The organism is Mucilaginibacter sp. GW821-FHT07G05, from assembly GCF_059418565.1.
Genome location: NZ_JBWKQC010000007.1, coordinates 173,015 through 230,685, shown reverse-complemented (window position 1 = coordinate 230,685; position 57,671 = coordinate 173,015). Strand labels below are relative to the sequence as shown.

Sequence of the window (57,671 nt, the reverse complement as noted above, 5' to 3'; positions counted from 1 at the left end):
ACTATTGCTCGTCGCCCATTAACAACATGGGCTGGCACATGACGGTAGAAAAGCTGGCCGGCATACAAACCCCTAAAAGGGTTGATTATATGCGCGTGATCATTATGGAGCTTGCCCGTATTGCCGATCATATTATTTGTAATGGTGTACTGGGTGTTGATACCGGCGCGTTTACAGGTTTCCTGTACATGATGGAGTATCGCGAAGCTATTTACGAAATTTACGAAGAGATCTGCGGTTCGCGCCTTACTACCAACATTGGCCGTATAGGTGGTTTCGAACGTAATTTCAATACCATTGCTTTCAACAAGATCCGTAAGTTTATTACCGATTTTCCGAAGGTGTTAACAGAGTTCCAAAACCTGTTTAACCGTAACCGCATATTTGTTGACCGTACCCGTGGCGTTGCCGCTGTAACAGCCGAAACGGCTTTAAGCTACAGCTGGACCGGCCCCATCTTACGTGCGACAGGCGTTGATTATGATGTAAGGGCCATGGAGCCATACTCATCATACGAGGATTTTGATTTTGAAGTACCCGTTGGCGATAACGGCGATGTATACAGCCGCTTCTTGGTACGTAACGAAGAGATGTGGCAGAGTATGCGCATTATTGACCAGGCGCTTAAAAAAATAGAAAAAGAACCTGCTGATATTTTCCATGCCGATGTGCCTGAATTTTACCTGCCTCCAAAAGAGGAAGTGTACAACAACATGGAAGCGCTCATCTACCACTTTAAAATTGTGATGGGCGAGGTAGATACACCGGTTACCGAGGTTTATCATTCAGTAGAAGGCGCTAACGGCGAGTTAGGCTTTTACTTAGTGAATGATGGCGGCCGCTCACCTTACCGTTTGCATTTCCGCAGGCCAAGTTTTATCAATTACCAGATGTATGCCCCAATGAGCCAGGGCATGTTACTATCTGACGCGATTATTAACATGAGTAGTTTAAACGTTATAGCTGGGGAGTTAGATGCTTAAAGTAGAAGAAACCCAAACGCCGGTTGAGTTTTCGGCCGCGTTGATTGCTAAGTTTGATGATATAAAAAGCCGCTATCCCGAAGGAAAACAAAAATCGGGATTGCTGCCTATACTGCATTTGGTACAAGCCGAATACGGTTGGGTAAGCGCGCCGGCAATGGATAAAGTAGCCGAGTATTTAAGCATACTGCCTATTGAGGTTTACGAGGTGGCTACCTTTTACACCATGTACTTTATGCGCCCGCAAGGCAAATACGTACTGGAGGTTTGCCGCACCAGCGCTTGCTGCCTGGTAGGTGCCGAAAAAATAATGGACTACATTGAGCAAAAGCTGGGCGTTAAAGAAGGCGAAGTTACGCCTGACGGGCTGTTCAGCTGGCGCGGGGTAGAGTGCCTGGCCGCCTGCGGCTTTGCACCGGTACTGCAAATTGGTCCGGAATATACTTTTTACGAGAATTTAACAACCGAATCAGTTGATAAACTGATAGTGGATTTAAAAGCGAAGGCAAATGCTAACTAAAAACTCGATGATCTTCCGCGATTGCCTTTACGCGTTACTGGTAGCTATTATACTTTGGCCAACCAGTGATTTAAAGATGGAACTGTGGATGAAGATTGTAGTAGTGGTTATTGCAGTTGCGCAGCGTATATGGCAACATGTTAATTATTATAAGTTAACAGGCAAAATATATTAATAATGGGACGCAAATTATTATTAGAACATATCAACGTACCGGGCATCAATACTTTTGATGTTTACCGCTCTAAGGGTGGTTATGCCGCTGTTGAAAAAGCCCTGAAAACGCTTTCGCCCGAGGATGTGGTGGAAGAGGTTAAAAAATCGGGTTTGCGCGGTCGTGGTGGTGCAGGTTTCCCTACCGGGATGAAGTGGAGCTTCTTGGCCAAGCCCGAAGGTGTTGCCCGTTACCTGGTTTGTAATGCCGATGAATCAGAACCCGGCACCTTTAAAGACCGTTACCTGATGACCTATATCCCTCACCTGTTAATTGAGGGGATGATTGTGGCCAGCTACGCCTTAGGCGCCAAAACATCATACATATACGTTCGCGGCGAAATGATGCCGCAGATCCGCATATTGGAAAAAGCTATTGCCGAAGCTAAAAACGCAGGCTTTTTAGGCAAAAATATATTAGGTACAGGTTACGATTTGGAGTTGTACGTGCAGCCGGGTGGCGGTGCTTACATCTGCGGAGAAGAAACCGCCCTGTTAGAATCGCTGGAAGGTAAACGTGGTAACCCGCGTATAAAGCCACCATTCCCGGCTATCGCGGGTTTGTATGGCTGCCCAACGGTAGTGAACAATGTAGAATCAATTGCTGCCGTAGTACCTATCATTAATGATGGTGGCGACGAGTACGCTAAAATAGGAATAGGCCGCAGTACAGGTACCAAACTGATCTCGGCATCGGGTAACCTTAAAAAACCGGGTGTTTACGAAATTGAGCTGGGTGTACCGGTAGAGGAGTTTTTATACTCCGATGAATATTGCGGCGGTATAGCCAACGGCAAACGCCTGAAAGCAGTAGTGGCAGGTGGTTCATCGGTGCCAATTTTACCGGCTAACCTGATATTGAAAACGCTGAACAACGAAGCCCGCCTGATGAGCTATGAATCATTAAGCGATGGTGGTTTTGTTAGCGGTACCATGATGGGTTCGGGTGGTTTCATCGCTTATGATGAGGATGCCTGTATTGTACGTAATACCTGGAACTTCGCCCGTTTTTATCACCACGAAAGCTGCGGACAATGTTCGCCATGCCGTGAGGGTACAGGCTGGATGGAAAAGGTACTGCACCGTTTAGAATACGGGCATGGTAAAATGAGCGACATGGACCTGTTGGTTGATGTATCTAAAAAAATTGAAGGAAACACGATTTGTCCGCTGGGTGACGCGGCAGCATGGCCTGTGGCCAGCGCAATTCGCCACTTCAGGGATGAATTTGAATGGCACGTAAGTAACCCATCGGCAGCAGTTGCCGGTAACTATGGCTTGGCAAATTACGCCGATCCGTTACCAAAACCTGAGCCCGTGAGTTAAGTCAAAATTCAAAAGTAAAAAGTCAAAAATAGAAGGAACGTTGATAGAAAAGCCTTATGACATTAAGCACCGGTGTTATCAGTTTTCAAAAGAGATAATCGGGTTTATATCAACAACCAACTATGACAGGATTTACTTTTCAATATTTGACCAGCTCTTAAGAAGCGCGACTTCAATAGTAGCAAACGTAGTGGAAGGGAAATCCGGAAGCTCATTGAAAGACTTTAAGAACTATTATACGATAGCCTTAAAGTCGGCAAATGAAACGAAGTATTGGCTCTGTTTGGTCAGAGACACTATAAGTGTTGAGAAAGATAAAATAAAGGATCTGATTAAAGAAGCGGATGAAATTTCAAAGATCATCGCCTCGATAGTCATTAATCTTCAAAAGTAGTTTTGACTTTTGAATTTTTAATTTTGACTTTAAAAGATGAAAGTAACAATAGACGGTATTCCCGTTGAAGTAGAACCGGGAACAAGTATCCTTAATGCTGCAAGGCAAATAGGGGGCGATATTGTTCCGCCTGCTATGTGCTATTACTCAAAGCTGGAAGGCAGCGGCGGTAAATGCCGTACTTGTTTGGTGCAGGTAACTAAAGGATCGGATAAAGACCCACGCCCTATGCCTAAACTGGTGGCATCATGCCGTACCGGTGTAATGGATGGCATGGAAGTGAAAAACATTACTTCGCCGGAAGTTATTGAGGCGCGTAAAGGTGTGGTAGAGATGTTATTGATCAATCACCCATTGGATTGCCCCGTGTGCGACCAGGCCGGTGAGTGCCACCTGCAAGATTTAGGTTACGAGCATGGCGCGGCTAAAACCCGTTATGAGTTTGACCGCCGTACTTTCGAAAAAATTGACATCGGCGATAAGATCCAACTGCACATGACGCGCTGCATCCTTTGCTACCGTTGCGTTTTCACTGCCGACCAAATCACCAACACCCGCTTGCATGGTATCCTTAACCGCGGCGATCATTCAGAAATTTCAACCTACATACAAAAAGCAGTTGACAACGATTTTTCGGGTAACGTAATTGACGTTTGTCCGGTAGGTGCGTTAACTGATAAAACCTTCCGCTTTAAAAACCGTGTATGGTTTACCAAACCCGTTGATGCACACCGCGACTGCGATAAATGCTGCGGTAAAGTAACCCTTTGGTATAAAGGCGAGGATGTGATAAGAGTAACCGGCCGTAAAGATGTATATGGCGAGGTAGAAGAGTTTATTTGCAATACCTGCCGTTTTGATAAAAAGAAAACTGCTGATTGGGTAATTGAAGGTCCGCGTAACATATCGCATAAATCAGTTATCAGCTCAAATCATTATAACACATTGAAACCGCTGCCGGTGGTTAAAACCAACCCGGTATTACTGGAGGCCAATAAAGAACAATTTGAACGCGAAACACGCTTGTAATGGAGTTAACAGATATTATAATAAAGTTCGTTTTAATCATCGTAGTATTTGCGATCAGCCTGGTAGTGGCCATGTACTCTACTTATGCCGAGCGTAAAATAGCTGCGTTTTTTCAGGATAGGGTAGGCCCTAACCGTGCCGGTCCGTTTGGTATGCTGCAACCACTGGCCGATGGTGCCAAGATGTTCCTGAAAGAAGAGATCATCCCGACCAATGCCAGCGGCTTCCTGTTCATAGTGGGGCCTTCATTAGCTATCTTAACAGCCTGTATAGGTTCGGCGGTTATTCCGTGGGGGCAAAAGCTTACCATCGGTTCAACAGTGATCGATTTACAGGTTACTGATATTAACGTAGGTATACTGTATATCTTCGGTGTGGTATCATTAGGTGTATATGGTATCATGATAGGTGGCTGGGCATCAAACAACAAGTACTCATTGTTGGGTGCTATCCGCGCGGCATCGCAAAATATCAGTTATGAAATTTCAATGGGCTTGTCAATCATTGCCCTTTTACTTGTTACAGGCTCATTAAGCCTTGGCGAAATAGCTGCTCAACAACATGGTTTTTGGGCCGATGGTTACTTCAGCTGGAACGTATTTAAACAGCCGCTGGGCTTTCTAATATTCATTGTTTGCGCTTTTGCGGAAACCAACCGTTCACCGTTCGATTTGCCTGAGTGCGAAACCGAGCTGGTAGGTGGTTACCATACAGAATATTCATCAATGAAACTGGGCTTTTACCTGTTTGCTGAGTATATCAACATGTTTATTTCATCGGCAGTAATGGCTACACTTTATTTTGGTGGCTATAACTTCCCGTTCATGGATCAAATAAGTTCGCCTAACCTGGTTACTATATTGGGCGTGGTGTTTTTGTTCGCTAAGATATTTGCTTTCATCTTCTTCTTTATGTGGGTACGCTGGACAATCCCGCGTTTCCGTTACGATCAGTTGATGGACTTAGGCTGGAAGGTTTTGATACCGCTGGCTATTGTTAACATAGTGATAACCGCTACAGTTATTACATTTTTTAATTAATGGGGAGTTTAAATTAAATGGAATCATTAACCAATAAAAAAAAGGTGCTTGAAGTAAAGCCGCTCAACTTTTTGGAGCGTGCTTATTTGCCGGCCATTGTGCAGGGGCTTTCAATCACCATGAAGCATTTTTTTAAGAAACCCGTTACCATCCGTTACCCGGAAGAGAAGCGTGAGTTTTCTGAAAACTTCCGTGGTATGCACTCGCTAAAGCGCGACGAAGAAGGCCGTGAACGTTGTACTGCCTGCGGTTTGTGCGCTTTATCGTGTCCGGCCGAAGCCATTACCATGACGGCTGCCGAGCGCCAGAAGGGTGAAGAGAATTTATATCGTGAAGAAAAGTATGCCGCTGTATATGAGATAAATATGCTGCGCTGTATTTTTTGCGGCTTATGTGAAGAAGCCTGCCCTAAAGAAGCTATTTATTTAGATGGCGACATTGTACCGGCAGATTACCTGCGTAAGGATTTTATTTACGGCAAGGACAAATTAGTGGAGGCTCCCTTAAATCAATAAAGAAGTTTTATACCTTTGCCCATCTCGATTTTGAGGTACAAGGGTATTTTGTAATATAAACATGAGTACATTTTACTTCATCGCATTTCTGTCCATATTTTTTTCGGTACTGGTAATAACTGCCCGTAATCCGGTGCACAGCATACTTTACCTGATATTAACTTTCTTCACTTTCACCATTCATTACATATTATTGAATGCCCAGTTTTTGGCGATCGTTAACTTCATTGTTTACATGGGCGCCATACTGGTACTGTTCCTGTACACGCTGATGCTCATGAACCTTAATAAGGATAGCGAGCCGGTAAAATCAAATATTGTAAAAATAGCCGCGGTATTTGGCGGTTGCTCTTTACTGGTAGTACTGGTGGCATCATTAAAAGTATTGGGCACATCAAATCCGGTAGTGCTGCAAAACCCCGATCTGGGCCTTGTGAAAAACTTGGGTAAGGTATTATTTAACGAATTTTTATTGCCTTTTGAGGTATCGTCGTTATTGCTGTTATCGGCAATGGTAGGCGCGGTATTGCTGGCAACTAAAGATAAACAACCAAAAACAGCCTGATGGAAAGCTTTACTAATACCATACAGTCGGTACCGCTTAATCATTACATTTTATTGAGCGCCATTATTTTTACGATAGGGGTTATAGGTGTATTGATACGCCGTAACGCTATCATCATTTTCATGTCGGTTGAGCTGATGCTTAATTCGGTTAACTTGCTGCTTACCGCGTTTTCGGTTTACCGTGGCGATGCCGCCGGGCAGGTATTCGTATTCTTTATTATGGCCCTGGCCGCTGCCGAGGTAGCAATTGGTTTGGCCATTATAGTAATGATATACCGCAATACCAACTCGATAGATATTAATGTATTGAACAGGTTGAAGTGGTAAAACCGCTTTGTCATCCTGAGCGATAGCGAAGGATCTGTAAACGATAGATGCTTCGTTCCTCAGCATGACAGGGGGGAAGTAAAATAAAGAAACTAAAAAACGCCGTTAAGCGGCGGGCATAAAATATAAACGTTAACACAACAAATGGATAAATATATCTGGCTTATTCCTTTACTACCCTTAGCCGGTTTTATTATTAACGGGCTTGGCCGTAATGCACTGCCAAAAAATGTGATCGGTTTTATTGGCAGCTTGCTGGTACTGGTTTCATTCGGACTAAGTGTTGCCGCTTTCTTCCAGATCAAAGCATCGGGCTTACCTATCAATGTAACCCTGTTTGAGTGGGTATCGGTAGGTAACTTAAAAATCCCTTTCGCGTTTCTGGTCGATCAGTTGAGCGCTATTATGCTGCTTATTATTACCGGCGTAGGTTTCCTTATCCATTTATACTCTATCGGCTATATGCACCACGATGCGGGCTTCGGTAAGTTTTTCGCTTATTTAAACCTGTTCGTTTTCTTCATGCTGCTGCTGGTGCTGGGCTCAAACTACCTCATTATGTTTATTGGCTGGGAGGGCGTAGGTTTATGCTCGTACCTGCTTATCGGCTTTTGGTTTACCAACCCAAGCTATGCCGATGCCGCTAAAAAAGCTTTCATCATGAACCGTATCGGCGACCTTGGTTTCCTGATCGCGGTGTTTATCATATTCAACGTATTCGGCAGTATCGCTTTCGCGGATGTATTCGGTAAGGCGGCAAGCATGCCATCGGGCAATACCACATTGCTGGTAATTACCTTATTATTGTTTGTAGGCGCTACCGGTAAATCGGCACAAATACCATTGTTTACCTGGCTGCCCGACGCGATGGCCGGGCCAACCCCGGTATCGGCACTGATCCACGCGGCTACCATGGTTACCGCAGGTATCTACATGATAGCCCGCTCAAACATCCTGTTCACGCTTTCGCCGGTTACCCTTGAGGTGATCTCTATTATAGGTTTGGCAACAGCGGTGTTCGCGGCATTGATCGCTTTAACACAAACCGATATTAAAAAGGTACTGGCTTATTCAACGGTATCGCAATTGGGTTATATGTTTTTAGGTTTGGGTGTTGGCGCTTACACAGGTGCTTTCTTCCACGTGTTAACACATGCTTTCTTCAAGGCCTTGTTATTCCTTGGTGCAGGTTCGGTTATCCACGCCATGAGCGACGAACAGGATATGCGCAAAATGGGCGGACTGAAAGGTAAATTACCAATCACGTTCACCACCATGCTTATCGGTACCATCGCAATTGCAGGTATTCCGCCTTTCGCGGGTTTCTTCTCAAAGGATGAAATACTGGCCCACACTTTTGAACACAGCACCACGCTATATGTAATAGGGGTGATCACGGCGGCATTTACATCATTCTATATGTTTAGGATGTTGTTCCTTACTTTCTTCGGTAAGTTCCGTGGTACGCACGAGCAGGAACATCACCTGCATGAGTCGCCTGCTACCATGACCATACCTTTGATCGTGCTGGCTATATTATCAGTAATAGGTGGTTTCATCGGCGTTCCCGAAGTACTGGGCGGTCACCACGAACTGGAGCATTTCCTTGCCCCGGTGTTTGAACCATCAACCAAGTTAATGGGCGAACATCATTTAACACACAGTACCGAATGGATATTAATGATAGTATCAGTAGGCGCGGCGGTTGTGGCATTAGGTTATGCTTACATGAAGTACATCAGCAAATCGCATGTGCCGGTTAGCGATACAGAGGAGCGCCCGTTACTGGCCAACCTGTCATACAATAAATTTTATGTAGATGAATTATATAACTTGATCATCCGTAAACCGCTCGATGCCTTATCAAACTTCCTGTACAAGGTGGTTGATCTGTTGGGTATTGATGGCTTGGTGAATGGCTTAGGCAAGGGCTCGATAGAGGCCAGCCGTGGCCTGCGCCTGCTGCAAACGGGTAATGTGGGTTTCTACATATTTATGATGGTGGTGGGTATAGTGGCGATATTGGTATATGGTTACACTTTAGTTAATTAAAAGCATAAGCTTTAAAATATAAAATGACGGTTAGTATTTTACTTTTTTTGCCGGTAGTTGCAGCCATAATAGTGGCCTTTATTAAAAATGGGGCAGCTAAGCATGCGGCATTGTTTTTCGCGGTTGCCGAACTGGCACTGGCCGCGGTGTTCCTGTCGCGTTTTGTGCCCGATGCTTCTACACAATTTTTAATTACCACCAGCTGGATCCCGAAACTTGGTATTTACTTTACCGCTGGTATTGATGGTATCAGTATGGTGATGGTATTGTTGACCACACTGCTGGTGCCGCTTATCATCCTTACTACTTACAAACACGAGTATAAAAATGCCGGCGCGTTTTACGCCCTGATATTATTTATGCAGGCGGGCTTGTTAACAGTATTTACCGCGTTAGATGGCTTCCTGTTTTACGTAGGCTGGGAAGCAGCACTGATCCCTATTTATTTTATATGCGCCCTTTGGGGAGGCGAAAACCGTATTAAGGTTAATATCAAATTCTTCATCTATACTTTTGCCGGTTCACTGTTTATGCTGATAGGTATTATTTACCTGTACATGCACGCCCCTGCAAAAACTTATGAACTTGGCGATCTTTACAAAGCAGTGCTCGATCCGCACCAGCAATCATGGGTATTTTGGGCGTTCTTTATAGCTTTCGCTATCAAAATGCCGATCTTCCCGTTCCATACCTGGCAGCCCGATACTTATACCGAAGCCCCATCGGCCGGTACCATGATGTTATCGGGTATTATGCTGAAAATGGGTATCTACGGTGTTATCCGCTGGTTAATCCCTAATGCGCCCTCAGGTTTTCTGCAATGGCAAAATCTGGTTATCGTGCTTTCTATCATTGGTGTGGTTTATGCTTCGCTGATAGCCTTTAATCAAAAAGATGGTAAACGTTTAATCGCTTACTCATCAATTGGTCACGTTGGTTTGATAGCTGCCGGTATATTCGCGTTTAACGTACAAGGTATACAAGGTGCCATGATACAAATGCTTAATCACGGTATCAACGTGGTTGGTTTGTTCTTTATTTGGGATATCATCAGCAGACGCACCAATACCCGCGACATTAGTCAGCTGGGTGGCATTGCCAAGGTAGCGCCAAACTTCGCGATAGCATTTTTAATAATTACATTGGGTACAGTGGCCCTGCCATTAACCAATGGTTTTATAGGTGAGTTCCTGTTACTGAAAAGCGTGTTCAACTATGATATATGGTTATCGGCCATTGCCGGTTTAACCATCATATTTGGCGCGGTATACATGCTGCGCATGTACAAAAATACCATGCAGGGCGAAACTAATGCCTTAACAGCAGTATTTGCCGATATCAGCGGATCAGAGAAACTGGTACTGGGTATTATTTGCGCGCTCATCATTATTATCGGTGTGTATCCGCAGCCTATCCTGCATATATCAGAAGCGGCTGTAACCAACCTGGTAAGAGAGGTTGAAGAGAAATTGGTTAACGTTGCCGGAAAAGGTTACTAAACCTATATATCGCCCTTACACGGCGGCTAAGTTTTGAGTTATATTGAATAAAGTATTTATATAAATAGAATGACCACTTTAATAATATTATCATTATTACCTATACTGCTTTTATACCTGGGCTTATATAAGGCCAATAAGGCTTTGTTGCCTGTAACGGTAGTAGGGTTAGCGGTTGCATTAGGTTTTGCCGTAAAAGAATGGAACAGCGGTGCTTCGCCGATATTTCATGATATGATGCTGTTTGATAATTTTTCTATCGCTTTCGCGGGTATCACCATTGTTTCAACCATACTGATACTGTTATTATCAAAAGGCTATTTCGAAAAGATCAGCAGCAATGTGGCCGAGTATTACGCCATTATATTGTTTGCGCTGGCAGGTATCATTGTAATGGTGTCATACTATAACCTTACCATGCTGTTCATCGGTATCGAGATCATGTCGGTAAGTTTATACATTTTGGCGGGTATCAAAAAACAGGATTTCGCCTCGAACGAAGCCGCGTTAAAATACTTCCTGATGGGGGCTTTTTCAACAGGTTTCCTGTTGTTTGGTATCACACTGATCTACGGTTCATCAGGTACTTTCAGTTTAGAAGGTATCCGCGATTGGGTATTGGCCAATCCCCGTAATATCGATCCGTTATTTTATACAGGCGTATTGCTGGTTATTGTTGGTTTATGCTTTAAAGTAGGCGCGGCCCCCTTCCATTTCTGGACGCCCGACGTTTATGAAGGTTCACCAACGTTGATCACCGCTTTCATGTCTACCGTTGTTAAAACAGCCGGTTTCGCTGCATTCCTGCGTTTGTTCTCGGTAAGCTTCGCGCCACTGTCTGATTTTTGGGCGCCGGTACTATTGGTCATCACCATGATCACGCTGTTCATCGGTAACATTACCGCCCTGTATCAGCAAAGTTTTAAAAGGATGCTGGCTTTCTCCAGTATCTCGCACGCGGGTTACCTGTTGTTTGCAATAGTTGCATTGGGTGCAAGTTCTGCAAGTTCGGTATTCATGTATGCTTCGGCTTATTCTATAGCTTCTATCATCGCCTTTGGCGCGTTACTATTGGTTCAACAGCAAAGCGGCAGCGATAGTTTTGAAAGCTTTAACGGGCTGGCTTTAAAAAATCCATTTTTGGCATTTACATTAACTATCGCCATGCTATCATTAGCCGGTATACCCCTTACCGCAGGCTTTATAGGCAAGTTTTTTATGTTTACAGGCGCGTTGGCTAAATACCAGTTATGGCTGGTTATTGTAGCTGTGGTTAACGCCATCATCAGCATTTTCTACTATTTCAGGGTTATTATTGCTATGTACTTCCGCAGTGCCGAGCGTACCGAGCTTTCGGTATCGCCTTACTTTGTGTTTGTACTGGGAGTATCTGCCTTAGCCACAATAGTTATAGGTGTTTACCCCGACTTTATATCGAAGCTAATTTAATAGCCGATAACTTAATTATTAATTCACATAAATATTTGTAGTTTTACGGATATAGTGAATGGAAAATATTTGGGACTACCTGCATAACTTAACCGATGCCCAGACTATCATCGGCCTGGGGTTTTACGTTTTGCTTATTGTAGTATTTGCTGAAACAGGAATTTTTTTCGGTTTTTTCTTACCCGGTGATTACCTGTTGTTTATGGCGGGTTTATTTTGCGCAGCTGATAAACTTACCGTATCTATCTATACCCTTATAGCATCGCTTATTGGGGCCGGTATTTTGGGCAACTTTGCGGGCTATTGGTTTGGTTACCGAACGGGGCCCGTATTATTTAAAAAGAATGATTCATGGTTCTTTAAAAAGCGATATGTAGTACTTGCCGAAGAATTTTACGCTAAATATGGCGGAATGGCGCTTGTTTTAGGTAGATTTTTCCCGATAATTAGAACTTTTGCCCCTATCTTTGCAGGTGTAGTTAAGGTTGACATTAAAAAATTCACCCTGTACAACATAATTGGCAGTTTTACCTGGGTAAACACCCTTACTTTAGCCGGATATTTCTTAGGTAAAAGCTATCCGCAATTGAAAAACTATCTGGAGTACATTGTTATAGCGTTTTTGCTGGTAACATCAGTGCCCCTGATAATTGCATTTTTAAGAAAGAAACTTATTAACCCTAAAAGTGTTAATGAGAGCGAAACAAAACAATAACATACAAAATATTATAATTAATGAGTACACAACACCCTTGGCACCAAGTTTCACCGGGTATCAATATACCTGACGTAGTTAACGCTATCATCGAGATTCCTAAAGGCTCGAAAGCAAAATATGAGATTGATAAAGATTCAGGCCTGTTGAAGTTAGATCGTGTACTTTTTTCATCAGTAATGTACCCGGCTAATTATGGCTTTATCCCGCAAACTTATTGCGATGATAAAGATCCGCTGGATATTCTGGTACTTTGCTCGGTTGACGTTTTCCCGATGTCGATCATCGAAGCTAAAGTAATTGGTGTAATGCACATGGTTGATAACGGCGAGCAGGATGACAAGATCATCGCGGTAGCTAAAAACGACATGTCGGTAAATTATATCAGCGATATCAGCGAATTGCCTCCTCACACAATGAAAGAAATTGAGCGTTTCTTTAAAGATTACAAAACACTTGAAGGCAAAAACGTAACTATTGAGCATTGGCTTGGTACGCGTTACGCGCACAAAGTAATTGCCGAGAGCCTGGAATTATACCAGTCTACTTTTCCCGTTTACCAATAATTAATACATGGACCCCGGACTCGATTTAGAAATAAGCGGTTTTAAAATTTTCTTTACCTTTTTCCTGGTATTGCTTAACGGATTTTTCGTGGCAGCCGAGTTTGCCATGGTTAGGGTAAGGGGTTCGCAAATAGAAATTAAGGCCAAGGCAGGCAGCCCAACCGCTAAAATAGCGCGCGGCATTATGCACAACCTTGATGGGTATCTTGCAGCAACACAGTTAGGTATTACATTAGCATCACTGGGTTTAGGTTGGGCCGGCGAGTCGGTTATGACGGCCGTAATGCTTAATTTGTTCTCCTTGTTTGGCGTTACCATTACCTCATCATGGGTGTTAACATCAAGCCACATCGCGGCATTTGCCACCATCACTATATTGCATATTGTATTTGGCGAGCTTGCTCCTAAATCATTAGCTATACAAAAATCAGTACGTACGGTAATGTCAATAGCATTACCGCTACGTTTCTTTTACATTGTATGCCGCCCTTTCATTTGGACGCTTAACGGTTTTGCTAACTTTATACTGAAGCTTTTCGGTATAGTAACCGTTCACGGCGAATCGCACCACAGTTCTGAAGAGTTGCAATACCTGCTTGAACAAGGCAAGGAAAGCGGCGCGCTCGACTCTAACGAGCACGAACTGATACAGAACGTATTTGAGTTTAACGAGCGTGTGGTTAAAAATATCATGGTTCCCCGTACCAAAATATCGGGTATTGATATAGATACCGAGAAAGATGAATTGATAGCCATACTGATTGAAGAAGGCTATTCGCGTATGCCGGTTTACGAAGAGGTGATAGATAAAATTGTGGGTATTGTACACGCTAAAGATATTTTACCGCTTATTGCCCGCGGCGAAGAGATTGTACTGAAAGATATTATCCGTAAGCCATACTTTATCCCTGAAACCAAAAAGATCAACGATCTGATGGCCGAATTGCAGCAAAAGCGCATACAGATAGCCATTGTATTGGACGAATTTGGCGGTACTGCCGGTATGGTTACTCTTGAAGATATTGTGGAAGAATTGGTTGGTGAGATACAGGATGAGTATGATGAAGAAAAACCAATTGTAGAGGAGGTGAACGACCGCGAGTTTATAGTGAATGCCCTGGCACCTATATACGACGTGAACGAACACCTGCCGCATGATTTGCCCGAGGATGGCGACTTTGATACTGTATCGGGCTGGTTAGGTCATATTTTTGGTAAGATACCTGACGTGGGCGAGCAAAAAGAAGCCAATGGTTACAACATCACCGTATTAAAAAAATCAGACCAGAACATTGAGGCTGTAAAGCTTGAACTGTTGCTGAACGATGAGGATACGGTAGACCTGCATTAATACCATGCACCTGTTCTATACACCGGATATTGCCCCCAATGCGCCTCATTACTTTTTAAGCGAAGAGGAAAGCAAACACTGCGTTCGGGTACTTCGCCTGAATGTTGGCGATGAGGTGCAATTGATCGATGGAAGGGGAGGCCTCTACATTGCCCGTATTAAAGACGCGCACCCTAAGCGTACCATACTCGATATTATATCGGTAACTACAGAATATAATAAGCGCAACCACTATCTGCACATAGCGGTTGCGCCTACTAAAAATATTGAACGTTTGGAGTGGTTTTTAGAGAAAGCCACTGAAGTGGGTATAGATGAGATCTCGCTCATCATCTGCCAGCGATCTGAACGTAAAGAGGCCAAGGTTGACAGGCTTAACCGCATTATTACCGCGGCCATAAAACAATCGTTAAAAGCCTATCACCCGGTTTTAAACGAGCCGGTGACTTTCAATAAGTTTTTAGCCCAGCCTTTTAACGGACAAAAGTTTATAGCCCACTGCGAACCGGGCGAAAAGGCAGGCCTGAAAAGCATCCTGCAACCCCAACAAAATTATTTAGTATTGATAGGCCCCGAAGGCGATTTTAGTCCGGAGGAGATTGGCAATGCTTTGAATAATGATTTTAAAGCCATAACTTTAGGTGAAAGCCGTTTGCGTACCGAAACTGCCGCTTTAGAGGCCTGTTTCGAGGTGAACTTTTTGAACCGGTTATGAAGAAATGCCTCTGCATCAATCTTACTGCAATAATTATACTGCTGTTTAGCAGCAGCTTTAACGCGCCATCATACAAAATCGGTCGCCTCAAATACAATGGCGGCGGAGATTGGTATGGCGACCGTACAGCGCTCACCAACCTTATTAAGTTTTGCAACGAAAACCTTAAAACCAATTTTGAGGCCGACGAGGAAATTGTAGAAGCAGGCAGCGCGCAAATATTTAACTATCCTTTTATTTTCATGACCGGCCACGGGAACGTGATCTTCTCGGCCCAGGAAGCGCGTAACCTGCGTAAGTATTTAACGGGCGGCGGCTTTTTGCATATCGACGATAATTATGGCCTGGATAAATTTATCCGCCCGCAAATGAAACAGGTATTCCCGGAACTTGAATTTGTGGAGCTGCCGTTGAATCACCCTGTTTATCATCAGAAATACGCTTTCCCGAATGGTTTACCCAAAGTGCACGAGCACGATGGCAAACGCGCCCAAGGTTTCGGCCTCATCTATAAGGGCAGGTTGGTATGCTATTACTCTTATGAGAGCGATTTGGGTAACGGTTGGGAAGATTTGGGCACATACCCCGGCGATGCTCAGGAAACCCGACTGAAGGCTTTAAAAATGGGCGCTAACCTTATTCAATACAGCTTTACACAATAAACTTATGTATAAGGTAAAGTTAAACGATAAATACACGCACACAGTAGAACGTTCGGTCGAAAACTTGCTGATTGATGGCAGTGCCGTGAATGCCGATATAAAGCAGATCAATGCTAATACTTATCACATTATAAAAGATAACGCCTCCTACAATGTAGAGGTGATCAGCTTTGATGCCGCCGCCAAAACAGCCGAAATAAAGGTAAACAACAATATCTACCACATTACCGCTAAAGACCAATTCGACCTGTTATTAGAACAGCTTGGCCTAAGCGATTTGAATAGTGTAAAGGTGAGCGAAATAAAAGCGCCCATGCCCGGCTTGGTATTAAAAGTATTTGTAACCGAAGGCGATGAAGTAAAAAAAGGCGACAATCTTTTTGTGCTGGAAGCCATGAAGATGGAGAACATCATCAAATCCCCGGCCGATGTAACCGTAAGATCAATTAAACTGAAACCGGGCGATAAGGTAGAAAAGGGACAGATATTGATATTGTTTTAAAGACGTAGAGGGTGTTAATAATCATTCCCGTTGTCATCTCGACCGTAGGGAGAGATCTTCTTCGCCATGAAAGTCTACTGTTTGCTCATTAACTCTATTTATAACCACCCCTGTCATCTTGAACGTAGTGAAAGATCTTCTTCATTATGAAAATCGTCCACCAATAAGTCGAAGAAGATTTTTCGCTATCGCTCAAGAGATAGTTTCTCCTTGTACCTCGTTCGAAATGACATAAAAGGCTATAAAAAGAAGAATCCCGTTACGGTTAACCGTAACGGGATTCTTCTTTTGTAAACTATGAAGTAGTTTTTATCTTGATTTGTAAGCCTTGGCTTTTTTAACTTTCAGGTGTGGTTTGCCTTGCGGATAAATTTCCGGGGCACCTACCAGTGTCATGGCGCAACGGAAACCAACTTCGGCGCTGGCTTCGTCCTGGTTCATGAAACGGCGGGTTGATGGGTTTAACCAGTAAGCCATATCATTCCATGAGCCGCCTTTGTACACCTTAGAGTGGTTGTTAACCAAAGTAGTAGTGCCGTAAAGATCATTGTTTACCGAGTCGGCATAATCTCTTAAATCGGCTTTGTAAGCTTTGCCCGCAACAGGGTTAGCAGGTATGTTGGCAACCGCGTTGGCACTATCGGCAGGTGTGCCTTTAGGATTAGTCTCAATGCTGTTGTTTTGTCCGCCTTGTTGTGCAGCAATAAACTCGCTGTATTTCAATTTATGACCTGATTTTGCAGCATCCTTAATAGGGCGGCCAAATTTATCCTTAGCATATAAACCTTTTGACGGATCGGCCAATCTTTTATTGGTAAACTCGTTACCACGGAAAGGGTTAAAATCGTCAACGTCTTCAAAAGATGTTTGTCTGTAAGTATCACCAACCCACTCGTTAACGTTACCGGCCATGTTGTATAAACCGAAATCGTTTGGCTGATATGAACGTACAGGCGCTGTAATATCGGCCTTGTCATTCAGGTAACCGCCCACACCGGCGTTATCACCGCTGCTGCGTTTAAAGTTGGCCAGCATCAAACCACGTGTAGCTCTTTTAGGTGAACGTACGCCCATGCCATTCCACGGGTAAACTTTACCATCGTTAATGTTTTCAAATTCGGTATTACCGGCAAGTGCCAACGCCGCGTATTCCCACTCGGCTTCTGATGGCAGGCGGTAACCTTGTTTCAGTATACCATCTTCCATACGTACCGGCCTTACGGCTTTAGCGCCTTTGTTGGTAGCGTTAGGGTTAAGATCTGGCATCATTTTTTTACCATCAATACCCTGACCGCGATATTGACCGTTCAAATAAATATCAGTGTTGAAAGGCTCCTTGGTAGCGCCGCCTTTTTGGTTGGCGTTATCTTTCCAGGCCAGCAGGTTACCACGCTGACGAAGGATGTTTTCATTGGTACGGTCGGTACGCCAAACGCAATAGTCCTGCGCTTGTTCCCAGGTAACACCCACTACAGGGTAATCCTGAAATGCCGGGTGACGAAGGTAGTTATCTACATAAGGCTCGTTGTATGATAACGGCCTGCGCCATACCAAGGTATCAGGAGTTGCATTGTAATACAATTCGCGGTCATCGGTAAAGGTGATATTTATCCAGTGAAGATAATCTAACCAATCCTGGTTTGATACCTCGGTTTCGTCCATGTAAAATGAGGGCACAGTTACACGGCGGCGCACATTGTTGTACTCGTAAGCAACATCCTGACCGGCGCTGCCTCCTAATACAAACGTACCGCCTTCAATAGGCACTAAACCCGGGCCCGGTGAAGGGTGGGTTTGCCTGAAGCGCTGATAACCCCCGTTGGTACGGTCGTTATACGTTATGCCCGTTTTTTGCGACTGTTGTTTCTGCGAACAACTGCTCATTATCACTCCTGCTGCCAACAGCACTAAAGCAGTTTTAGTAAAAAGTATTTTCATATTTTTACATTGTATATGTTGAGGGTAAATGTAGTACTTTTTGTTAAAAAAGAACAGTACATAATACCCATATACAACCCTAATTGTTTTCTTATAGATTTAAACGTAATTAATAAGCATTCAGTTACAACAAAATTAATTGATTTAACGTAATGACAACCATATACGGCTTTGATGGCGGTAATATATTTTTATATTTGAATCAATAAACCCAACAGCAGGCTAATGAACCTTTTTACTTCCCGTTTATTTGTTATAAGTACTTTGTTATTGCCGGCTGCTGTGTTTGCACAGAATACGCCCAGTGTTACAGGTGGTACCAGTGCAGGAGCTATACGAACCGAGGTGCCCTTTTTAACCATCTCGCCCGATTCACGCTCAGGCGCTATGGGCGATGCAGGGGTGGCTATTTCGCCCGATGTAAATGCTACCTACTGGAATCCGTCGAAACTGGCCTTTTTAGAAAGCGACGACGCGGTTTCATTATCATACAGCCCGTGGTTGCGTAAACTGATCCCCGATGTTAGCCTGGCTTATTTAAGCTATGCCCATAAGGTAGACGAACGCAATACTTTAGGCCTGTCACTACGTTATTTTAATTTGGGTTCTATTTTGTTGAGCGATGACGGAGCCAACGATCTGGGTTCATATACACCGAACGAATTTTCCATCGACGGTACATTTGCCCGTAAGTTCGGCGAAAACCTGTCTTTAGGTTTAACCTTGCGTTATATCCACTCCAACCTGTCGAATATCTCGTACAGCGCGGGTTCATCGCAAAGCGGCCGTGCAGGTAACGCGGTAGCTACCGATGTATCGGTATATTACCGTAATCCAACCCAACAATTTGGTAAGGATGCCTTATTCGCCTTTGGCGCCAACATCTCAAACATCGGTACCAAAATTGGGTACAGCGAAAACGGACCTAAATACTTTTTGCCAACCAATTTGAAGATAGGGGCAGCCAACACTTTTTATATCGATGCCACCAACCAGCTTACCATAGCGCTCGACCTGAATAAACTTTTAGTGCCAACCACCCGCATAGCCAGCGATGGCACTATTGATAACGGTGAAGGTATTTCCGTACCCGAAGGTATCTTCCGCTCATTTTCGGATGCGCCGGGTGGTATCAGCGAAGAATTTAAGGAGATTACCTATTCGCCGGGTTTAGAGTACTGGTACGATCAGAAGTTCGCTTTAAGGGCAGGCTACTTTTTTGAGTCGCCGTCAAAAGGCGACCGTCACTTTTTAACCCTCGGCTTAGGGGTGAAATATGATGTGTTTAAGTTCGATTTCTCTTATTTAGCCGCCAGTCAGCAAAATAGTCCGCTGGCAAATACGCTGCGTTTTACACTTTCTGCTAACTTTGGCAGTAAAAAATAAACGTGGGAAAAATAAGAGTAGGCTTTGGTTTTGATGTACACCAGTTAAAAGAACAACACCCTTTTGTATTAGGCGGCGTAAAGCTGGAGCACCATGCAGGTGCCTTTGGCCATTCAGATGCCGATGTAATGCTGCATGCCATTTGCGATGCCCTGCTTGGCGCGGCAAACCTGCGCGATATCGGCTTCCATTTTTCAAATACCGACGATAGGTGGAAAGGCATCAGCAGCCTTATATTGCTACAGCACGTAGTAAAATTATTAGCTGATAAAGGTTGGGCGATAGGTAACATCGATGCCATGATATGCCTCGAAGCACCCAAAATAAACCCACACATCCCTGCCATGAAGGCAAACATTGCCGAAGCCGCAGGTATCGATGAGGATGATATCTCCATAAAAGCCACCACCAATGAAAAATTGGGATTTATAGGTAGGGAAGAAGGCGTAGTTGCCTATGCGGTATGTTTGATAGAGAAAGCTTGATTATAGTATCAAGTAGTTAGTATCAGGTATCAAGATTCTCTGTAAAGCGTACCCTGTAATTAACGCAGAAATAAGGTTAGAATAGAAAGGTAAAGCCCTTGCCTTTAGGTTTCTTCATTCACAGTACTTGTGATTCGACGATATCGTAATTTAATTAAGCTTCTTACTTATTCAGATATTTCACTTTCAACTGCTTGATCAGGCGGATGCCTCTTTGCAATAAAGTGCCTTTGCGGTTGCTTAAGAACGTACGTATAGCACGATGCGCCTTTTTATCTTCGGCAATTATTGTGGGGAATTGTTTTACCGGCTGGCGCGATATGTGCACCTGGTACATGTGCTCAATATTGGAGTGTACGCCTGTGCCATCGTGACCAATATTGTGTACCAGCGAATGCGATGGATTGAGCGATAGCCCTCCTTTTAAAAAGATGGAGGCATACCACCTGATGGCCCACGAGTTATTTTTACCAGCCTTAAACTCCTGCATCTGTTTCCAAAAGTTCATAGTGCTCTCTACCGAAAAACGGTGTTTCTTTTCGGCATCGAATTGTTGCAGCAGGGTGTCGATATCGGGTTCGAAGTTTTTCCAGGCGCGTGCCCATGTGGCCCAGCCCCAACTGGTGGCTATGTGGTGGAAAAAGGTTTGAGGCAATGTTTTGTCGGGCAGATCGAACATGTAAGCGCCAATGTGCATTACCTTTTCTTCGTTGGCATATTTGCTTAAGGCCTCGTTGAAATATTCGAGCGTGTAAGGGGATGATAGCAGGTCATCTTCAAACACGATCACCTTGCCATATTCGTTAACCAGTTGCGTAGCACCCTCGATGATAGATCTGGCCAGTCCGAAATTTTCGGTGCGGGCAATTACCTTTACCGCTTTAAAACCTGTAACCGTTTTGGCCAGTTGCCGCACCTGGTCTACCCTGGCTTTATCGGCTTCAGTTTTGGGGGCATCTGAAAATATGAACAACCGCGATTCCTCTGCCAGTACATTTTGTTGCAGGTAACTAAGTGTACGGCGGGTATGGTCGGGCCGGTTATAAACAAAAAGGGCTATAGGGGCAAGGTTCTGCATTTACTGATTATCAACTCAAAATAACTGGGGCTGTCCGTCAACTTTACTGCAAAGTACAGTATAGGCATTGGCCAGTTTCTCGGTCACCTTTTTACCCAATATTTTGCTTAAGCTGTTCTTAACAACGTACTCGGCAGTTATTTTGGTGTTAACGATAAAGTTTTTTGATTTTTTTTGATTCACAAAGCTGTTGAAGCGGGTAACTTCAGGCTCAATAATAGAGGTAAGATCATTATTTACAACAAAACCCTCGGTAAGCAGCAGGTAACGTAACGATGTTGGCGTGTACACATTAATGTGGCCGTAAGCCAGGAAATGCTTTATGCGGGCATCAACTCCCACTTTATAATCTAAAGGCACCTCTATTATAAAATTAAGCGCCACGCGTTTAATTTCGCGCAGCAGCAGGCGCTCGTGCTCTACATGCTCCAATACGTGCGAAAGGATGATAAGGTCGAAGGTATTATCCTCGAAAGGTAAATGATAGCCATCAAATACCTGCGCGGATACCAAGCCCTTAATATTACGCGATTTGATATGCTGCACCCCGCTCGATGAAATTTCTACGGCATGGTATTCGGGAGCGAAGTTTTTATCTGATAAAAATTTAAGGATACTGCCATCGCCGGCACCTACTTCCAATACTTTTTCAAACGTTTGGCCTTTGCTTACATCAACAATGTGTTCGGCTTTGTATTTAGCGCCCAGCATCCGCCACTGATCGTCGTGCTCTTTGTAGAAATCGTCGTAAGCGGTTATTACCTCGTTACCTAAATTTGATGCCTGCATTGTATTTATTTCAATATGGTTTATTTATTATCCGAAGGTGATGTATAGCGTTCCGGCGCTGCCTCTCCTAATTTACCTTCCAGGCCATCGTTCACGGCCTGTACCAGCTGTTTATATTCCGTGGTTTTGCCGCTCAAAATGCCTGTCAAACCTAAGAACGCCAAATATATCGCTTTGTTGATTTTAAACAAGAACTGATTTTTTATTGCTACCCGCGAATAAAAATAAATGCGGTTGCGAATATGGTAATATGTGCGGAAGTTCCATTGATCTAACAGGTGCGAGCGCAAGGGTTTTTGCACATAACCAATCCCCTGCGACTGATCGATATCTACCACTTTACAACCGGTTACCAGCCAGATAACGCCGTTTTGTTGCGTAATGCGATAGCTATACTCCGAATCGTCAACATATAAAAAGAAACGCTCGTTAGGATAACCTATTTTAGCCACTACCTGCCGGGGAATTAGCAAGCCGCCGTAAGGCACATAAGGCATGGTCGCATATTTAAGGTAAGGCGCATTGTTAACGCGTTTATCCTTTAACTTATTGAGGCGGTTAGTTACTATCCGGAAAATGTTAAAGCCCAAAAAATTGTCGGGCACCAGGTAATAGCGGTAAGGGTTTTCGCCTTTGGCTATACGGATGTGCGCGGCCCTGTCTTCGCGTAAGCAAAATAGCGCTTTGTTATCGCCGCCTCCAATATCATTCCAGGCGGTCAATAATCCATCAAGCGCGGTTTCGCCGGGCAGGTTATCATCATCAAGCAGCCATATAAAATCAGCACCGGTTTGTTCAAAGGCATGGGCTATGCCCTGATTATAGCCTCCGGCGGAGCCTTTATTTTCGGTATTGCTGATAGTAAAAACACGCGGATCGTTCAGTTGCCGTGTATGCTCATCTACCTTGTACACAGAAGCATTATCCACCACCACTACGTTACTTACAGCATCGAAAGAAAGTACACGTTCGAGCACCTGCTTAAAAAATCGCCAGCGATTTCCGTAAGTCACCGTAACCACACAAACTTTATACTTTATATTTACCATCTGATTTGATCAAAATTATTATTTTATCGTCAAAGTAAATGGCAGCGCATAACTTTTAAATTAATGGGAATAATACAACAGCAAACCATTAAAAGTACCATATATTCTTATTTAGGCGTAGCGATAGCCTTTATAACTACCTCGCTTATTCAGCCGCATGCCCTTTCAACTGAAGAAGTAGGTTTGATTAGTATACTTACCACATACTCGCTGCTGTTCGCGCAATTTTCAATACTTGGCTTTAACGGCACCGCAAGATACTTTCCTTATTTCAGAAGCGAAGAAAATAAACACCATGGTTACCTCTTTTTAGCCTGCATGGTCGCGCTGGCGGGGGTAGTACTATGGGTAATACTGGCCGTTATATTTAAGCAGGAACTGGTGAGCGCGGGAGCAGAAAAATCGCACCTGCTTGAACAATACTACTGGTATTTTTTACCCCTTACCTTTTTTACGCTGTTCTTCAACGTGTTCGATTTGTACGCGCGCATGCTGTATAACACCACTTCAGGTACCATTTACCGTGAATTTACAAAGCGAGTGCTCATATTGGTGGCCGTGCTGCTTGTACTTTTTAACATTATCAGTTTTTATTGGTTCATGATCATTTGGCTGGCGGCTAATATTTTGCCCACGGTATTGATGCTGAACGTACTGATCAAGAACAATCAGTTCCATTTTAAGCCCGATTTTAAATTTCTGGATAGAACCCTTAGCGTTAAACTTATCAGCATTTGTTTTTTCGCTATTCTTACCGGTTCGGCGCCGCTCATTATACAAAACCTGGATACCTATTTTGTGCACGAGAAGTATGGTTTAAGTAATACCGGTATTTACAACACCGCGTTTCTGTTCGCTTCGGCAATAGCCTTGCCGGCCCGTTCACTTTACGGCATTACTTTTACGGTAGTATCTGAAGCCTGGAAATCGGGCGATTTGGCAACTATAAAAGATGTGTACAAAAAAAGCTGCGTTAACCAGTTGATAGCCGCGCTTTTTCTCTTCATTATTTTATGGGCTAATATCGATAACATCTTTAAGCTGCTTCCGGCCGAATACGCGTCGGGTAAATACGTGGTGTTTTTTGTGAGTTTGGGCTATGTTATAGATGCATCTACAGGGGTAAACGGCGTGGTGCTGGCTACATCAAAATACTTTAAGTACGATTCTATTTTCAACGTGATGCTTATAGCGGTTGCTGTAGCGGGTAATATTATACTCATCCCTTATTACGGACTCACAGGCGCGGCCATAGCTTCGGCATTAACCTTTTTGGTGTTTAATCTGTTCAGGTATCTTTTTATTCTGATCGCCTTTAAAATGCAGCCTTTTACCGTGCAATGCCTGCTTACTGTAATTACAGGCACGGTTATTTACTACCTGTCGTTATGGGCCCTGCCGGTAATGAGTAATTTTATTGCAGATACTATTATCCGCACAGCTTTCATCACCATATTGTTTAGTGTAACGGTGTATAAGCTGCACCTGTCGCCCGATATTAATATACTGGTGAACAAGTACCTGGTGAAGTTGAAACTTAAAAAATAAGCTGTTAAACAAAAAAGAGGCTGTTTCCGTGTTTGCGGAAGCAGCCTCTTTTTTTATGATCTATAGGAAATCCTATTCGTCTGTAAGGCTATGCAGCTTCACTATTTCCGATGCACTCAATTTGCGGTTGTAGATGCGGATATCATCCATATAACCCTTAAAGAAGTATTGAATAGCGAAAGGATCTATATCGGTAAGGCTATTGTTACCTATGTGCAGCATAGCATTGGTATTGGCATTGGGGGTAGGGATATTTAACACATTGGCATCAAGCACGCTATTTATGTATAACCCTACTTTTTGTTTGCTAAGCTCGTAGGTTATGGTAAGCATATACCATTTTGCAGTATCTATTTGCAGCGTACCAACAGCAAAGGGATCTAAACCGCCCGATACATTGTAAAACAGGTTACCCGGTGAGCCGCCATCGTGGTTATTGGTGCCCACAATGGAACAATTCCAGCCATTTTGGTAGGCCCCGGTATTTTTCGACAGCATTGAACTGCCCGACGCGTTGATATAACTATCCAAATTAACCCAGATATTCAGCGTGAAATCGGTATTGTTAAGCCTTAGCGCGTTATTATCTTTTATAGCGATATAGCTTGAAAGGCCATCAAAATAAGCCGCTTTACTATTCCCGCTCCGGTTGGGACTGAACGTGATATTATGGGCTGTTCCGTCATTTTCATTACCCGACGAATCCTTTACAGTATTATTGAAGGGATAATAAGCGATGAGTCCGATAGTCAGGCTGTCCGGTTCGGGCGCGGTAACGGTTATTTGCGCGTTTACCGAAACTGTGTTGTCCAGATTACTTATTGTTAGTACCGATACACCTTCTTTTAAAGCGGTAAGCAATCCTCTTTTGCTGATGGATAGCACCGCGGTATCTGAAGACCTGAAACGCAATGAATCAAAAGAATAATTTGCCGGATTGGTTACCACCGGGATCTGGCGGCTTTCACCTACGAACATATTCAGCGTATCGCTAAGTTCGATGTTTTTTAGAACGTTACGATGATCGGTATCATCATACATTTTGGTACATGCGGTAAAAGCAGTAATGATTATGGCTGACAGGATTATGAGTCGCTTCATGAAAATGTGATATGAGTTTAGCTGCTTAAAGGTAAATCATTTTAAACAAAAAAAGAGCCTCCTTTTCAGGAAACTCTTTAAATATCAATTGCAATTATTTAATTACGACTGGAATTTTTTAGCGTTGTTTCTGCGTTCGTTTTCGTTCAGATAGATCTTACGTAAACGGATGCTTTGCGGCGTAACCTCGATGTACTCATCGGCCTGGATATACTCCATTGATTCCTCTAACGAGAATTTGATAGCCGGAGCAATACGTACGTTGGTATCACTACCTGATGCACGCATGTTGGTTAACTGCTTGCCTTTGGTTAAGTTGATCACCAAATCGTTATCGCGGATGTGCTCGCCTAAAACCTGACCTTCGTAGATATCAACTCCCGGATCGATAAAGAAACGACCACGGTCTTGTAATTTATCGATAGCGAAAGCGGTAGTTTTACCTGTATCCATTGATACCAATACACCGTTCAAACGACCAGGGATTACACCTTTCCATGGCTCATAAGCCTTGAAACGGTGAGCCATGATAGCCTCGCCGCCGGTAGCGGTTAATACGTTGTTACGTAAACCGATGATACCACGTGCAGGAATATCGAATTCTAAGTGTTGTAAATCGCCTTTAGGCTCCATAACCAACAGGTCGCCTTTGCGTTGTGTTACCAACTCAATTACTTTACCTGCAACATCGCCGGGTACGTCAACAATGAGGGTTTCAACCGGCTCGCATTTAACACCGTCAATTTCTTTAACGATAACCTGTGGCTGACCTACCTGTAACTCGTAACCTTCGCGACGCATGGTTTCGATCAATACTGATAAGTGAAGGATACCACGACCGTACACCAGGTATGAATCAGGAGATTCGGTTTCAACAACCTTTAATGCAAGGTTTTTCTCCATCTCTTTGAACAAACGATCGCGCAGGTGGCGTGAAGTAACAAATTTACCCTCTTTACCAAAGAATGGTGAAGTGTTGATGGTGAACAGCATGTTCATGGTAGGCTCATCAATTTTGATAACCTCTAATTGTTCCGGTTTTTCGAAATCGGCAATAGTATCGCCAATGTCAAAACCTTCAATACCCACAACAGCGCAGATATCGCCAGAGCTTACTGAAGTAGCTCTAACTTTACCTAAACCTTCAAAAGTATATAGTTCTTTAATTCTTGATTTTTGGATAGTACCATCGCGTTTTACCAATGATACCGGCATGTTTTCTTTGATAGTACCACGGGCTACACGACCGATAGCGATACGACCTACGAAAGAAGAATAATCCAGTGAAGTAATTTGCATTTGCAAAGTACCTTCGCTGATAGGCGCCGGTGGAATGTTTGCCAAAATAGCATCCATCAACGGGAATATATCTTCTGTTGGTGTTTTCCAGTCGGTGCTCATCCAGCCTTGTTTTGATGAACCGTAGATAACCGGGAAATCCAGTTGATCTTCAGTAGCATCAAGGTTGAAGAACAATTCGAAAATTTGCTCGTAAACCTCGTCAGGGCGACAGTTTTCTTTATCTACCTTGTTTACAACCACAATTGGTTTTAAGCCTAAAGCCAAAGCCTTTTGAGTTACAAAGCGGGTTTGAGGCATGGCGCCTTCAAAAGCATCGCAAAGTAATAACACACCATCAGCCATTTTCAATACACGCTCAACCTCACCACCAAAATCGGCGTGACCAGGGGTATCAATAATGTTGATCTTAACGTCTTTGTAAAGAACCGAAACGTTTTTAGATACGATGGTAATACCACGCTCACGTTCCAGGTCATTGTTGTCCAGTATCAGTTCGCCGGTTTCCTGTCCGTCACGAAAAATTTCACAACTGTGTAATATTTTGTCAACCAATGTGGTTTTACCGTGGTCAACGTGAGCGATGATCGCTATGTTTCTTATTTTTTGCATGAAAAATGCGCCTTTAAATTTGGCGCAAAGGTAAGCTTAATTTATTGAATTTTAAAGCTTTCGTACATTATCAATTTATTAATAACATCATAACCACGTAATTTTCACGGGATAAGGGCTAAAATACCGGTCGGCAGATATGATGGAAGCCCTCGGATATAGCCTGCGCAATGAGTAAACGGTCAAATGGGTCGCGGTGATGGTGGGGTAGAGATTTCATAATATCGAGATGTTCTATCTCGATATTCAATAAACTAATTCCATTATTATATAGCAGTTGCGAGATTTCTTTTGCGGATCGGGCAAACTCCAATTTACCTAAGCTCGATTTGATTGTTATTTCCCAAACAGAAGCGATGCTTACAAAACATTTATTTCGGGCATCCTCTATTAAGGTTCTCACCGGCGGTGACAGCTTGCTTTCTCCCTCAAAAAACCATATCAACACATGCGTATCCAGTAATAAATTCATTATTACATATAATCTTTAAAGTCATCCAAAGGCGCGTCAAAATCTTCGGCCATTTTGCCAAACATGCCTTTGCCACTTCCAAAAACCGGTTTACGCACATTGTATTCTCCTTGTGGATCAGCAAGTATCTGCGACTTTCCGGTTCCGTTTTCTTCCAGCAAGGCATCAATATAACCTTCAACCTTAAGCTTAAGATCGTCTGGCAACATTTTTATTTTCTTATCTAATGTAAGCGTTTCCATAACTATACTAAGTTACGTATATCATGTAGTTTTTGCAAGCATACTATATTGTTCGCCATTTCGTTTTTACTTATAATAATACTTAAATTTGCGTTATGAATATCCAGGCAATAATTGTGATACTGCTTTTTGCCGCTGCACTTTTTTACATTGGCCGCATGGTTTACCGCAGCCTGTTCGTAAAAAAAGGTTGTGGCAGTAATTGTAAGTGTGGTGTCGATTTTTCGAACGTAACGCCCGATACTCGTAAATAAACCTTTTACATCAGTACTTTTTCTTATCTCAATAAATGTCGTCAGGCAAACAGGTTTTTCAGGCCGATACCCCGGGTAGATGGAAACGTTTCAAGTGGCTGAGTCGTGCCATTTTGATAATTATTATCAGCGGACTTATAGCTGCCGTTGTTACCGTTAACGATAAGCAATATCCTCATCTTCCCAATTTAAATCCTTCGCCCAAAAAACTCACCAAAGAAGAGCTTGAACAACTAAAAAGATCAACCAAATACAAAGATTTTAAGATACAGAAGGTACAGATACAGCAGCTTCAGCTTGCCCGTAAAGAACGCCTTTTAAAACACCCTAACAACAAACGCCGTATTAACGCCGCCTTTTACCGCCCCTGGGAACCACAGGCTTACGATGCCCTTGCCGCCAATATTGGTAAGCTGGACATGATTGTGAGCGAGGGCTTCTTTATCAATCCACAGGCCGACACCATAAAAACGGTGATCGATACAGGGCTGATAAACCTTAATAAACGGTACAAGAAATCCATTATTGTTACGCTATCCAACTATGTTGACAGTGATAACCAGAACGGCGGGTTTGAAACCAAAACGCTGCAACGCGTTTTTAAAAATGCCGGTCTGCGTGCTAAATTCATTAATAGTATTATTTATCAGCTTAAAAAGTACCGCTTAAAAGGGTTAAATCTTGATGTGTATGATATTGGCGATCGTAACGGTAAAGACTTCGTCAACTTTGAAAAAGAACTTTATACCACATTACACGCGCAGGGCTTTTTGGTAACGCAAAACGTAATTGCCAACGACGACGAATACAACGTACAGCAGCTACAGCATTTTAACGATTACCTGTTTGTGATGGCCATTAACCAGCACAACGAAGCCAGTAATGCCGGTGATATATCGCACCAGGAATGGGTGGAGGAAATACTGGATAAGGTTTGTGCCAAAATACCCAGCGAAAAAGTGATTTTGGCCATTGCAGGCGGTGGTTTCGACTGGCCTGCCAATAGCGTTGGCGCGCCGATGAGCTACCAGCAGGCCATAAGTACCGCTAAGGAGAAGGATAGCAAAATTCTTTTCGACCCTGCTTCGGCTAACCTGCATTTTAAATATTACGGTACCGATAGCTTGCAGCACACTGTTTATTTTACCGATGCCGCCACCAACTTCAATATTATGCGCCTCGCGGATGATTGGGGCACAGCCGGTGTGGCCTTGTGGCGTTTAAGTTTTGAAGATCCCCGCTTGTGGACTTTCATCCAAAAAGATCTCACCATTGATTCGCTGCGCAAAACAGGTATAGATACGCGCATGCTGGCCACCGTAGGGTTGAATAACAAAATAGATTATACCGGCGATGGCGAGGTGCTGGATTTGATCACTACCCCTAATCCTGGTAAAATAGCCGTGAAACTGGATACCACCGCTTATGTGATCACTAATCAGAATTACATTGAACTGCCTACCAAATACGTGATCAGGCGCTATGGTTACGCCAAAGGCAAAGTAGTTTTAACGTTTGATGATGGCCCCGATCCTGATTATACGCCACGCATCCTCGATATACTAAAACGCGAAAATGTACCTGCCGCTTTCTTTGTGGTGGGCTCAATGGCCGAGAAGAATATCCCGCTGCTGAAACGCATTTACGATGAGGGTTACGAAATAGGGAACCATACCTTTTTCCACCCGGATATATCTACGGTTAGTCCGCAGCGTGTAAACCTCGAACTGAACGCCACCCGCAAGCTGATAGAATCGGTAACCGGGCGAAGCACTATCCTGTTCAGGCCGCCTTTTAATGCCGATGCCGAACCGCAAACCATTGCCGAGGTTATCCCGGTGGCAGAAAGCCGCAAGCAAAGCTATATCAACATTGGCGAATCAATTGATCCCTGGGACTGGCAGCCCGGCGTAACAGCCGACAGTATTGTGGCCCGCGCCATCCGCGATCATGATAAGGGATCGATGATATTGCTGCACGATGCCGGCGGCGATACCCGCGAGGAAACGGTAAAGGCCTTGCCGCGCATTATTAAATACTTTAAAAGCCAGGGTTACCAGTTTACCACCATTGCCGATGTGCTGCACAAAAGCAAAGACGAGTTGATGCCTGTTATACAGGATGATGTAAACACTGGCATTACCGGGCCGCTGTATGATGCCTTTATCAACGGCTATTTTTATGGCAACTGGTTTTTATTCTACATTTTTATAACCGCTATATTTTTAGCGATAGGCCGCATATTATTGATCGGCATACTGGCTATCCGCCAGTATTATGAACATAAAAAGACCGAAAAGCGCATCAGCGATGCCGATCTGCCACATGTGAGCATCATTGTACCTGCTTATAACGAAGAGGTAACCGCAATATCGACCATTGAAAGCCTGCTGAAAACCGACTACCCCGATTTCGATATTATTTTTGTGGACGATGGTTCGAAAGACAGGACTTACGAGGTGATCAGCACAGCGTACGCCAACCATCCACTGGTTAAGGTATATACCAAGCCCAATGGCGGCAAGGCATCAGCATTAAATTACGGCATCGGTATTACCGAAAGTGAGTTTGTAGTTTGTATTGATGCCGATACCCAGCTGAAAAGCGATGCCATTTACCACATGCTCAGCTACTTTACCGATGAAGAAATTGGCGCGGTAGCAGGTACCGTTAAGGTGGGTAACGAAACCAATATCATTACCCGCTGGCAGTCGATAGAGTATATTACCGCTCAAAATATGGATCGTCGCGCGTTCGATCTTATCAACAGTATTACCGTAGTGCCGGGCGCTATCGGCGCGTTCCGCAAATCGGCCATCAGCAAGGCTGGTGGGTTTACTTACGATACATTGGCCGAAGATTGCGACCTTACCATGCGCATCCTGAAACAAGGTTACGTGGTACGCAACTGCGGCGAAGCGCTTGCCTATACCGAAGCGCCCGAAACCATCAATATGCTGCTGAAGCAACGTTTCCGCTGGAGCTTCGGGGTAATTCAAAGCTTTTGGAAAAACCGCGACGCGTTGTTCAATAAAAAATACCGCTACTTCGGCATGGTGGGGATGCCTAACATCCTGATCTTCCAGATCATACTGCCGTTGTTTTCTCCAATAGCCGATCTGATGATGATCCTCGGCTTATTCGGGCCGAAACCGGAAAGACTGCTGATCTATTACCTGGCTTTCGTATTGATCGATTTCCTGGTGGCCATGGTGGCTTTCCGTATGGAAAAGGAGAGTTATAAGAAGCTCATCTATATCATTCCCCAACGTTTCATTTGGCGACAGCTCATGTATTACGTACTCTTCAAATCTATCCGCAAAGCCCTTAAAGGTGAACTAAGCGGCTGGGGCACTTTAAAGCGTACCGGGAATGTTAATAAAGGTTGAGTGAGTTGAGGTTCGGGGTTTCGGGATCGAGGTTTGGGTGAAAAAATGTCATTTCTGAGCGGAGCGAAGAATCTATAGTTCAGCCGCTCCGCCTCCGGGCGAGTGGCAACTATTCCACGGCCTCCGGCCGTACGCCAATAAAAGCAGATTATTTAGTCGCTTTCAATACAATATAAGGCGATAATGCCTTGCTTTCTACCGGTACTATCTTGGTAAATACTTTCCCGGCCAGCCATATCGCTTTTACAAAGGCTTTGGTGAGGCTGCTTTGGTGGGCTTTGTTTTCCAGCCATGTAGAGAATTTGCCCGAGTAATAGCATTCCACTTCATTTAAACCTAACTGGCGGCAGCTATCGGCAAGTAATTGCAAGTTCATGCTGCTAATGTTGTGCTTGTCGTAATTTTCGCGGTCGAACTTGCGTTGTACCCAACCGTTAACACCTGTAAAGTTAGGCAGGGTGATAAACAACGTACCCCCCGGTTTCAGGAATTGCAGGTGCGTTTCAATAATGGCTTTGGTATCGTTAAAGTGCTCAATCAACCCGAACGAACTTACCAGGTCGTATTGCTTTTCGGGAGTATAAGCGAAAAGATCGGCTTCAATAATGGTAATGTCGTCCTCTTTAAGCCCGTTAAGTTCCAATAGCTTTTTGATGATGTCCTTGTGAATGTAGTAATCAAAAAGGGTGGTATCCAGCTTTTGGTATTTTTTGAGGTAAATGGCGTAATAACCAGGGAAACCGCCCAGTTCAATAGCCGTTTTAATCTTCTTTTCGGCAATCAGCTTGCCCAGTATATCGCCGAAAACATAATCGGCTTTAATAGGGAAGATGAGGCCTGTTTTAGCTTCCCAAAATGATTTCCAGAATGAACGGTCGGTTAAGTTATTATCCATTAATTATAAAGCCTCTGTTTTTACAGGATGCCAGCATCCGTAGTTTTATTTTCAAGTACACGGGCGGGGTTACCTACAGCAACACTGTTGGCCGGTATATCCTTTATTACCACAGCCCCCGCGCCAATTATCACGTTGTCACCAATTACCACATCGCCAATAATACACACATTGGCGCCAATATCTACATTATTACCAATACGCGGACAACCGGTAAAAGTACCGTCGGCCAGTTTTTTATGGCCAATAGTTACCGAATTGCGCAGCACGCAATTATCGCCCAGTACAACGCCCTGATTTACCACCAGCGCCTGCCCATGGTATATAATAAGGTTTTTACCGGCCGTTAGTTTGCGCGGAAGTTCAATTCCTAAAACCCATTCCACAAAAAAGCGGTAAAACATAAGGTATAGAAAAAATATCACCTTCAGCAGCATCCATCGGTTGATGACCTGTACCAGCCTGAACATAAACAATACCATTTGCCCTTTTATGTTTTTCCGGTTGGCTTTCCAATCCTGAAATAAGTAAGCAAATACGTTCATCTATGTGTTTTATGTTGATAGCAGTTCATCAAAAGTAAAATTTTTCGTCATAATAATTTGCCCTGCTTTTATTTTAGTATGAGTATACTTGTGGCAATAATACGCATACTGCATGAAAGTTACATTGATCAATACATCCGATGCCGGAGGTGGGGCGGCCGCAGCTTGTATGCGCCTGCTAAAGGCACTGGAGTTGAGGTATATCGATGTAAAGATGCTGGTACAGCAAAAAACAACTGCCGAACCACGAGTAACCTCCACGGTATCGCCGCTTAAAAGCAAGATAGATTTTTTCAGCGAAAGGTTGCCCTTCATGTTCTTTCAGGAGAAGGATAAATGGGTTAGGTTCGCGTTTTCGCCTGCCAATTCCGGCACGGCCATTCATAAACAAGAGGGTATTACCACGGCCGACGTGGTACACCTGCATTGGGCTAATTCGGGCTATCTATCCACCCAAAACTTAAAGCAACTTTTTGCTCTAAATAAACCAGTAGTGTGGACGCTGCACGATATGTGGGCTTTCACCGGAGGCTGTCATTATCCGGGAGAATGTGATCATTACACCGGCGAATGCGGTAAGTGCTGGATGCTGCGCAGTCCGAACCCGAACGACCTGTCGCACAGGGGCTGGGTAAAGAAAGCCGATATGATAGGTGAAGCCAAAAACCTGGTGATTGTAACTTGCAGCAACTGGCTGGCCGATGTTGCCCGTACCAGTAAACTGCTGGGCAGGCACCGCATTGTGGCTATTCCAAACCCTATTGATACGGCGATATTTTCGCCCAAAGATAAAAGCGCGGCAAGGCAAAAACGAGGTATTAATGCTAACGCGAAGGTCATCCTGTTCGGTGCTGCCAACATTAACGACAGGCGCAAGGGGCTTACCTATTTGGTAGAGGCCTTGCATTACCTTAAAAATAATTACCCCGACGCGGCTAACGCAGAGGTAGTAATGTTTGGCAAAAACAAGCATTTTGATAGCAGCACCTTGCCATTTAAGGTACATGAGCTGAGCCTCATCAGTTCGCAGGCTGAACTGGCCGAAGTGTATAGCCTTGCCGATGTATTTGTATCACCTACGGTAGAAGATAACCTGCCCAATATGGTGATGGAAGCGTTAGCCTGCGCAACGCCCGTGGTAGCTTTTAATACGGGAGGTATACCTGATATGATAGATCATCAGCAAAACGGCTACTTGGCGCAATACAAATCGGCTACCGACCTGGCGGCCGGGCTAAACGAGGTATTGTTTTCGGGCAGGGCCGATGCTATGGCAGTGGCTGCACGCCAAAAGGTGATGGACAATTTTACCAACGAAATAGTGGCGGCTAAATATATAGAAGTATACCAATCAATTTTGAGTAATGGCAGCGTTTAATCCTGTATTATCGGTTATTACCATAGTGTACAATAACGCCCGCGATATTGAGCGTACTATGCTGTCGGTATTGAACCAAAGCTATACCAATATAGAGTATATCGTAGTTGACGGAGCATCCACCGATGGTACTTTAGAAACTATTAAGCAATACGAAAATCGCATAGCCAAACTCATCAGCGAAAAGGATAAGGGCATTTACGATGCCATGAATAAAGGCCTTGCCGCAGCCACTGGTGATTATGTGCTGTTCATGAACTCCGGCGACGAGATATACGCTTCCGAAACCGTGGCCCACATTTTTGCAAGCGAACCTGATGCCGATATTTATTACGGCGAAACCGAAATGATCAATGATGAAGGCCAAAGCCTTGGTAGGCGCAGGCATAAAGCACCGGAGCAATTCACCTTTCGAAGCTTTAAATACGGCATGAACATCAGCCATCAGGCTATCTATATTAAAAGAAACCTGCTGGAGCCCTACGATATGCAATACCAGCTAAGCTCGGATATCGACTGGATATTACGAGCCGCCAAAAAAGCGAAGAAAGTAGTAAACGTTAAGCAATATGTAGCCAAATACCTGGTAGGCGGCATGTCGAAAAAGAAACATCGCCAAAGCCTGGTAGAGCGTTTCGATATTATGAAGAAGCACTACGGACTGATCCCAACGGTACTAAACCATGTAGTGATCGCCTTCAATTTAGGATGGTACTGGCTGCTGAACAGGCGGACTAATGATTAGTATGAGGAGGTTTCAGGTTCCGGGTTCGAGGGGGCGTGTAAATCGTTTGCGGGCACCCGTACATATTTGCTCTTTCCGTCAGCAAACAGCTTCGGGCGAAAGCGGGCAGAACTTTGGTGGCCATGAGCGCAAAGGCGGGCATAGGAACTTGTTGCATGTGGGATGGAATGGGCGGCGAAGCATAGGACAAAAGTTCCAGCCCTAAGTTCTGCACGGTTTGCAGGGTGGGGCCTCGTGCGGCAAAGAAGCCTATTGCTGGACAAGCCGTTATTCGCTGTTTGTTTGTTTTTTATAGGTGCTCATGAGATCGCTTCGCTCAGTCTGTTACTTTTGTGGCGACAAAAGTAATGGGGCACTGCGGCCAAGAGCAGACTAACGTTAATCACAGCACAAGCAAAACCTAAGTAGAGATTGCTTCGTTCCTCGCAATGACGATGGTTTATATAGGAAGCAGAAAAAACGCGACGAGATTGCTTCGTTCCTCGCAATGACAAGTTTTTCAATTAAACAAAAAGGGCGATAAGTACTTAACTCATCGCCCTTCTCATTAAAAATGATATTTAATTTAAGCAGTTTTTAACTCACCGCTTTTCTTTTTGTTTTCAAGATATAAGGCACCAATTAAGGCCAGTATCAATATAATAGAACCTATTAACGAGATCACTTCGCCCGTGTAGTAAGAGGTAGGGTGGAAAATGAACTCGATTTTGTGGTTACCCAATGGTATCTGCGCGGCACGCAGCAGGTAATCGGCACGGAAGTAGGGTTGCTCTACTCCATCTATCAGCATTTTCCAGCCTTTGTCGTAGTAAACTTCAGAGAATACTGCTATTTGGTCGGATGTTGAACCGCTTTCGTACACCATGTGATCGGGGTTATAGCTTACCAATTTAATAGAAGCAGCCGGATCGGTAGCCAGGTTTTTATCTTTTACCTGATCTTTAAAGCTTTTGTCAACAATGGCTTCATCTTTCGGACTAAAGCTGCTGATGGCCTGCATTTCCTGATCGGCATTATCGGCAAACTTAACGCTCTTTACAAACCATGCATGGCCGCAAGCGGTGGTGTTGCTCTTCATGCCCGGTTCCTGTGTTTTAGGGTCGTATGTGATGATGTATTTGGTATTCAGCATATCCAGCACATCCTGGTTTAAAGATTGAGTAAGTTGGTTTTCTACCAACTCGTCGTAACGTTTTAACCTTGCTGCCGAATAACCACCTACCGCTTTATGGAAGTACGGGGTATATGAGTCAGACAACAGGTTTTGGCCCAGATCTATCACGCGGTAATCCGGGTCTGTATCGCGGGCTATCAGTTGATCTATCAGCCTTGGTTTTGGTTTGTTGTCTACTTGTTTTTCAACAAACGCACCATCGTTAAGGTAACGTTTGTCAATCTGCCACATATCCACCAATATCAGCGCGAAAAATACCAACGATAGCACAGTAACATTTATCTTTTGCTTGATGAATGCCCACACCAGTCCGAAACTGATCAATACAAATATCAGTGAGCGGATAGCATCTGCACGGGCTATCGATATACGGTCTTTCACTAAAGCGTTGGCCAAATCAGTTGCCAGTGTAGCATCGCCGCCTAATTGTTTACCTAAAAACTGGGTGAATTCCTGGTGGTTGCTCGTTCTGAACGACAGGAATGCATCGGGCAATACCGCGAATAAAAGGCTAAGGCCACCTGTAATGTACAGGGCGATCTTTGTTTTTTTAAGTAGGTCTGCTTTATTAGGGTTAGTGATGATCTCCTGAATAGCCAGTAAGCCAAGCAATGCAAAGCTTAATTGCGCCATTGCCAATATGGATTCAACCGCGCGGAACTTGTTGTACAGCGGGAAGTAATTAAAGAACAGATCGGATACGAAAGGGAAGTTGCGGCCGAACGAAAGCAGCATGGTCAAAATAACCGTGCCCAATATCCACCATTTTAAGCGGTTCTTAACAATCAGTAAACCTGCCACAAACAAGAAACAGATGATAGCGCCGAAATAGAACGGCCCTTCGGTGAAGCGTTTATCGCCCCAGTATAATGGCAACGCGCCCTGTGAAATATTTTGCGCCTGGTTAATATCGGCACCACGATCTAACAACGCTTTAATTACATGCGAATTAGGATCGTTTGAACCGCGTGTGCTGCCACCATAAATATCGGGGATCAGGAAGGTGAAACACTCGGCCACACCCTGGCTCCACTCATAAGCGTAATCTCTTGGTAGTCCTGCGCTTGGTTCGTTGTTGCTGCTATGGGTAAGGTTTGATTTACCGCGTATGGTTTCTTTACTGTACTCGTAAGTGCTCCATAAAATAGAAGCGTTTACGCATAAGGCCAGCACGGTAGCAGCAGCCAAATAACCCACGCTTTTTAAGAAGGAAGCGGTATTTTTTGTTTTAACGGCATGATAAACCTCAATACCTACCAATATCAAAATGGCGAGCATCAGGTAATAGGTCATTTGCAGGTGGTTAGCCCTTATCTCTAATGCCAGGAAGAATGCCGTTACTGATGCGCCTAACAGGTATTTACCGCGCAACGTTAAAATGATACCAGCGATAATAGGTGCAAACAAAGCGATAGCAAAGGCTTGGTTAGCGTGCCCAGCGAGGAGCAATATAATATTGTAGGATGAAAATGTAAAAGCTACAGCGCCCGCGGCAGATAACCACGGATTAAGTTTTAATACGCAGAATAACAGGTATGTACCGAAGAGGAACAGCAAAACAGTATCAACCGGGTTAGGGAATACCGTTTTTAGGGCAGAAACCACGTGTGTGGTTACGTTATCAGTATATGGTGCCCATATCTGGAAAGCCGGCATACCGCCTAATATCTGGTTGGTCCAAAGGATGGTGGTGTCTTTGGCTCTGTAATCGTTTATCTCTTTTTGGGTTGATTGTGCCCGGGTAACATCGTTTTGCCCTAATGTTTTACCCTGAAAAGCCGGGGTGAAGTAAAAAAAGCAGATCACTAAAAAAATGGCAGCTACAACAAAGTGTACACCATTACGTTTGAACCAGTTATTCATTAAAGTAATTTAAAAATGGGTATATCGTTCCCAAAAATAGAAATTTGAACGAGAATAGAATGATTAAGTTTATAAAGGATTTGATTTAGCAGGGGGTAGCCTTTGTGCGGAATAAAAAGAACATGCCCACCAGCACCAAAACGCTGCACACGTATACGATAATATTGATGCGGTTATACTCTTCGCGGTGCCTGCGTACCATAAAAACGTTGTACAGGCCCAGGCCTCCGGTTACTATCCAAAAAAAACTGTTTATGTTGGTACACATACCAAACAGCTGAATGTTTAGTACCGATACGATGTAATTGGTGATAATAAGCAGCAGGGTATCGGGCGTATTATCATGGCGCCTTCTGCGTTTATAAACTTGTTCGGGCAGCATTTACTACTTAATTTCTTCGTAATCAATAAACTCGCCCTCGTTATCAGGCACGGTGTTTTTGGTGTTTTGCGGAACATAATCAACCTTAACAGTACCTTCGGGGCGTTTAGGCTGCTGGTAATTTTGGTTACGCTGCTGTTGCTGAGTGGCTTTATTAATAACACTTTGAAAAAGCATAGGCAAAAATATACGTGCCAACTGACGCACAATATAAAGCACTAATACCGATATAAGCAGAAAACGTAATAATATCATCTGAATAAATTAAAGCTACAAATATAAGTTATTAACGTATAAATTGTTTGTCTGTTGTGTTGTGTGTTATGGGTTGTAAGTTGTGTGTTGCAGGTTGTAAGCCCTAAGTTGTGGCCCAGGCGCAATTTTTACATACAACTCGCAACATACAACTTATAACAAAAATGCCCTACAACTCACAACCCGCAACTTACAACTTAAGAAAATTTCTCCTCCATCATTTTCTCTAACGCGAACATTTCGTCGCGGAGTTTGGCGGCGAGGAGGAAGTCCATGTTTTTGGCGGCGGCAAGCATATCTTTTTTGGTGTTGTCGATAGATTTCTTGAGATCGCCTTTGGTCATGTATTGTACAATAGGGTCGGCGGCCAATGTTACTACTTCGTTTTCTACATAAGCCTTTTGTACCCCTCCCTGGAAATCAACCACCGAAGTTTGCTCCATAATGGCTTCGCGTGATTTGCCAACTGTACGCGGCGTTATGCCATGTTGCTCGTTGTATTGTATCTGCTTTTCACGACGGCGATTGGTTTCGTCCATCGTAATACGCATCGAATCGGTAATTTTATCAGCGTACATAATTACACGGCCCCTATCGTTACGGGCGGCACGGCCAATGGTTTGGATCAGCGAACGTTCAGATCTTAAGAAGCCTTCCTTGTCGGCATCCAAAATAGCTACTAAGGATACCTCGGGCAAATCCAGACCTTCCCTTAACAAGTTGATCCCAATCAATACGTCAAATTCACCAAGGCGCAGGCCCCGCAAAATCTCTACCCTTTGCAGGGTTTTTACCTCCGAGTGGATGTAGCGGCATTTGATGCCCAGCTTATCCATGTATTTGGCCAGTTCTTCGGCCATCCGTTTGGTGAGGGTGGTTACCAGTACACGGTCGCCCATTTTAATGGTTTTGTCTACTTCGTCGAGCAGGTCATCCACTTGATTTATTACCGGGCGCACGTCGATCACAGGGTCGAGCAATCCTGTCGGACGAATCACCTGTTCCACTACCACACCACCCGATTTTTCGAGTTCAAAGTCAGCAGGGGTCGCGCTTACATATACTGTTTGCGGTGCCAGGCGCTCAAACTCCTGGAAGTTTAGCGGACGGTTATCCAACGCCGCGGGCAGGCGGAAGCCATAATCAACCAGCGACATCTTCCGCGATCTGTCACCACCATACATAGCGCGGATCTGCGGTACGGTTACGTGGCTTTCGTCGATCACCATCAGGTAATCATCCGGAAAATAATCCAGCAGGCAGAAGGGGCGCATACCCGGTTCCCTGCCGTCAAAAAATCTTGAATAATTTTCAATCCCCGAGCAGTAACCCAATTCGCGAATCATCTCCAAATCGTAATTAACCCTTTCCTCCAATCGCTTGGCTTCAAGGAAACGCCCATCGCCGATGAACTGCTTTTTACGGGTTTCCAGCTCTTCCTGTATAGCCCATACCGATTGCTGAAAGCGCTCGCGCGGGGCCACGTAAAGGTTGGCCGGGTAAACCACCATGTGCGTCATCTTTTCTATGGTTTTGCCGGAGGTGATATCGAAAGTGCTTAATTCTTCAATATCATCGCCGAAAAAGGATATGCGGTAAGCAAAATCCATATAAGCCGGGAAAATATCTACCACATCACCTTTCACACGAAAGGTGCCGCGTTTAAAATCGGCCGTGGTGCGTGCATAAAGTATCTCTACCAAACGGTGTAAAAAAGCGTTGCGGCTAATGCGGGTACCCACCGCGAACTTAAATACCGACTTGGCAAAATCCTCGGGGTTACCCATACCGTAAATGCAGGAAATAGACGACACCACGATCACATCCCTGCGGCCCGACATGAGTGCCGAAGTAGTACGCAAACGGAGCTTTTCTATCTCTTCGTTTATCTGTAAATCCTTTTCAATATAAGTATTGGTGGTAGGTATAAAGGCCTCGGGCTGGTAATAATCGTAATACGATACAAAGTAGTTCACCGCGTTTTCGGGGAAGAACTGCTTGAATTCGCCGTACAGCTGCGCGGCAAGTGTTTTATTGTGACTTAGTATCAGCGTTGGCTTTTGCGTTTGTGCTATCACATTGGCCATGGTGAACGTTTTCCCCGAGCCGGTAACACCCAGCAGGGTTTGAAAAGGTTCGCCGCCGTTTACACCTTCAACCAGTTGCCTAATGGCTTCGGGCTGGTCGCCGGTAGGTTTATATTCAGAGGTAAGTTTAAAATCCATCTATAACAAAATTACCAAAAATAATAGCAAAAAGAGAAGTGTTTTAATACAACGCAGCATTTGGAACGCTCAATTGGTGATTTATGTTTTTAAGATGAAACTATTTATCGGTCAAAGCCTAACTTTGTGCTGTATTACCTTTTTGAAACATAATAAGCAGCGCAATGAGTACCAAATACCAGCATATATTTTTCGATCTTGACCACACCATCTGGGATTTTGATAAGAACGCCGAGGAAACCCTGCACGAACTGTATATCGCTCATCGCCTTAACGATATCGGCTTGCCATCTGCCGATGTATTCATTGAAACCTATACCCGCAACAACCACCAGCTTTGGGCCGATTACCATGTTGGCAAAATCAGTAAACAGGCATTGCGCGAAACCCGCTTCAAAAAAACCTTTCTTGATCTTGGGCTGCATCCCGACGTGATGCCGCTCACTTTTGAGGACGAGTACGTGCAGCTATGCCCAACTAAAACCAACCTGTTTCCGCACGCGCACGAAACCCTGCAATACCTGCAAGGCAAGTATACGCTGCATTTGATCACCAACGGGTTTAAAGAATCTACCGAGTTGAAAACCGCCGGAACCAACATTGCGGGCTATTTTAAAAACATCATTATATCTGAAGTGGTAGGGGTGAACAAACCCGATAAAGCCATTTTTGAACACGCGGTGGCATTGGCCGACTGCACCAAAGATTGCTGCCTGATGATTGGCGATAGTGTGGAGGCCGACATCCGCGGAGCGCTAAACTACGGTATGGATGCCATTTACTTTAACCCCCACAATGCCGAAAAGCCTGCCGACGTACCACAGCAGATCACGCAGTTGAAAGAGTTGATGCAACTGCTGTAGCGGTTTATTGCCAGGTTTGTTCGTTGTTTTTTATTTTGGTTAACAGTCCGCTGAAGTTTTTGCCTTTCTCCGGAGATTTGCTCATTACATCCTGCAAGTAAGTAATGGCCTGTTCTTTTTGGCCTGCCTTGTATAGCAGGTTGGCGTAGGTATACACACTGTTCAAATTGTTAAGACCGGCATCTGTAGCCGCGGGTTTTATCCATCCGGCAGCAGTGGTAAGGTTTTGTTTATCATCTGTATTAGAAAATACCTGCCAGGCATATCCGCTTAATTTATCATCGCTGATGTTGCTGCCGTATTTGGCTATATAGGCGGTTACCGCTTCGGTATATTTTGGCCAGTCGGCTAACCATTCATAATGTGAAGGCCTGGCTGCCATAATGATTTGGTCACTTATACCCGGATATTTTTGGTCGAGTTTTTCTTTCACCTTGTCCCAGGCTACCTCTTTTATTACATCGCCCGAAATTGTTATCATACCTCCCGGATACCGGGTGATTTTACCATCGGTTCGTAAAAATGGCAGTACCTCTTCTTCAAATACAATGTCATTCAGTATTTCTGCCGATTTACCTTTGCCGGCTACAGCATCAACTTCTTTAGCATTGTTCAACAATGTTTTAAAACCCGGGTCTGTCGAGGTTTTAGTGGCGATAACGATAAAGCCTATGCTTTTTGGTGCAAGCAGATCGGGATTTGTACCGAGGTAAGCATTTATGCCTTTTATGGCAAGGGTATCGTTATTAGCCTGCTGTGCCGCGCTGATGTAGGTTGATAAAAAAGCGGTATCTCTTTTACCCTTATCAAATTGTTTTTTAAGGGAGATGAGTTGCAGTTTAGGATCGAGCGCAGCTTTCGATTTGCTGATGAACTCATCGGGATTAGTGGTACCGCCCGATATGGTATGCACCAGCTCACCATCGGGGTTAAAGTACAGGAAGGTAGGGTACGAGTTTACTTTATAAGTATTTTCGAGGTATTTGGCATCCTTATACCACTTCCTGGTTTCGGCATTGTCGGTTTTACTTACATCGAACTGTACGCTTACGTTAATAAAGTGCTGATTAAAAAAGTCGCCAACTTTTTGCTGCGGAAAAATATCCTGCGCCATCATTTTGCAGGGGCCGCACCAGGTGGTATAACCATCCACAAAAATATACTTGCGCTCTTTTTTAGCCTTGGCTTTTATTTGCGCCCAGCTTAGGCTATGCACAAATTTTATCCCGGCTTTTTGCTGGGCGTGGCTAATAGTATTGCCTAATATTAAAAAGATAAGGGTAAGCAACAAGTGACTTTTGCGACAGGCGGATGTTTTCATTTGGTGTTTTATAACAGGTTTATAACGTGCAATATAGCGCAAAAAGCGTATTTAAACCAAAACGCGTCATGGTTATAAACATTATGGGCTCTTTGTGGAAAAATAAAAATATTAATTGGCGTTTAACTTTCAACCTTTAACGAAGTCTTAACAATCAGATAATGTTGATTTGCTGATATTTGTAAAAACCCGGAAAGATGAATTTTGAGTTTGGTTATTTGATAGTGATAGCACTGCTGGGATTAACCGGCCTGTTCTATTTGAGTCCGTACGAACTGAAGGTTGACGAGGAAGAAGATAACGAGTGATCTGCTCTTTCCACGCCTGTACTTTCTTAATAAAATTAAATAACCTGCCGCATTAGCCCGGGATAAAGAAACATTTGCTAAACATTAATGGCAAAACGCGAAGTTGACATAGTTGTAATATCCGACGTCCATTTAGGAACCTACGGTTGCCACGCAAAAGAACTGCTTAAATACCTCAAAAGCATTAAACCCAAAATGCTGGTATTGAACGGCGACATTATCGATATATGGCAGTTCAGTAAATCATACTGGCCCGAAACGCACATGAAGGTAGTGCGCCGCATCATGAAGTTTATTACCGAAGGTATCCCCGTGTATTACCTTACCGGTAACCACGATGAAATGCTGCGCAAATTCACCGATTTTGATTTGGGTACCTTTCAGCTCCTTAATAAAGTAGTATTAAATATTGACGGCAAAAAAGCCTGGATATTTCATGGCGACGTATTTGATGTTACCATGCAGCACTCCAAATGGCTGGCCAAACTGGGCGCGGTAGGGTACGATACCTTGATTATTTTAAACAGCTTTACCAACTGGCTGCTTACCGCTATGGGCAGGCAAAAAATGAGTTTTTCGCAAAAAATAAAGGCCAAATTTAAGGACGCGGTAAAGTTTATCAATCACTTTGAGCAAACCGCTGCCGACCTTGCCGTTGATAAGCAATACGATTACGTAATATGCGGCCATATTCACCATGCCGAGATCAGGGAAGTGCATGCTACTGATGGCAGCGGCTCGGTACTGTACCTAAACTCGGGCGATTGGGTGGAGAGCCTTACCGCGCTCGAATACCATAACAAAACCTGGACGGTGTATAAATATCACCCTGAGCAATTTGGAGCCGAAAACGAGGCCGAAGATGATGATAAAACCGATGCAGAAGATCTGGACGCCAAGTTGGATGTAAAGACCTTACTGGAAAGGTTCAGGCAGGAATCGCACTAATTGCTGTTATCTTTGTTAACTTGTACCGCATTTACAATCTATGAAAATACTTTTTGCCATACAGGGAACAGGTAACGGGCATATCAGCCGCGCACGCGAAATTGTACCACTGCTGCAGCAATACGGCGAGGTAGACCTGCTGGTGAGCGGCACCGAAGCCGAAGTAAGTCTTTCGCAGCCGCTTAAGTACCGTTTTCATGGGTTCAGTTTTATTTTTGGGAAAAATGGGGGCGTAGATAAATGGGCCACCTACAAAACCATGAATTTGCGCCAGTTGTGGCACGATATTAATCACCTGCCGCTAAAGCAATACGATATAGTAATTAACGATTTTGAACCGGTAAGCGCATGGGCCTGCAAATTGCAAAAAGTGCCCTCGGTATCGTTAAGTCACCAGTGCTCATTTAAATCACCCAATACGCCACGGCCACCCAAGTGGAACTATGCCGAATGGCTGTTCAAATATTATTCGCCTACTACGCACCATATCGGGTTCCATTTTGACAGGTATGACGATTTCATCCATACCCCCGTTATCCGCAGCGACATCCGCAATACCGAAACCTCCAACAAAGGCCATTACTCGGTATACCTGCCTGCTTATAATGATAAAACGCTGCTTAAATATTTAAGTAAGGTAGATGTGGAGTGGCATATCTTTTCTAAAAGGCAAAAAACGCCTTACCGCGAAGGCAACGTGCAAATTTTCCCGGTAAACAATGAGGCCTTTAACACCAGCCTGGCCAGCAGCGAAGGCCTGCTTACCGGCGGCGGCTTCGAAGGCCCTGCTGAGGCGCTGTTTCTGCAAAAAAAGGTGATGATGATACCCATGCGCGGGCAGTTCGAGCAGCAGTGCAATGCCCTGGCGGCATCAAAACTGGGTGTACCGGTAGTAAACACTATCGACGACAGGTTTGTGCAGCATGCCGAAAAATGGGTGAACGATACTAAACAGATCAGGGTTAACTTTCCCGACGAAACCGCGCAGATAGTGGATAACATGATAAAGCAGTATGCGAAGCCACAAGCAATTTTAACCTAACTGCTTTTTCGTTAATATTGCGGTTGCAAAACCCCGGCGATAAATGATCAATCTTTTCAGGTCCTACAATCCCTTAAATATACTATGGCTGGCCGTATTGGTTATCGCGTTGCGCATAGGCTACATCATTGGCGCGCCCGATAAGCTGGAGTTTGTTTTTGTAGAATCATTCGCCCGTTTGCTGGTGCCGGTATCGTACGAGTACGCGCTCACGCCTTTCTTAAATGTATTGCTGGCCGGGGCATTGGTTTTCGCCCAGGCGTTGCTGCTTAATAAGCTGGTTAACCAGTTTAACCTGTTGGGTAAGCCCAGTTTTTTACCCGCGTTAATGTATGTTACCATATCGGCCCTGTTTACACCCTTTTTAATATTAAGCGCGCCGCTCATCTGTAATTTTTTGGTGATATGGATGCTGTATAAGCTGTTCAGCCTGTACAAAGGCGACGATATAAAATCGTCGGGCTATGATCTGGGGATGATCGTGGCTATCGGTTCGCTGATCTACCTGCCTTTTATCTACATGTTTTTGGCGGTATGGATAGCGCTCATCATTTTTCGTCCGTTTAACTGGCGCGAGTGGATAGCCGTTATTTTAGGCTATGCAACCATCTTCTTCTTTTTGGCCGTGCTGTATTACCTTAACGACAGATTTCATACTTTTTATAAAATATGGCTGCCGCTGGGTACGCAGTTCCCTAACCACATCAGCATTAATAATTATACGTATGTATTGCTTGCGCCGGTGGTATTTATACTGGTATTAAGCGTATTTAAGCTGCAGCAGGGTTTCTTTAAAAGCTATGTGCACATCCGTAAAGCGTTTCAGCTATTGCTGATAATGTTTATCATAGCAGGCCTGTCTTTTTATGTAAAGAGGCAGTTTCAGCTGAATCACTTTTTATTGTGCGTGGTGCCGGTTGCCATTACTTTCGCGTATTATTTTTTGTATACCACCAGTAAGTGGTTTTACGAAAGCCTTTATTTGTTACTGCTGGCAGGTATCATCTACTTTCAGTTTAACACTTTTTAACTTTAATCTTCGTTGCAATTTAAGCCCTTATGTTAGCTTTGTAACATGAAATTTGGCGTGATAGCTTTTAATGCAGGCGTACAGGCTGTTTTACTAACCCCGATATCAACAGCGGCTTAATGGCTAATTTGGTTATCGATATTGGTAATACGCTGGTAAAGCTGGCTGTTTTTGAACACGATACATTGCTGTTTACCGATCATTATACGGTGGTTAATACCAACCTTATTAATGATCTGAAAACCGCTTACGCGTTTGATAAAGCTATTGTATCATCAGTAAAAAAAGAACAGCCCGAATGGCTAACAGCTTTGGCGGCAACTGTACCTGTAACCTGGTTCAGCGCTGCAATTGCCGCGGGTATCAATAACCATTACCTTACACCACATACGCTGGGGCTTGATAGGCTGGCCGCTGTAACCGGCGCTAAATATTTGTACCCGGGCAAAGGCAGTTTGGTAATTGACGGTGGTACCGCTATTACTTATGACTGGGTTGATGCCGAAGGAAATTATTTCGGGGGCAGTATATCACCCGGATTAAATACACGTTATAAAGCATTGAATTACTATACAGCGGGTTTACCGCTTATAGAGAGCGACGAGCTTTTTAACACCGGGTTTGGTAACGATACCACCAGCGCCATTAAATCGGGCGTGCAAAACGGTATTAAATATGAATTAACGGGCTTTATTGAAAGCTACAGAAGCAACAACGAACAACTAAATATTATACTAACAGGCGGCGACAGCATTTTTTTTGATACTCTACTGAAAAATAGCATCTTTGCCCCCTATATAAAAATTGAACCATACTTGGTTTTAAAAGGATTAAACGCAGCTATACAACAGCATAATGATTAAATATTCCAGAATTCTTATAACATTTTTATTTGCTGCCGTTACTTTTGAGGCAAGCGCGCAATTAAGCACCAATACAAGTTCGCCTTATTCAAGGTACGGTATAGGTGAAATTGCACCGCAATTGCTGCCTCAAAACGCGGGTATGGGGGGCATTTCTACAGGTATCAACTCAATAAGCGGTTACAGTACAGTTAACTTGACCAACCCGGCTGCCAACGCCATGATAGATCTTACTACTATCGATGTTGGCGTATACGGCAACTTTATTACGCTTTCACAATCAGGGCAAACATCGCAAGGCAGCAAAAACTTTAGCCTGAACCACCTGGCTTTCGGTTTACCGGTAAGCAAGCGTTCGGCCATAGTGTTCGGTTTAACGCCTTACAGCGATGTGGGTTATAATTATAGGCAATCGCAAAGTAACCTGGGCTCGGGCTCACCGGCCGATACCAACGCGGTAAACTTTATTTATACAGGTGAAGGTGGTCTTACAAAAGCTTATATCGGTTATGGATTTGGTATTGGCAAACACTTGTCAATAGGTGCTAATATCTCTTATATATTCGGTAACCTTAAAAACTACAGTTCTACCGAGATCCCCGCATTATATGGTACACAAAATACCCGTACCGAGATCAGCCAGCGTATACAAGGCTTAAACTACGATTACGGTATCCAATACATGTTTGATATCTCTGACAAAAACCGTTTAACTATCGGTTATTCAGGTTCGGCTAATTCAAAGCTTGATATAGAGACGAATAGATACACGTCACACTATTCAACAGATGGTACCGGTAACGAAAACCCGGCAACAGATACCTTAACAAGTGTCTTAGGTCCTAAAACGCAATTGCAACTACCTCAGATCAACCGTTTCGGTATATCGTACCGTATGGGTGCCAAATTACTGGTAGGTGCTGATTATAGTATGGGCAAGTGGTCTGATTTTGCTATTGACGGCCAAAAACAAGGCTTTAAAAACAGCCAGACGATTAACGTTGGCGCGCAAATAACACCTAATATCAACAAACTGAATAACTATTGGGCACTGGTTGATTATCGCTTCGGCTTTATGTACAACCAAACTTACCTTTCATTAAACAATACCGATATAAATCAATATGCCGGTACAGTAGGTTTAGGCTTACCGTTGCGCCCGGGATTGAGCAGTTTCTACAAGATCAATATCTCTGCCGAAGTAGGTAAAAGAGGTAGCCTAACCAATGGTTTAGTACGCGAAAGCTACGTAAACATCCGTTTAGGCTTTACACTTAACGATAAGTGGTTCCGTCGTTACAAATTTGATTAATTGGTATAAAGCAATGTGGGGTAAAAGGTTAACATCGGTTATGGTTATACCGGCATTAGCCGCCTTAATGCTATTGTCATCTTGCGAGAACGACCTGAAAAAAATTCAGGAGATTGCCGCGGGAGACGTAAGCAAGCCTGTGCAGCGTACCACCAATGTTGAGCTTATATTCAGCGATTCGGCAAGAGTAAAAACAAGGGCCTTGGCGCCGCTGGTGCTTGATTATTCATTTAACCAGGAAGACAGCCAAACTCCAAAAGTCAAACCCGAAAAATCATACAAGGATATGCCTAAGGGGGTGACTATCTATCGAATAGATAGCCTGAAGGAAACAGCCAAGATCGTATCCAACACAGCCAAGTGGCGAGATGCCGAAGGTGTTTTTGAGCTGCACAAAAATGTAGTGGCATCAAACAATGAAGGTACCGTATACAAATCAGAAGAATTGATATGGGACCAGAATAAGCATATCATGTATTCAACCATGCCCGTTCAAATAACCACTAAGGACGGCAATATTATTAATGGTACCAACTTTGAAAGTGATGAAAACATGACGCATTATAAGCTGAAACAAACCACAGGAATTTTCAACGTGAACGAGAACCCCGCCGCGCAATAATTGTTTTATTTTTGCAATTTTTTGTATTATAGAATTTTACTAAAAGTTGTATCTTGCGCCCTCTTTTTAAGTAACATAATATTATAGAATTATAACGTTTATATGGGAATAATGAGTTTTCTGCGGGAGCGAATGGGTATGATACTGGTTATCGTCATCGCTGTCGCGTTACTTGCATTTATTGCAGGTGAGGTAATCCATTTTGGAGGTTCGCTACTTAGGGGCGATGCCAATACAATTGGTGTTGTGGCAGGTGAAAAGATACCTTACGCTGATTTCAACAAAAAAGTTGAGCAAAATACCGATCAATACAGGCAGCAATACGGTGCCAATTTATCGCCTCAAATTACAAGCTACATTCAGGAGAACACCTGGAACCAGTTATTAAGCCAGGCTATACTTAAAAAGGAACTTGACAGATTAAGCCTGGTAGTAGGTACTGCCGAAACCCAAGACATGATCAGCGGTAAAAATCCTGATCAGCAAATTATACAAGCTTTCGGCGATCCTCAAACCGGTCAGGTTGACAGGGTTAAACTGAACAATGTTTTAAATAATATCAAAGCAGCTAAAGAAGGCGATCCGATGAAATCACAATGGAACGCTTTTGTTGCTCAGATGATAGAGTCGAAAAAAGCACAAAAATATGTTTCATTGGTAACCAATGGCTTATATGTTAACTCGCTTGAAGCGCAGGATGACTACGAAGCCAAAAACAAACTGGTTAACTTTAAATATGTAGCGCTTGCATACGCCTCTATCCCTGATAGTAAAGTAACCATTACTGATGGCGATTACAGCGATTTTTATAATGAGCACAAAGCATCATTTAAAACCGATCAGGAATTAAGAAATATTGAGTACGTAACCTTTAACGGTGCGGCTTCAAAAGCTGATAGCGCTGCGGTTAAAGCGCAGGTAGAAAAAATGCTGCCTGATTTTAAAGCAAGCACTAACGACTCGTTATACGTACAGGTTAACTCTGAAACTAAAACGCCTCTTGCTTATCAAAAGAAAGGCGCGTTAGAGCCTGCGGTTGATTCGGTAATGTTTAGCGCTGCAAAAGGATTTGTATATGGTCCGTACCTGTCAAACGGCAGCTACAAGCTGGCTAAACTGGTTGACTCACGTGTTGGTCCGGATTCAGTTAAAGCAAGCCACATCCTGATTAACCCTGCTACAGAAGGTGGTGTTGAAAAAGCATTGGCTAAAGCCGATTCATTGAAAAAACTGATTGTTGCCGGCAAATCATTTGCTGATCTGGCTACAATATATTCTATCGATAAGCAATCTGCCGAAAAAGGTGGTGACTTAGGTACTTTCGGTCGTGGTACTATGGTGCCTGTGTTTGACGAAGCAGTATTTAACGGTACTAAAGGCGAATACAAAATAGTTACCTCGCAGTTTGGTGTACACCTTATAAAAATTGTTGATCAAAAAGGATCTTCAAAAGTAGCTAAGATAGCTATTGTTGATAAACCGCTTATCCCGAGTAAAGAAACCCAATCGGCAGCTTACAACAAGGCGCAGGCATTTTTGGCCAGCGTAAGCGGCGGTAACTTTGATGCCGAAGTTAAAAAAGAGAAACTACAGTTAACCCCTGCTAATGATGTAAGCGGTATCACAGCATCACTTCCGGGTCTTGAGTCGGCCCGTGATCTGGTACGCTGGGCATTTAAAGCCGAATCAGGCGATGTATCTGACCAGGTATTCAGCAGCGGCGATCAGTATGTTGTTGCGCACTTAACCACTATTAAACCTGAAGGTACATTACCTTTAGAGGTAGTAAAACCGCAAATTGAAGCGGCTGTACGCAACAAAGTAAAAGCTAAACAACTGTTAGAGAAAATACAATCAGCTTCAGCTTCTTCTATCGATCAGTTAGGTCAAAAAGTAGGCGCTCCTGTTGTTCCGGTTCAAAATATCGTATTCGCTAACCCTGTTATTCCGGGTGTTGGTGCCGAGTATTCACTGGTAGGTTCAATATTCGGTTCGCAGCCAAACAAACTGTCAAAAGGTGTTGAAGGCCAAAACGGCGTTTACGCTTATGTAGTTGAAAGTTTTGTTAAGCCTGCTGCACTGGCCAATACTGTAAGAGAGAAACAACAGATAGGCCAAAACCTTACTCAACGTGCCAGTGGCCAGCTGCTGAACGCGTTGAAAGATAAGGCGAATGTAAAAGATTACAGAGCTAAGTTCTTATAATAGAAATTAAAGTAATTTTGTATCCGGGAGCAGCGTTATAGCCACTCCCGGATTTTTTATTTTAACGCACCATGGAAATACAGGAAAACATCATCAATAAAGTTGCCCAAAGCGGATTGGTTACGCTTGACCCTGCCGAGTTTTACCCGGCTGGCGAACGCGTGGTATATGATATCAAAAATAACCTGTTTATGGAGCTGATGTTACGTGAGAAGGATTTCAGGGAGTTTGTAAAAACGCACGACTGGACGCAATACGAAGGTAAATATGTTGCCGTTACCTGCACCGCCGATGCCATAGTACCTGCATGGGCCTACATGCTATTGGCTAACCGCTTAGCGCCTTACGCCATTGAAGTAGTATTTGGCGATGCCGAAACGCTGGAAACTGTATTGTTTGTAAAATCGATAAACGCAAATCTCGATGCGGAGAAATACCGCGATCAGCGCTTGGTGATAAAAGGTTGCGGCGATATCCCGGTACCGGTATCGGCTTATGTTGAACTGACTAAAAAACTTACGCCTGTGGCCAAAAGTTTGATGTTTGGTGAGCCTTGCTCAACGGTGCCTATCTATAAAAGGAAAGATTAATGGTGTGCTTTTTGCAGTGATGTAATAATACGCGCGATAATGTGTTGTATAGCCGGGCTTAAACTATTCACGGCGGTGTAAGTCAAACCCGGTATAATTATAAACACACTATGCATATTTTACTTACATATTTATATAACGTGCAAAAAGAACACTCTATAAAAAGATATCTACTCGCCACGCTCTTGTTACTGGCAAGTGCTATAAGCGGCTCCGCGCAAGACATCGATAAGGTGAACAATACCGTGTTTGGTGTTGGCGAGCAATTGAGTTATAAACTCAAATATGGTTTCTTCACGGCTGCCGAAGCTAATCTGCGGACTGAAGAAAGCAATCAGAAGTTTAATGGTAAGCCCGCCTTTCATATCATCGCCGAGGGCAAAACTGCCGGAACCTTTGATATATTTTATAAGGTGCGCAACACTTACGAAAGCTTTGTAGATAAAAGCACGCTGTTACCTTACCTCTACACCGAAAACCGTAAGGAGGGAAGCTACAAACACAGCGATAAGGTGAGCTTTGACCACGAAACAGGCAAGATCACCGCCGATAAAGGCGTATTCCCGTTTAAGGGGCAGATGTTTGATTTTGTATCGGCCTACTATTTTGCCCGGTCGCTGGATATATCAAAGCTGAAAATTGGCGAAACTATTGATATGCCCTACTTTTTAGAGGATGGTATTCATAAGTTAAACATCACCTATCTGGGTAAAGAGAAAATGAAATGTTCTATGGGTACTTTTAATTGTTTGAAGTTTAACCCGACAATTATTCCCGGTAAAATATTTAAAAAGAATAGTAAGCTATATTTGTGGATAACTGACGATGCCAACCGAATACCGGTACGTGCGCATGTTGAAGTAATTGTAGGTAGTTTAACAATGGACCTTACCGATGCCAAAGGGCTGAAGTATCCGTTAAACCCGATAAAAAAATAAGAAAAAAATAAGGATGATCGAAGTAGGTAACATATTGGTGCACGAGGATGTGTTGAGAGAGAATTTTGTTTGCAACCTTAACAAGTGCAAAGGTGCATGCTGCCTCGAAGGTGATTCGGGCGCCCCCTTAGATTATGAAGAACTGGCCATACTCGACGAGATCTACCCTAAAGTAAAACTTTACATGACCGAGAAGGGCATAGCCACGATTGAGCGTGAAGGCACTTACGTAACCGATTTTGAGGGCGATTATACCACCCCATGTGTGGATACCAATAAAGAATGCGCCTATGTAACCTGGGAGAACGGCATCACCAAATGTGCCATTGAAAAAGCCTGGGAAGCCGGCGAAGTAAACTGGAAAAAACCGATCTCTTGCCACCTGTACCCCATCCGCATCACCAAATATCCCGAGTTCGACGTACTCAACTACGACCGCTGGAGCATCTGTAGCCCGGCCTGTAGCTTCGGCAACGAACTCAAAGTACACGTATACGAGTTCCTGAAAGGACCACTGATCCGCAAATACGGCGAGGAGTGGTACAAAGAACTGGAAGAAGGTGTAGCGGGGATATAATATTAGCCCATTTCATATAAAATCGCGTCATTGGGAATTTTAGATCTTTTTGGACTTGGAAAGCAAAAGACGATGGCTCACACCTACTCTCCACTGTCATGCTGAGGAACGAATCATCTATCGAAGATAAGCATAGCGAAGAAGATTCTTCAAACGTTCAGAATGACAGTTTTTTAATACGTCATGGGTGGATAAGAAACAATCTCGTTGCTTTCTTCTGCTTGTTACGGTTTGTGCTATAATTAACGTTAGTCTGCTCTTGGGCGCAGTGCCCCATTACTTTTGAGGGCAAAAGTAACAAAACCCTTGTCCAGCAAAAGGCTTCTTTGCCGCACAAGGCCTTGCCCTGCAAACCGAACAGAACTTAGGGCTGGAACTTTTGCCCCATGCTTCGCCGCTCACTCCTCCCCGCATGCAACAAGTTCCTATGCCCGCCATTGCGCTCGTGGCCATCATAGTTCTGCCCGCTTTCGCCCGAAGCTGTTTGCTTACTTTAAAAATATGGTTGTATTCTTATCGAAGAGGAGTGCTTAATCCCCCTTCCAATAAACCCCAACCAACCATGCCTGTTTTTACAATTAAATTAGATAATATTGTAAAGTCTAACATTATCCATGAAGATTGCACTCATAACAGGTATTACCGGTCAGGATGGCGCTTATTTAGCAGAGTTTTTGCTGAAGAAGGGTTATGAGGTGCATGGGGTAAAGCGGCGCTCGTCGTTATTTAATACTGATCGTATTGATCACCTGTACCGCGACCAGCACGAGCAGGGTGTAAAGTTCAAGCTTCATTACGGCGACCTTACCGATTCAACCAATCTCATCCGTATTATTCAGGAAGTACAGCCCGACGAGATCTACAACCTTGCCGCGCAAAGCCATGTTAAGGTAAGCTTTGATACGCCCGAATACACGGCCAATGCCGATGGGATAGGTGTGCTGCGTATTTTAGAGGCTGTTCGCCTGTTAGGGCTTACACAAAAAACACGCATTTACCAGGCTTCCACATCCGAGCTTTATGGTTTGGTGCAGGCAGTTCCGCAAAGCGAAACCACGCCGTTTTATCCGCGTTCGCCGTATGCTGTGGCTAAAATGTACGGGTATTGGATCACCGTTAATTATCGCGAAGCTTATGGCATGTATGCCTGTAACGGTATATTATTTAACCACGAAAGCCCTATACGCGGTGAAACTTTTGTTACCCGCAAAATAACCCGTGCCGCTGCTAAAATAGCGCTTGGCCTGCAACAGTTTTTGTATGTGGGCAACCTTTCCGCGCAGCGCGACTGGGGGCATGCCAAAGATTATATTGAGGCCATGTGGCTGATGTTGCAGCAACAAGTAGCCGAAGATTTTGTTATAGCCACCGGGGTAACTACCACCGTGCGCGATTTTATAAAGCTCGCTTTTGAAGAGCTGGGTATTGAAATTGAGTTCAGCGGAAAAAATGAATTTGAAAAAGGGGTGATTATTGACCTCGATGAACAAAAAATACACGATCTTGGCTTAAATGCCGATGCCTTACGATTTGGCCAAACGGTAGTAAAGGTTGATCCGAAATATTACAGGCCTACCGAGGTTGATTTATTAATTGGTGACGCTACAAAGGCCCGCGAAAAACTGGGCTGGATACCTAAATATGATTTGCAGGCACTGGTGACCGACATGGTGTTGTCAGATCTGCATCTGGTGAAAAAAGACGACTACTTGCAAAAAGGGGGCTTTAAAACCCTTAATTATTTTGAATAGGTTTTAATGATAAATTTGATTTATGAAGAAGATATTTAGCAGCATTATACTTTTATTTTTAATTATTAATGTTGCGGGTGCGCAATCACAATATCAACCCTATTCATACCAGTTTTACCAAAAATTAAATGCCGATGTGTACTCTACCAAAACACGGGTGCATAGTTCATTGAAACCGTTTTTGGTTGATGATTCGCTGCTGCGTAAGGCCTATGATTCTGTAATGAATTATAATGTGGATGGCAGCACGCATAGTTGGGGATACCGCAAATTATTTACCGAACACCTGATTGATGAAAAATCGGCAAACAGTACTTTTTATGCCGACATTTTACCTGATATAACCGTTGGCCGTACTTTCAGAGGCGAAAAGAAGAATACTTACATTACCACCTACGGCCTGCAATTGGGCGGTACGGTTGGCAGCCAGTTCTCGTATAATATTGGCGGCTTTTTAAACAGGGGCATATTCCCCGAGTATTTAGATACTTACATTAACCAGGTGGGTATTGTACCCGGGCAGGCTTATGACAGGAGCGGTGGAAAGGAAACCAAGGAATGGTCGTACATTACGGCTAACGTATCTTACACGCCCATTAAATACTTGAATATCTCCGCCGGTAGGGACAGAACGTTTATCGGCGATGGTTACCGCTCGGTATTTTTGTCGGACTATAGTTCGCCTGCGCCATTCTTCAGGTTGACCGGTACGCTGGGCAATGTGAAATATATGGCCATGTGGAGCTATTACAACGACCCGCAAAACGGACTGATCAATGATTATAGCCACGATCGTAAAAAATGGGCCATCTACCATTACCTCGACTGGAACGTGACCAATAAGCTGTCATTAGGCTTTTTCGATTGCGTAGTTTGGGCTAATGAGGATGATTTGGGCCACAGCCGAGGGTTCGATTTTTCGTATATCAATCCTATCATTTTCTTAAGGCCGGTTGAGGCCACGGGCGGATCGCCGGATAACGCGCTGATCGGCTTAAACAGTAAGTACAAATTTACCGATGGTATCACCGCTTATGGCCAGTTCGCGCTGGATGAGTTTGAGGCCTCTAACTTCTTCTCGAACGGTGGCAGCTCACGTAACAAATACAGCTGGCAATTAGGTGTCCGCGGAGCAAACCTTTTCCAGGTGAAAAATTTGAGTTATCTGGTAGAAACCAACAACATCAGGCCATACACCTATTCGGAACGCAGCACGGCTATTAACCATACCGGCAACAGCGAACCGCTTGCACATCCATGGGGAGCAAACTTCCGTGAGGTAGTGGGCTTGCTGAACTATTCTTACAAACGTTTTGATTTTTCTGCCGAAGTTGATTACGGTCATTACGGTTTAGATATGGACGGACTAAACTACGGTAAAGACCTTTTCCAAAGCTATCGCGACCCGGCAAAGGCCAACGGTAACTACATAGGCCAGGGCCTAACCACCAATATGGTATATGCCGAAGGCAAAATAGCCTACCTGCTTAACCCCAAATACAATTTAAGAATAGAACTCGGCGGTATCATCCGTGATGAAAAAAACAGCCAGTTTCATGATAAAACAGCCATGCTAACCTTCGGTATCCGCAGCTCGTTCCGCAGCATTTATAATGATTTGGCAAGTTATAGGGCACATTAATAGAAGTGTTATTTAGTCAAATCTTTTTGGACTTTGAAGGTAAAATGACGATGGCTCACAACTCCTCTCCACTGTCATGCTGAGGAACGAAGCATCTATCGCAGATAAGTATAGTGAAGAAGATTCTTCA

General features: G+C 43.9%; 55 protein-coding genes (1 of these 55 cut by a window edge). 40 read left to right on the top strand and 15 right to left on the bottom strand.

Features of this window, described 5'->3' with window-relative positions:
- The 19 genes from AC07NA_RS18495 to AC07NA_RS18405 form a co-directional block, all read left to right on the top strand.
- Window positions 1–983, top strand: partial view of an NADH-quinone oxidoreductase subunit D gene (locus tag AC07NA_RS18495; RefSeq protein ID WP_494899050.1) — the 3' portion only. Its footprint begins 229 nt before the window's first position; 983 of the gene's 1,212 nt are visible here — the last part of the coding sequence; the start codon falls outside the window, past its left edge; its stop codon occupies window positions 981–983.
- A complete protein-coding gene (locus tag AC07NA_RS18490) occupies window positions 976–1,503 on the top strand; it encodes an NADH-quinone oxidoreductase subunit NuoE family protein (RefSeq protein WP_494899049.1) in 528 nt (175 codons plus the stop codon). The genes AC07NA_RS18495 and AC07NA_RS18490 overlap by 8 nt, the downstream gene beginning before the upstream one ends.
- Window positions 1,493–1,678 carry a hypothetical protein gene (locus tag AC07NA_RS18485; RefSeq protein ID WP_345213075.1) on the top strand — a complete coding sequence of 62 codons (186 nt, stop codon included), beginning with the start codon at window positions 1,493–1,495 and terminating at the stop codon, window positions 1,676–1,678. The genes AC07NA_RS18490 and AC07NA_RS18485 overlap by 11 nt, the downstream gene beginning before the upstream one ends.
- 2 nt (window positions 1,679–1,680) lie before the next feature.
- Entirely contained in the window at window positions 1,681–3,042 is a 1,362-nt protein-coding gene (gene nuoF / locus AC07NA_RS18480; protein WP_494899048.1) for an NADH-quinone oxidoreductase subunit NuoF, read from the top strand.
- Window positions 3,043–3,082: 40 nt separating this feature from the next.
- Window positions 3,083–3,436, top strand: a complete 354-nt coding sequence (locus AC07NA_RS18475) for a four helix bundle protein (protein WP_494899047.1) — start codon at window positions 3,083–3,085, stop codon at window positions 3,434–3,436.
- Window positions 3,437–3,472: 36 nt separating this feature from the next.
- Complete coding sequence (locus tag AC07NA_RS18470; RefSeq protein WP_345213072.1) at window positions 3,473–4,465, top strand: NADH-quinone oxidoreductase subunit G; 993 nt, start codon at window positions 3,473–3,475, stop codon at window positions 4,463–4,465.
- A complete protein-coding gene (gene nuoH / locus AC07NA_RS18465; RefSeq protein WP_494899046.1) occupies window positions 4,465–5,505 on the top strand; it encodes an NADH-quinone oxidoreductase subunit NuoH in 1,041 nt (346 codons plus the stop codon). The genes AC07NA_RS18470 and nuoH overlap by 1 nt, the downstream gene beginning before the upstream one ends.
- Before the next feature lie 17 nt (window positions 5,506–5,522).
- A complete protein-coding gene (locus AC07NA_RS18460) occupies window positions 5,523–6,020 on the top strand; it encodes a NuoI/complex I 23 kDa subunit family protein (RefSeq protein ID WP_345213070.1) in 498 nt (165 codons plus the stop codon).
- A gap of 61 nt (window positions 6,021–6,081) precedes the next feature.
- Window positions 6,082–6,585: an NADH-quinone oxidoreductase subunit J family protein gene (locus AC07NA_RS18455; protein WP_345213069.1), complete on the top strand. Its 504-nt coding sequence runs from the start codon at window positions 6,082–6,084 to the stop codon at window positions 6,583–6,585.
- Window positions 6,585–6,914: an NADH-quinone oxidoreductase subunit NuoK gene (gene nuoK, locus AC07NA_RS18450; protein WP_345213068.1), complete on the top strand. Its 330-nt coding sequence runs from the start codon at window positions 6,585–6,587 to the stop codon at window positions 6,912–6,914. Before AC07NA_RS18455 ends, nuoK begins: the two co-directional genes overlap by 1 nt.
- A gap of 144 nt (window positions 6,915–7,058) precedes the next feature.
- Entirely contained in the window at window positions 7,059–8,966 is a 1,908-nt protein-coding gene (nuoL, locus tag AC07NA_RS18445; protein ID WP_494899045.1) for an NADH-quinone oxidoreductase subunit L, read from the top strand.
- 23 nt (window positions 8,967–8,989) lie between these two features.
- Window positions 8,990–10,465 carry a complex I subunit 4 family protein gene (locus AC07NA_RS18440; RefSeq protein WP_494899044.1) on the top strand — a complete coding sequence of 492 codons (1,476 nt, stop codon included), beginning with the start codon at window positions 8,990–8,992 and terminating at the stop codon, window positions 10,463–10,465.
- Window positions 10,466–10,534: 69 nt separating this feature from the next.
- The gene (locus AC07NA_RS18435) at window positions 10,535–11,914 is read left to right on the top strand and encodes an NADH-quinone oxidoreductase subunit N (protein ID WP_494899043.1); all 1,380 of its coding nucleotides are present in this window, start codon (window positions 10,535–10,537) and stop codon (window positions 11,912–11,914) included.
- 58 nt (window positions 11,915–11,972) lie between these two features.
- The gene (locus AC07NA_RS18430; RefSeq protein WP_345213064.1) at window positions 11,973–12,629 is read left to right on the top strand and encodes a DedA family protein; all 657 of its coding nucleotides are present in this window, start codon (window positions 11,973–11,975) and stop codon (window positions 12,627–12,629) included.
- Window positions 12,630–12,649: 20 nt separating this feature from the next.
- Window positions 12,650–13,195 (top strand): inorganic diphosphatase, encoded by a 546-nt coding sequence (locus tag AC07NA_RS18425; protein ID WP_345213063.1) that lies wholly within the window; start codon window positions 12,650–12,652, stop codon window positions 13,193–13,195.
- A 7-nt stretch (window positions 13,196–13,202) separates the two neighbouring features.
- Window positions 13,203–14,546, top strand: a complete 1,344-nt coding sequence (locus AC07NA_RS18420) for a hemolysin family protein (RefSeq protein WP_345213062.1) — start codon at window positions 13,203–13,205, stop codon at window positions 14,544–14,546.
- A 4-nt stretch (window positions 14,547–14,550) separates the two neighbouring features.
- Window positions 14,551–15,261: a 16S rRNA (uracil(1498)-N(3))-methyltransferase gene (locus tag AC07NA_RS18415; protein ID WP_494899042.1), complete on the top strand. Its 711-nt coding sequence runs from the start codon at window positions 14,551–14,553 to the stop codon at window positions 15,259–15,261.
- The gene (locus AC07NA_RS18410; protein ID WP_494899041.1) at window positions 15,258–15,923 is read left to right on the top strand and encodes a DUF4159 domain-containing protein; all 666 of its coding nucleotides are present in this window, start codon (window positions 15,258–15,260) and stop codon (window positions 15,921–15,923) included. The genes AC07NA_RS18415 and AC07NA_RS18410 overlap by 4 nt, the downstream gene beginning before the upstream one ends.
- Before the next feature lie 4 nt (window positions 15,924–15,927).
- Complete coding sequence (locus AC07NA_RS18405; protein ID WP_494899040.1) at window positions 15,928–16,425, top strand: acyl-CoA carboxylase biotin carboxyl carrier protein subunit; 498 nt, start codon at window positions 15,928–15,930, stop codon at window positions 16,423–16,425.
- Between the two features lie 309 nt (window positions 16,426–16,734).
- Here AC07NA_RS18405 and AC07NA_RS18400 read toward each other — a convergent pair whose 3' ends face one another.
- Entirely contained in the window at window positions 16,735–18,363 is a 1,629-nt protein-coding gene (locus tag AC07NA_RS18400; RefSeq protein ID WP_494899039.1) for an SUMF1/EgtB/PvdO family nonheme iron enzyme, read from the bottom strand.
- Window positions 18,364–18,588: 225 nt separating this feature from the next.
- Between AC07NA_RS18400 and porV the strand changes: the two genes are divergently transcribed.
- Window positions 18,589–19,749: a type IX secretion system outer membrane channel protein PorV gene (gene porV, locus AC07NA_RS18395; RefSeq protein ID WP_494899038.1), complete on the top strand. Its 1,161-nt coding sequence runs from the start codon at window positions 18,589–18,591 to the stop codon at window positions 19,747–19,749.
- A 2-nt stretch (window positions 19,750–19,751) separates the two neighbouring features.
- The gene (gene ispF / locus AC07NA_RS18390) at window positions 19,752–20,234 is read left to right on the top strand and encodes a 2-C-methyl-D-erythritol 2,4-cyclodiphosphate synthase (RefSeq protein ID WP_494899037.1); all 483 of its coding nucleotides are present in this window, start codon (window positions 19,752–19,754) and stop codon (window positions 20,232–20,234) included.
- A 163-nt stretch (window positions 20,235–20,397) separates the two neighbouring features.
- Here ispF and AC07NA_RS18385 read toward each other — a convergent pair whose 3' ends face one another.
- The 3 genes from AC07NA_RS18385 to AC07NA_RS18375 are packed head-to-tail and all read right to left on the bottom strand — an operon-like array spanning window position 20,398 to window position 23,150.
- Complete coding sequence (locus AC07NA_RS18385) at window positions 20,398–21,312, bottom strand: glycosyltransferase (protein WP_494899036.1); 915 nt, start codon at window positions 21,310–21,312, stop codon at window positions 20,398–20,400.
- A gap of 15 nt (window positions 21,313–21,327) precedes the next feature.
- Window positions 21,328–22,101 carry a class I SAM-dependent methyltransferase gene (locus tag AC07NA_RS18380; RefSeq protein ID WP_494899035.1) on the bottom strand — a complete coding sequence of 258 codons (774 nt, stop codon included), beginning with the start codon at window positions 22,099–22,101 and terminating at the stop codon, window positions 21,328–21,330.
- Between the two features lie 20 nt (window positions 22,102–22,121).
- Window positions 22,122–23,150 (bottom strand): glycosyltransferase, encoded by a 1,029-nt coding sequence (locus tag AC07NA_RS18375; protein WP_494899034.1) that lies wholly within the window; start codon window positions 23,148–23,150, stop codon window positions 22,122–22,124.
- Window positions 23,151–23,213: 63 nt separating this feature from the next.
- Between AC07NA_RS18375 and AC07NA_RS18370 the strand changes: the two genes are divergently transcribed.
- Window positions 23,214–24,698 (top strand): lipopolysaccharide biosynthesis protein, encoded by a 1,485-nt coding sequence (locus AC07NA_RS18370; RefSeq protein ID WP_494899033.1) that lies wholly within the window; start codon window positions 23,214–23,216, stop codon window positions 24,696–24,698.
- Window positions 24,699–24,770: 72 nt separating this feature from the next.
- Here the strand turns inward: AC07NA_RS18370 and AC07NA_RS18365 are convergent, their stop codons facing one another.
- The 4 genes from AC07NA_RS18365 to vapB all read right to left on the bottom strand — a co-directional run bounded on the left by AC07NA_RS18365 (window position 24,771) and on the right by vapB (window position 28,424).
- Window positions 24,771–25,799, bottom strand: coding sequence for a LamG-like jellyroll fold domain-containing protein (locus AC07NA_RS18365; RefSeq protein WP_494899032.1), 1,029 nt, complete (start codon window positions 25,797–25,799; stop codon window positions 24,771–24,773).
- A gap of 102 nt (window positions 25,800–25,901) precedes the next feature.
- A complete protein-coding gene (gene typA / locus AC07NA_RS18360; RefSeq protein ID WP_345213051.1) occupies window positions 25,902–27,710 on the bottom strand; it encodes a translational GTPase TypA in 1,809 nt (602 codons plus the stop codon).
- Window positions 27,711–27,828: 118 nt separating this feature from the next.
- On the bottom strand, window positions 27,829–28,182 hold the full coding sequence (locus AC07NA_RS18355; protein WP_494899031.1) for a type II toxin-antitoxin system VapC family toxin: 354 nt from the start codon (window positions 28,180–28,182) through the stop codon (window positions 27,829–27,831).
- A 2-nt stretch (window positions 28,183–28,184) separates the two neighbouring features.
- Window positions 28,185–28,424, bottom strand: coding sequence for a type II toxin-antitoxin system VapB family antitoxin (gene vapB, locus AC07NA_RS18350; protein ID WP_494899030.1), 240 nt, complete (start codon window positions 28,422–28,424; stop codon window positions 28,185–28,187).
- A 95-nt stretch (window positions 28,425–28,519) separates the two neighbouring features.
- On the opposite strand from vapB, the gene AC07NA_RS18345 reads away from it, so the two are divergent.
- Window positions 28,520–28,678: a FeoB-associated Cys-rich membrane protein gene (locus AC07NA_RS18345; RefSeq protein ID WP_345213054.1), complete on the top strand. Its 159-nt coding sequence runs from the start codon at window positions 28,520–28,522 to the stop codon at window positions 28,676–28,678.
- A 35-nt stretch (window positions 28,679–28,713) separates the two neighbouring features.
- Window positions 28,714–32,067 (top strand): trifunctional glycoside hydrolase family 18/polysaccharide deacetylase/glycosyltransferase family 2 protein, encoded by a 3,354-nt coding sequence (locus AC07NA_RS18340; RefSeq protein ID WP_494899029.1) that lies wholly within the window; start codon window positions 28,714–28,716, stop codon window positions 32,065–32,067.
- 148 nt (window positions 32,068–32,215) lie between these two features.
- Here the strand turns inward: AC07NA_RS18340 and AC07NA_RS18335 are convergent, their stop codons facing one another.
- Both AC07NA_RS18335 and AC07NA_RS18330 read right to left on the bottom strand, forming a co-directional pair.
- Complete coding sequence (locus AC07NA_RS18335; protein WP_494899028.1) at window positions 32,216–32,962, bottom strand: class I SAM-dependent methyltransferase; 747 nt, start codon at window positions 32,960–32,962, stop codon at window positions 32,216–32,218.
- A 20-nt stretch (window positions 32,963–32,982) separates the two neighbouring features.
- A complete protein-coding gene (locus AC07NA_RS18330; protein ID WP_494899027.1) occupies window positions 32,983–33,507 on the bottom strand; it encodes a serine acetyltransferase in 525 nt (174 codons plus the stop codon).
- Between the two features lie 112 nt (window positions 33,508–33,619).
- On the opposite strand from AC07NA_RS18330, the gene AC07NA_RS18325 reads away from it, so the two are divergent.
- From AC07NA_RS18325 to AC07NA_RS18315, 3 genes are read left to right on the top strand one after another with little or no spacing between them, the layout of a single operon-like run.
- Window positions 33,620–34,885, top strand: a complete 1,266-nt coding sequence (locus tag AC07NA_RS18325; RefSeq protein WP_494899026.1) for a glycosyltransferase family 4 protein — start codon at window positions 33,620–33,622, stop codon at window positions 34,883–34,885.
- On the top strand, window positions 34,872–35,630 hold the full coding sequence (locus tag AC07NA_RS18320) for a glycosyltransferase family 2 protein (protein ID WP_494899025.1): 759 nt from the start codon (window positions 34,872–34,874) through the stop codon (window positions 35,628–35,630). Before AC07NA_RS18325 ends, AC07NA_RS18320 begins: the two co-directional genes overlap by 14 nt.
- A gap of 1 nt (window position 35,631) precedes the next feature.
- Complete coding sequence (locus AC07NA_RS18315) at window positions 35,632–35,835, top strand: hypothetical protein (protein WP_494899024.1); 204 nt, start codon at window positions 35,632–35,634, stop codon at window positions 35,833–35,835.
- Between the two features lie 360 nt (window positions 35,836–36,195).
- On the opposite strand, the gene AC07NA_RS18310 is transcribed toward AC07NA_RS18315, so the two are convergent.
- From AC07NA_RS18310 to uvrB, 4 genes are all read right to left on the bottom strand, one after another.
- Window positions 36,196–38,667 (bottom strand): YfhO family protein, encoded by a 2,472-nt coding sequence (locus AC07NA_RS18310; RefSeq protein ID WP_494899023.1) that lies wholly within the window; start codon window positions 38,665–38,667, stop codon window positions 36,196–36,198.
- 85 nt (window positions 38,668–38,752) lie between these two features.
- On the bottom strand, window positions 38,753–39,049 hold the full coding sequence (locus tag AC07NA_RS18305; protein WP_345212607.1) for a hypothetical protein: 297 nt from the start codon (window positions 39,047–39,049) through the stop codon (window positions 38,753–38,755).
- 3 nt (window positions 39,050–39,052) lie between these two features.
- Window positions 39,053–39,304, bottom strand: coding sequence for a DUF4834 family protein (locus tag AC07NA_RS18300; RefSeq protein WP_345212606.1), 252 nt, complete (start codon window positions 39,302–39,304; stop codon window positions 39,053–39,055).
- A gap of 197 nt (window positions 39,305–39,501) precedes the next feature.
- A complete protein-coding gene (gene uvrB / locus AC07NA_RS18295; protein ID WP_494899022.1) occupies window positions 39,502–41,529 on the bottom strand; it encodes an excinuclease ABC subunit UvrB in 2,028 nt (675 codons plus the stop codon).
- 164 nt (window positions 41,530–41,693) lie between these two features.
- On the opposite strand from uvrB, the gene AC07NA_RS18290 reads away from it, so the two are divergent.
- A complete protein-coding gene (locus tag AC07NA_RS18290; protein WP_494899021.1) occupies window positions 41,694–42,392 on the top strand; it encodes a YjjG family noncanonical pyrimidine nucleotidase in 699 nt (232 codons plus the stop codon).
- A 4-nt stretch (window positions 42,393–42,396) separates the two neighbouring features.
- Here the strand turns inward: AC07NA_RS18290 and AC07NA_RS18285 are convergent, their stop codons facing one another.
- On the bottom strand, window positions 42,397–43,713 hold the full coding sequence (locus AC07NA_RS18285) for a thioredoxin family protein (protein ID WP_494899020.1): 1,317 nt from the start codon (window positions 43,711–43,713) through the stop codon (window positions 42,397–42,399).
- Between the two features lie 395 nt (window positions 43,714–44,108).
- Between AC07NA_RS18285 and AC07NA_RS18280 the strand changes: the two genes are divergently transcribed.
- The 12 genes from AC07NA_RS18280 to AC07NA_RS18225 all read left to right on the top strand — a co-directional run bounded on the left by AC07NA_RS18280 (window position 44,109) and on the right by AC07NA_RS18225 (window position 57,541).
- The gene (locus tag AC07NA_RS18280) at window positions 44,109–44,969 is read left to right on the top strand and encodes a UDP-2,3-diacylglucosamine diphosphatase (protein ID WP_494899019.1); all 861 of its coding nucleotides are present in this window, start codon (window positions 44,109–44,111) and stop codon (window positions 44,967–44,969) included.
- A 40-nt stretch (window positions 44,970–45,009) separates the two neighbouring features.
- Window positions 45,010–46,011, top strand: a complete 1,002-nt coding sequence (locus AC07NA_RS18275) for a glycosyltransferase family protein (RefSeq protein ID WP_494899018.1) — start codon at window positions 45,010–45,012, stop codon at window positions 46,009–46,011.
- Between the two features lie 43 nt (window positions 46,012–46,054).
- Entirely contained in the window at window positions 46,055–47,041 is a 987-nt protein-coding gene (locus tag AC07NA_RS18270; protein ID WP_345212600.1) for a DUF6427 family protein, read from the top strand.
- A 119-nt stretch (window positions 47,042–47,160) separates the two neighbouring features.
- Window positions 47,161–47,904, top strand: coding sequence for a type III pantothenate kinase (locus AC07NA_RS18265; protein ID WP_494899017.1), 744 nt, complete (start codon window positions 47,161–47,163; stop codon window positions 47,902–47,904).
- Window positions 47,897–49,216 carry a BamG family beta-barrel-assembly machinery protein gene (bamG, locus tag AC07NA_RS18260; protein WP_494899016.1) on the top strand — a complete coding sequence of 440 codons (1,320 nt, stop codon included), beginning with the start codon at window positions 47,897–47,899 and terminating at the stop codon, window positions 49,214–49,216. Before AC07NA_RS18265 ends, bamG begins: the two co-directional genes overlap by 8 nt.
- Before the next feature lie 13 nt (window positions 49,217–49,229).
- Window positions 49,230–49,838 (top strand): LPS export ABC transporter periplasmic protein LptC, encoded by a 609-nt coding sequence (gene lptC / locus AC07NA_RS18255; RefSeq protein WP_494899015.1) that lies wholly within the window; start codon window positions 49,230–49,232, stop codon window positions 49,836–49,838.
- A gap of 111 nt (window positions 49,839–49,949) precedes the next feature.
- Window positions 49,950–52,043: a peptidylprolyl isomerase gene (locus AC07NA_RS18250; RefSeq protein ID WP_494899014.1), complete on the top strand. Its 2,094-nt coding sequence runs from the start codon at window positions 49,950–49,952 to the stop codon at window positions 52,041–52,043.
- A 71-nt stretch (window positions 52,044–52,114) separates the two neighbouring features.
- On the top strand, window positions 52,115–52,633 hold the full coding sequence (locus AC07NA_RS18245) for a DUF2480 family protein (RefSeq protein ID WP_494899013.1): 519 nt from the start codon (window positions 52,115–52,117) through the stop codon (window positions 52,631–52,633).
- A gap of 110 nt (window positions 52,634–52,743) precedes the next feature.
- Window positions 52,744–53,571 carry a DUF3108 domain-containing protein gene (locus AC07NA_RS18240; protein WP_494899012.1) on the top strand — a complete coding sequence of 276 codons (828 nt, stop codon included), beginning with the start codon at window positions 52,744–52,746 and terminating at the stop codon, window positions 53,569–53,571.
- A gap of 13 nt (window positions 53,572–53,584) precedes the next feature.
- Complete coding sequence (locus AC07NA_RS18235) at window positions 53,585–54,148, top strand: DUF3109 family protein (RefSeq protein WP_494899011.1); 564 nt, start codon at window positions 53,585–53,587, stop codon at window positions 54,146–54,148.
- A gap of 614 nt (window positions 54,149–54,762) precedes the next feature.
- Window positions 54,763–55,899 carry a GDP-mannose 4,6-dehydratase gene (gmd, locus tag AC07NA_RS18230; protein ID WP_345212592.1) on the top strand — a complete coding sequence of 379 codons (1,137 nt, stop codon included), beginning with the start codon at window positions 54,763–54,765 and terminating at the stop codon, window positions 55,897–55,899.
- A gap of 22 nt (window positions 55,900–55,921) precedes the next feature.
- Window positions 55,922–57,541: a gliding motility protein RemB gene (locus AC07NA_RS18225; RefSeq protein ID WP_494899010.1), complete on the top strand. Its 1,620-nt coding sequence runs from the start codon at window positions 55,922–55,924 to the stop codon at window positions 57,539–57,541.
- Window positions 57,542–57,671: the final 130 nt, after the last annotated feature.

Excerpts from the sequence above, each read along its gene's own strand:
- AC07NA_RS18490 (WP_494899049.1), top strand. The coding sequence starts at position 976 with ATGCTTAAAGTAGAAGAAACCCAAACGCCGGTTGAGTTTTCGGCCGCG.
- AC07NA_RS18485 (WP_345213075.1), top strand. The coding sequence starts at position 1,493 with ATGCTAACTAAAAACTCGATGATCTTCCGCGATTGCCTTTACGCGTTA.
- nuoF (WP_494899048.1), top strand. The coding sequence starts at position 1,681 with ATGGGACGCAAATTATTATTAGAACATATCAACGTACCGGGCATCAAT.
- AC07NA_RS18470 (WP_345213072.1), top strand. The coding sequence starts at position 3,473 with ATGAAAGTAACAATAGACGGTATTCCCGTTGAAGTAGAACCGGGAACA.
- nuoH (WP_494899046.1), top strand. The coding sequence starts at position 4,465 with ATGGAGTTAACAGATATTATAATAAAGTTCGTTTTAATCATCGTAGTA.
- AC07NA_RS18460 (WP_345213070.1), top strand. The coding sequence starts at position 5,523 with ATGGAATCATTAACCAATAAAAAAAAGGTGCTTGAAGTAAAGCCGCTC.
- AC07NA_RS18455 (WP_345213069.1), top strand. The coding sequence starts at position 6,082 with ATGAGTACATTTTACTTCATCGCATTTCTGTCCATATTTTTTTCGGTA.
- nuoK (WP_345213068.1), top strand. The coding sequence starts at position 6,585 with ATGGAAAGCTTTACTAATACCATACAGTCGGTACCGCTTAATCATTAC.
- nuoL (WP_494899045.1), top strand. The coding sequence starts at position 7,059 with ATGGATAAATATATCTGGCTTATTCCTTTACTACCCTTAGCCGGTTTT.
- AC07NA_RS18440 (WP_494899044.1), top strand. The coding sequence starts at position 8,990 with ATGACGGTTAGTATTTTACTTTTTTTGCCGGTAGTTGCAGCCATAATA.
- AC07NA_RS18435 (WP_494899043.1), top strand. The coding sequence starts at position 10,535 with ATGACCACTTTAATAATATTATCATTATTACCTATACTGCTTTTATAC.
- AC07NA_RS18430 (WP_345213064.1), top strand. The coding sequence starts at position 11,973 with ATGGAAAATATTTGGGACTACCTGCATAACTTAACCGATGCCCAGACT.
- AC07NA_RS18425 (WP_345213063.1), top strand. The coding sequence starts at position 12,650 with ATGAGTACACAACACCCTTGGCACCAAGTTTCACCGGGTATCAATATA.
- AC07NA_RS18420 (WP_345213062.1), top strand. The coding sequence starts at position 13,203 with ATGGACCCCGGACTCGATTTAGAAATAAGCGGTTTTAAAATTTTCTTT.
- AC07NA_RS18415 (WP_494899042.1), top strand. The coding sequence starts at position 14,551 with ATGCACCTGTTCTATACACCGGATATTGCCCCCAATGCGCCTCATTAC.
- AC07NA_RS18410 (WP_494899041.1), top strand. The coding sequence starts at position 15,258 with ATGAAGAAATGCCTCTGCATCAATCTTACTGCAATAATTATACTGCTG.
- AC07NA_RS18405 (WP_494899040.1), top strand. The coding sequence starts at position 15,928 with ATGTATAAGGTAAAGTTAAACGATAAATACACGCACACAGTAGAACGT.
- AC07NA_RS18400 (WP_494899039.1), bottom strand. The coding sequence starts at position 18,363 with ATGAAAATACTTTTTACTAAAACTGCTTTAGTGCTGTTGGCAGCAGGA.
- porV (WP_494899038.1), top strand. The coding sequence starts at position 18,589 with ATGAACCTTTTTACTTCCCGTTTATTTGTTATAAGTACTTTGTTATTG.
- AC07NA_RS18385 (WP_494899036.1), bottom strand. The coding sequence starts at position 21,312 with ATGCAGAACCTTGCCCCTATAGCCCTTTTTGTTTATAACCGGCCCGAC.
- AC07NA_RS18380 (WP_494899035.1), bottom strand. The coding sequence starts at position 22,101 with ATGCAGGCATCAAATTTAGGTAACGAGGTAATAACCGCTTACGACGAT.
- AC07NA_RS18375 (WP_494899034.1), bottom strand. The coding sequence starts at position 23,150 with ATGGTAAATATAAAGTATAAAGTTTGTGTGGTTACGGTGACTTACGGA.
- AC07NA_RS18370 (WP_494899033.1), top strand. The coding sequence starts at position 23,214 with ATGGGAATAATACAACAGCAAACCATTAAAAGTACCATATATTCTTAT.
- AC07NA_RS18365 (WP_494899032.1), bottom strand. The coding sequence starts at position 25,799 with ATGAAGCGACTCATAATCCTGTCAGCCATAATCATTACTGCTTTTACC.
- typA (WP_345213051.1), bottom strand. The coding sequence starts at position 27,710 with ATGCAAAAAATAAGAAACATAGCGATCATCGCTCACGTTGACCACGGT.
- AC07NA_RS18355 (WP_494899031.1), bottom strand. The coding sequence starts at position 28,182 with ATGAATTTATTACTGGATACGCATGTGTTGATATGGTTTTTTGAGGGA.
- vapB (WP_494899030.1), bottom strand. The coding sequence starts at position 28,424 with ATGGAAACGCTTACATTAGATAAGAAAATAAAAATGTTGCCAGACGAT.
- AC07NA_RS18345 (WP_345213054.1), top strand. The coding sequence starts at position 28,520 with ATGAATATCCAGGCAATAATTGTGATACTGCTTTTTGCCGCTGCACTT.
- AC07NA_RS18340 (WP_494899029.1), top strand. The coding sequence starts at position 28,714 with ATGTCGTCAGGCAAACAGGTTTTTCAGGCCGATACCCCGGGTAGATGG.
- AC07NA_RS18335 (WP_494899028.1), bottom strand. The coding sequence starts at position 32,962 with ATGGATAATAACTTAACCGACCGTTCATTCTGGAAATCATTTTGGGAA.
- AC07NA_RS18330 (WP_494899027.1), bottom strand. The coding sequence starts at position 33,507 with ATGAACGTATTTGCTTACTTATTTCAGGATTGGAAAGCCAACCGGAAA.
- AC07NA_RS18325 (WP_494899026.1), top strand. The coding sequence starts at position 33,620 with ATGAAAGTTACATTGATCAATACATCCGATGCCGGAGGTGGGGCGGCC.
- AC07NA_RS18320 (WP_494899025.1), top strand. The coding sequence starts at position 34,872 with ATGGCAGCGTTTAATCCTGTATTATCGGTTATTACCATAGTGTACAAT.
- AC07NA_RS18315 (WP_494899024.1), top strand. The coding sequence starts at position 35,632 with ATGAGGAGGTTTCAGGTTCCGGGTTCGAGGGGGCGTGTAAATCGTTTG.
- AC07NA_RS18310 (WP_494899023.1), bottom strand. The coding sequence starts at position 38,667 with ATGAATAACTGGTTCAAACGTAATGGTGTACACTTTGTTGTAGCTGCC.
- AC07NA_RS18305 (WP_345212607.1), bottom strand. The coding sequence starts at position 39,049 with ATGCTGCCCGAACAAGTTTATAAACGCAGAAGGCGCCATGATAATACG.
- AC07NA_RS18300 (WP_345212606.1), bottom strand. The coding sequence starts at position 39,304 with ATGATATTATTACGTTTTCTGCTTATATCGGTATTAGTGCTTTATATT.
- uvrB (WP_494899022.1), bottom strand. The coding sequence starts at position 41,529 with ATGGATTTTAAACTTACCTCTGAATATAAACCTACCGGCGACCAGCCC.
- AC07NA_RS18290 (WP_494899021.1), top strand. The coding sequence starts at position 41,694 with ATGAGTACCAAATACCAGCATATATTTTTCGATCTTGACCACACCATC.
- AC07NA_RS18285 (WP_494899020.1), bottom strand. The coding sequence starts at position 43,713 with ATGAAAACATCCGCCTGTCGCAAAAGTCACTTGTTGCTTACCCTTATC.
- AC07NA_RS18280 (WP_494899019.1), top strand. The coding sequence starts at position 44,109 with ATGGCAAAACGCGAAGTTGACATAGTTGTAATATCCGACGTCCATTTA.
- AC07NA_RS18275 (WP_494899018.1), top strand. The coding sequence starts at position 45,010 with ATGAAAATACTTTTTGCCATACAGGGAACAGGTAACGGGCATATCAGC.
- AC07NA_RS18270 (WP_345212600.1), top strand. The coding sequence starts at position 46,055 with ATGATCAATCTTTTCAGGTCCTACAATCCCTTAAATATACTATGGCTG.
- AC07NA_RS18265 (WP_494899017.1), top strand. The coding sequence starts at position 47,161 with ATGGCTAATTTGGTTATCGATATTGGTAATACGCTGGTAAAGCTGGCT.
- bamG (WP_494899016.1), top strand. The coding sequence starts at position 47,897 with ATGATTAAATATTCCAGAATTCTTATAACATTTTTATTTGCTGCCGTT.
- lptC (WP_494899015.1), top strand. The coding sequence starts at position 49,230 with ATGTGGGGTAAAAGGTTAACATCGGTTATGGTTATACCGGCATTAGCC.
- AC07NA_RS18250 (WP_494899014.1), top strand. The coding sequence starts at position 49,950 with ATGAGTTTTCTGCGGGAGCGAATGGGTATGATACTGGTTATCGTCATC.
- AC07NA_RS18245 (WP_494899013.1), top strand. The coding sequence starts at position 52,115 with ATGGAAATACAGGAAAACATCATCAATAAAGTTGCCCAAAGCGGATTG.
- AC07NA_RS18240 (WP_494899012.1), top strand. The coding sequence starts at position 52,744 with ATGCATATTTTACTTACATATTTATATAACGTGCAAAAAGAACACTCT.
- AC07NA_RS18235 (WP_494899011.1), top strand. The coding sequence starts at position 53,585 with ATGATCGAAGTAGGTAACATATTGGTGCACGAGGATGTGTTGAGAGAG.
- gmd (WP_345212592.1), top strand. The coding sequence starts at position 54,763 with ATGAAGATTGCACTCATAACAGGTATTACCGGTCAGGATGGCGCTTAT.
- AC07NA_RS18225 (WP_494899010.1), top strand. The coding sequence starts at position 55,922 with ATGAAGAAGATATTTAGCAGCATTATACTTTTATTTTTAATTATTAAT.